Source organism: Pseudomonas arsenicoxydans (genome assembly GCF_006438915.1).
GTDB classification, from domain to species: domain Bacteria; phylum Pseudomonadota; class Gammaproteobacteria; order Pseudomonadales; family Pseudomonadaceae; genus Aquipseudomonas; species Aquipseudomonas arsenicoxydans_A.
The window spans coordinates 57672-113680 of the sequence record NZ_RCZE01000002.1 but is presented as its reverse complement, the minus strand read 5'-3'; the positions used below and the strand labels follow the sequence as shown (position 1 = coordinate 113680).

Annotated in this window: 54 protein-coding genes (2 of these 54 cut by a window edge); 32 read left to right on the top strand and 22 right to left on the bottom strand. The window is 60.1% G+C overall.

Going from position 1 to position 56009, the window contains the following annotated elements:
* From EAH78_RS03940 to EAH78_RS03920, 5 genes are all read left to right on the top strand, one after another.
* A protein-coding gene (locus tag EAH78_RS03940) for an acetate--CoA ligase family protein (protein ID WP_140665943.1) crosses the window boundary here: on the top strand, window positions 1–680 show its final stretch. Its footprint begins 1420 nt before the window's first position; only the last 680 of its 2100 coding nucleotides appear in the window; its start codon lies off the left edge, out of view; it ends in the stop codon at window positions 678–680.
* Window positions 681–690: 10 nt separating this feature from the next.
* Window positions 691–2298 carry a 5-guanidino-2-oxopentanoate decarboxylase gene (locus EAH78_RS03935; protein WP_140665940.1) on the top strand — a complete coding sequence of 536 codons (1608 nt, stop codon included), beginning with the start codon at window positions 691–693 and terminating at the stop codon, window positions 2296–2298.
* Window positions 2299–2325: 27 nt separating this feature from the next.
* On the top strand, window positions 2326–3516 hold the full coding sequence (locus EAH78_RS03930; protein WP_140665937.1) for a pyridoxal phosphate-dependent aminotransferase: 1191 nt from the start codon (window positions 2326–2328) through the stop codon (window positions 3514–3516).
* Window positions 3509–4924, top strand: coding sequence for an aldehyde dehydrogenase family protein (locus EAH78_RS03925; RefSeq protein WP_140665934.1), 1416 nt, complete (start codon window positions 3509–3511; stop codon window positions 4922–4924). Before EAH78_RS03930 ends, EAH78_RS03925 begins: the two co-directional genes overlap by 8 nt.
* 67 nt (window positions 4925–4991) lie before the next feature.
* Entirely contained in the window at window positions 4992–5696 is a 705-nt protein-coding gene (locus tag EAH78_RS03920) for an NAD(P)H-dependent oxidoreductase (protein WP_140665931.1), read from the top strand.
* Between the two features lie 169 nt (window positions 5697–5865).
* Here the strand turns inward: EAH78_RS03920 and EAH78_RS03915 are convergent, their stop codons facing one another.
* The gene (locus tag EAH78_RS03915) at window positions 5866–6057 is read right to left on the bottom strand and encodes a YegP family protein (RefSeq protein ID WP_123433895.1); all 192 of its coding nucleotides are present in this window, start codon (window positions 6055–6057) and stop codon (window positions 5866–5868) included.
* A gap of 277 nt (window positions 6058–6334) precedes the next feature.
* Here EAH78_RS03915 and EAH78_RS03910 point away from each other — a divergent pair, with 277 nt between their 5' ends.
* The 6 genes from EAH78_RS03910 to EAH78_RS03885 all read left to right on the top strand — a co-directional run bounded on the left by EAH78_RS03910 (window position 6335) and on the right by EAH78_RS03885 (window position 11931).
* On the top strand, window positions 6335–7303 hold the full coding sequence (locus EAH78_RS03910) for a glycosyltransferase family 2 protein (RefSeq protein ID WP_140665928.1): 969 nt from the start codon (window positions 6335–6337) through the stop codon (window positions 7301–7303).
* 3 nt (window positions 7304–7306) lie between these two features.
* Window positions 7307–8017: a class I SAM-dependent methyltransferase gene (locus EAH78_RS03905; protein ID WP_140665924.1), complete on the top strand. Its 711-nt coding sequence runs from the start codon at window positions 7307–7309 to the stop codon at window positions 8015–8017.
* Window positions 8014–8400, top strand: coding sequence for a GtrA family protein (locus EAH78_RS03900; protein ID WP_140665921.1), 387 nt, complete (start codon window positions 8014–8016; stop codon window positions 8398–8400). Before EAH78_RS03905 ends, EAH78_RS03900 begins: the two co-directional genes overlap by 4 nt.
* Window positions 8397–10508, top strand: coding sequence for a DUF6311 domain-containing protein (locus tag EAH78_RS03895; RefSeq protein ID WP_140665918.1), 2112 nt, complete (start codon window positions 8397–8399; stop codon window positions 10506–10508). Before EAH78_RS03900 ends, EAH78_RS03895 begins: the two co-directional genes overlap by 4 nt.
* A gap of 73 nt (window positions 10509–10581) precedes the next feature.
* Window positions 10582–11508 carry a LysR substrate-binding domain-containing protein gene (locus EAH78_RS03890; RefSeq protein WP_140665915.1) on the top strand — a complete coding sequence of 309 codons (927 nt, stop codon included), beginning with the start codon at window positions 10582–10584 and terminating at the stop codon, window positions 11506–11508.
* 57 nt (window positions 11509–11565) lie between these two features.
* On the top strand, window positions 11566–11931 hold the full coding sequence (locus EAH78_RS03885; RefSeq protein ID WP_140665912.1) for a 5-carboxymethyl-2-hydroxymuconate Delta-isomerase: 366 nt from the start codon (window positions 11566–11568) through the stop codon (window positions 11929–11931).
* A gap of 3 nt (window positions 11932–11934) precedes the next feature.
* Here EAH78_RS03885 and EAH78_RS03880 read toward each other — a convergent pair whose 3' ends face one another.
* Complete coding sequence (locus EAH78_RS03880; protein WP_140665909.1) at window positions 11935–12870, bottom strand: LysR family transcriptional regulator; 936 nt, start codon at window positions 12868–12870, stop codon at window positions 11935–11937.
* A 109-nt stretch (window positions 12871–12979) separates the two neighbouring features.
* Window positions 12980–14164 carry a cyanate transporter gene (locus EAH78_RS03875; protein ID WP_140665906.1) on the bottom strand — a complete coding sequence of 395 codons (1185 nt, stop codon included), beginning with the start codon at window positions 14162–14164 and terminating at the stop codon, window positions 12980–12982.
* Between the two features lie 513 nt (window positions 14165–14677).
* Here EAH78_RS03875 and EAH78_RS03870 point away from each other — a divergent pair.
* The 6 genes from EAH78_RS03870 (at window position 14678) to EAH78_RS03845 (ending at window position 21212) form a co-directional block, all read left to right on the top strand.
* Window positions 14678–16060 carry a glutamine synthetase family protein gene (locus EAH78_RS03870; protein WP_140665903.1) on the top strand — a complete coding sequence of 461 codons (1383 nt, stop codon included), beginning with the start codon at window positions 14678–14680 and terminating at the stop codon, window positions 16058–16060.
* A 168-nt stretch (window positions 16061–16228) separates the two neighbouring features.
* The gene (locus EAH78_RS03865; protein WP_140665900.1) at window positions 16229–17878 is read left to right on the top strand and encodes a phosphoethanolamine transferase; all 1650 of its coding nucleotides are present in this window, start codon (window positions 16229–16231) and stop codon (window positions 17876–17878) included.
* Window positions 17879–17949: 71 nt separating this feature from the next.
* On the top strand, window positions 17950–18612 hold the full coding sequence (locus EAH78_RS03860) for a class I SAM-dependent methyltransferase (RefSeq protein WP_140665897.1): 663 nt from the start codon (window positions 17950–17952) through the stop codon (window positions 18610–18612).
* 122 nt (window positions 18613–18734) lie between these two features.
* Complete coding sequence (gene rnd / locus EAH78_RS03855) at window positions 18735–19868, top strand: ribonuclease D (protein WP_140665894.1); 1134 nt, start codon at window positions 18735–18737, stop codon at window positions 19866–19868.
* On the top strand, window positions 19865–20158 hold the full coding sequence (locus EAH78_RS03850) for a YcgL domain-containing protein (protein ID WP_007898694.1): 294 nt from the start codon (window positions 19865–19867) through the stop codon (window positions 20156–20158). The genes rnd and EAH78_RS03850 overlap by 4 nt, the downstream gene beginning before the upstream one ends.
* 121 nt (window positions 20159–20279) lie before the next feature.
* Complete coding sequence (locus EAH78_RS03845) at window positions 20280–21212, top strand: D-2-hydroxyacid dehydrogenase (RefSeq protein WP_140665891.1); 933 nt, start codon at window positions 20280–20282, stop codon at window positions 21210–21212.
* Window positions 21213–21352: 140 nt separating this feature from the next.
* On the opposite strand, the gene EAH78_RS03835 is transcribed toward EAH78_RS03845, so the two are convergent.
* Window positions 21353–21946: a nitroreductase family protein gene (locus EAH78_RS03835; protein ID WP_140665885.1), complete on the bottom strand. Its 594-nt coding sequence runs from the start codon at window positions 21944–21946 to the stop codon at window positions 21353–21355.
* Between the two features lie 164 nt (window positions 21947–22110).
* On the opposite strand from EAH78_RS03835, the gene EAH78_RS03830 reads away from it, so the two are divergent.
* The gene (locus EAH78_RS03830) at window positions 22111–22560 is read left to right on the top strand and encodes a YcgN family cysteine cluster protein (protein WP_140665882.1); all 450 of its coding nucleotides are present in this window, start codon (window positions 22111–22113) and stop codon (window positions 22558–22560) included.
* A gap of 142 nt (window positions 22561–22702) precedes the next feature.
* Window positions 22703–23932, top strand: a complete 1230-nt coding sequence (locus tag EAH78_RS03825) for a hypothetical protein (RefSeq protein WP_140665879.1) — start codon at window positions 22703–22705, stop codon at window positions 23930–23932.
* Window positions 23933–24051: 119 nt separating this feature from the next.
* Here the strand turns inward: EAH78_RS03825 and EAH78_RS03820 are convergent, their stop codons facing one another.
* From EAH78_RS03820 to EAH78_RS03800, 4 genes are all read right to left on the bottom strand, one after another.
* On the bottom strand, window positions 24052–24429 hold the full coding sequence (locus tag EAH78_RS03820) for a YgaP family membrane protein (RefSeq protein ID WP_140665876.1): 378 nt from the start codon (window positions 24427–24429) through the stop codon (window positions 24052–24054).
* A gap of 91 nt (window positions 24430–24520) precedes the next feature.
* Window positions 24521–24991 (bottom strand): RNA methyltransferase, encoded by a 471-nt coding sequence (locus EAH78_RS03815; RefSeq protein ID WP_008153126.1) that lies wholly within the window; start codon window positions 24989–24991, stop codon window positions 24521–24523.
* 199 nt (window positions 24992–25190) lie between these two features.
* Entirely contained in the window at window positions 25191–25562 is a 372-nt protein-coding gene (locus EAH78_RS03805) for a YajD family HNH nuclease (RefSeq protein ID WP_028624492.1), read from the bottom strand.
* A 49-nt stretch (window positions 25563–25611) separates the two neighbouring features.
* Window positions 25612–26298 carry a spermidine synthase gene (locus EAH78_RS03800; RefSeq protein WP_140665871.1) on the bottom strand — a complete coding sequence of 229 codons (687 nt, stop codon included), beginning with the start codon at window positions 26296–26298 and terminating at the stop codon, window positions 25612–25614.
* A 95-nt stretch (window positions 26299–26393) separates the two neighbouring features.
* Here EAH78_RS03800 and EAH78_RS03795 point away from each other — a divergent pair, with 95 nt between their 5' ends.
* The gene (locus tag EAH78_RS03795; RefSeq protein ID WP_140665868.1) at window positions 26394–26684 is read left to right on the top strand and encodes a hypothetical protein; all 291 of its coding nucleotides are present in this window, start codon (window positions 26394–26396) and stop codon (window positions 26682–26684) included.
* On the opposite strand, the gene EAH78_RS03790 is transcribed toward EAH78_RS03795, so the two are convergent.
* The gene (locus EAH78_RS03790) at window positions 26681–27154 is read right to left on the bottom strand and encodes a cyclic nucleotide-binding domain-containing protein (RefSeq protein WP_140665865.1); all 474 of its coding nucleotides are present in this window, start codon (window positions 27152–27154) and stop codon (window positions 26681–26683) included. The two genes, EAH78_RS03795 and EAH78_RS03790, sit on opposite strands and share 4 nt — an antisense overlap.
* A gap of 212 nt (window positions 27155–27366) precedes the next feature.
* A complete protein-coding gene (locus EAH78_RS03785; RefSeq protein ID WP_140665862.1) occupies window positions 27367–29421 on the bottom strand; it encodes a S9 family peptidase in 2055 nt (684 codons plus the stop codon).
* A gap of 260 nt (window positions 29422–29681) precedes the next feature.
* Here EAH78_RS03785 and EAH78_RS03780 point away from each other — a divergent pair, with 260 nt between their 5' ends.
* Genes EAH78_RS03780 through EAH78_RS03770 form a run of 3 tightly spaced genes read left to right on the top strand, consistent with a single transcriptional unit; the run spans window position 29682 to window position 31544 of the window.
* Window positions 29682–30179, top strand: a complete 498-nt coding sequence (locus EAH78_RS03780) for an MFS transporter (protein WP_140665859.1) — start codon at window positions 29682–29684, stop codon at window positions 30177–30179.
* Between the two features lie 33 nt (window positions 30180–30212).
* A complete protein-coding gene (locus EAH78_RS03775) occupies window positions 30213–30989 on the top strand; it encodes a class II glutamine amidotransferase (protein WP_123433917.1) in 777 nt (258 codons plus the stop codon).
* Window positions 30990–31001: 12 nt separating this feature from the next.
* Window positions 31002–31544, top strand: a complete 543-nt coding sequence (locus EAH78_RS03770) for a DUF2937 family protein (RefSeq protein WP_123433918.1) — start codon at window positions 31002–31004, stop codon at window positions 31542–31544.
* Between the two features lie 78 nt (window positions 31545–31622).
* Here EAH78_RS03770 and EAH78_RS03765 read toward each other — a convergent pair whose 3' ends face one another.
* From EAH78_RS03765 to EAH78_RS03750, 4 genes are all read right to left on the bottom strand, one after another.
* Window positions 31623–33734 (bottom strand): TonB-dependent receptor, encoded by a 2112-nt coding sequence (locus EAH78_RS03765; protein WP_140665856.1) that lies wholly within the window; start codon window positions 33732–33734, stop codon window positions 31623–31625.
* A gap of 12 nt (window positions 33735–33746) precedes the next feature.
* On the bottom strand, window positions 33747–34958 hold the full coding sequence (locus tag EAH78_RS03760; RefSeq protein WP_140665853.1) for an MFS transporter: 1212 nt from the start codon (window positions 34956–34958) through the stop codon (window positions 33747–33749).
* Complete coding sequence (locus EAH78_RS03755) at window positions 34948–36870, bottom strand: IucA/IucC family protein (RefSeq protein WP_140665851.1); 1923 nt, start codon at window positions 36868–36870, stop codon at window positions 34948–34950. Before EAH78_RS03755 ends, EAH78_RS03760 begins: the two co-directional genes overlap by 11 nt.
* 111 nt (window positions 36871–36981) lie before the next feature.
* Complete coding sequence (locus tag EAH78_RS03750; protein ID WP_140665848.1) at window positions 36982–37911, bottom strand: LysR family transcriptional regulator; 930 nt, start codon at window positions 37909–37911, stop codon at window positions 36982–36984.
* 148 nt (window positions 37912–38059) lie between these two features.
* On the opposite strand from EAH78_RS03750, the gene EAH78_RS03745 reads away from it, so the two are divergent.
* From EAH78_RS03745 to EAH78_RS03730, 4 genes are read left to right on the top strand one after another with little or no spacing between them, the layout of a single operon-like run.
* Window positions 38060–39346 (top strand): MFS transporter, encoded by a 1287-nt coding sequence (locus EAH78_RS03745; protein WP_140665845.1) that lies wholly within the window; start codon window positions 38060–38062, stop codon window positions 39344–39346.
* Between the two features lie 44 nt (window positions 39347–39390).
* Entirely contained in the window at window positions 39391–40143 is a 753-nt protein-coding gene (locus EAH78_RS03740) for a 5-oxoprolinase subunit PxpA (protein ID WP_140665843.1), read from the top strand.
* Window positions 40140–40844 (top strand): 5-oxoprolinase subunit B family protein, encoded by a 705-nt coding sequence (locus EAH78_RS03735; RefSeq protein ID WP_140665840.1) that lies wholly within the window; start codon window positions 40140–40142, stop codon window positions 40842–40844. The genes EAH78_RS03740 and EAH78_RS03735 overlap by 4 nt, the downstream gene beginning before the upstream one ends.
* Window positions 40841–41767 (top strand): biotin-dependent carboxyltransferase family protein, encoded by a 927-nt coding sequence (locus EAH78_RS03730; RefSeq protein WP_140665835.1) that lies wholly within the window; start codon window positions 40841–40843, stop codon window positions 41765–41767. Before EAH78_RS03735 ends, EAH78_RS03730 begins: the two co-directional genes overlap by 4 nt.
* Window positions 41768–41886: 119 nt before the next feature.
* On the opposite strand, the gene EAH78_RS03725 is transcribed toward EAH78_RS03730, so the two are convergent.
* The 3 genes from EAH78_RS03725 to EAH78_RS03715 all read right to left on the bottom strand — a co-directional run bounded on the left by EAH78_RS03725 (window position 41887) and on the right by EAH78_RS03715 (window position 45165).
* The gene (locus tag EAH78_RS03725; protein WP_027925858.1) at window positions 41887–43065 is read right to left on the bottom strand and encodes a vWA domain-containing protein; all 1179 of its coding nucleotides are present in this window, start codon (window positions 43063–43065) and stop codon (window positions 41887–41889) included.
* A gap of 12 nt (window positions 43066–43077) precedes the next feature.
* Window positions 43078–43923 (bottom strand): AAA family ATPase, encoded by an 846-nt coding sequence (locus EAH78_RS03720; RefSeq protein ID WP_010462104.1) that lies wholly within the window; start codon window positions 43921–43923, stop codon window positions 43078–43080.
* A 165-nt stretch (window positions 43924–44088) separates the two neighbouring features.
* Entirely contained in the window at window positions 44089–45165 is a 1077-nt protein-coding gene (locus EAH78_RS03715) for a DUF748 domain-containing protein (RefSeq protein ID WP_140665832.1), read from the bottom strand.
* A 127-nt stretch (window positions 45166–45292) separates the two neighbouring features.
* Between EAH78_RS03715 and cysK the strand changes: the two genes are divergently transcribed.
* From cysK to EAH78_RS32105, 3 genes are all read left to right on the top strand, one after another.
* Window positions 45293–46267: a cysteine synthase A gene (cysK, locus tag EAH78_RS03710; protein WP_140665829.1), complete on the top strand. Its 975-nt coding sequence runs from the start codon at window positions 45293–45295 to the stop codon at window positions 46265–46267.
* Window positions 46268–46486: 219 nt separating this feature from the next.
* Window positions 46487–47425, top strand: coding sequence for an aspartyl/asparaginyl beta-hydroxylase domain-containing protein (locus EAH78_RS03705; protein ID WP_140665826.1), 939 nt, complete (start codon window positions 46487–46489; stop codon window positions 47423–47425).
* A 13-nt stretch (window positions 47426–47438) separates the two neighbouring features.
* Window positions 47439–47663, top strand: coding sequence for a hypothetical protein (locus EAH78_RS32105; RefSeq protein WP_161599668.1), 225 nt, complete (start codon window positions 47439–47441; stop codon window positions 47661–47663).
* Between the two features lie 11 nt (window positions 47664–47674).
* Here the strand turns inward: EAH78_RS32105 and EAH78_RS03695 are convergent, their stop codons facing one another.
* Entirely contained in the window at window positions 47675–48220 is a 546-nt protein-coding gene (locus EAH78_RS03695; protein ID WP_140665821.1) for a hypothetical protein, read from the bottom strand.
* 445 nt (window positions 48221–48665) lie between these two features.
* Between EAH78_RS03695 and EAH78_RS03690 the strand changes: the two genes are divergently transcribed.
* Window positions 48666–49529, top strand: coding sequence for a DMT family transporter (locus EAH78_RS03690; protein ID WP_140665818.1), 864 nt, complete (start codon window positions 48666–48668; stop codon window positions 49527–49529).
* Window positions 49530–50300: 771 nt separating this feature from the next.
* Here EAH78_RS03690 and EAH78_RS03685 read toward each other — a convergent pair.
* From EAH78_RS03685 to EAH78_RS03670, 4 genes are all read right to left on the bottom strand, one after another.
* Complete coding sequence (locus EAH78_RS03685) at window positions 50301–51242, bottom strand: LysR family transcriptional regulator (protein WP_140665815.1); 942 nt, start codon at window positions 51240–51242, stop codon at window positions 50301–50303.
* A gap of 70 nt (window positions 51243–51312) precedes the next feature.
* Window positions 51313–52842 (bottom strand): tripartite tricarboxylate transporter permease, encoded by a 1530-nt coding sequence (locus EAH78_RS03680; RefSeq protein WP_140665812.1) that lies wholly within the window; start codon window positions 52840–52842, stop codon window positions 51313–51315.
* Window positions 52839–53372 carry a tripartite tricarboxylate transporter TctB family protein gene (locus EAH78_RS03675; protein ID WP_140665809.1) on the bottom strand — a complete coding sequence of 178 codons (534 nt, stop codon included), beginning with the start codon at window positions 53370–53372 and terminating at the stop codon, window positions 52839–52841. The genes EAH78_RS03680 and EAH78_RS03675 overlap by 4 nt, the downstream gene beginning before the upstream one ends.
* Before the next feature lie 52 nt (window positions 53373–53424).
* The gene (locus tag EAH78_RS03670) at window positions 53425–54441 is read right to left on the bottom strand and encodes a Bug family tripartite tricarboxylate transporter substrate binding protein (RefSeq protein ID WP_140665806.1); all 1017 of its coding nucleotides are present in this window, start codon (window positions 54439–54441) and stop codon (window positions 53425–53427) included.
* Window positions 54442–54831: 390 nt separating this feature from the next.
* On the opposite strand from EAH78_RS03670, the gene EAH78_RS03665 reads away from it, so the two are divergent.
* On the top strand, window positions 54832–56009 hold the 5' portion of the coding sequence (locus tag EAH78_RS03665; protein ID WP_140665803.1) for an MFS transporter. Its footprint extends 163 nt past the window's final position; only the first 1178 of its 1341 coding nucleotides appear in the window; its start codon is at window positions 54832–54834; its stop codon lies off the right edge, out of view.

Here is a 56009-nt window from a genome sequence, read left to right as displayed (position 1 = left end):
CGCACGCTTTGGTCGGCGAAGGACGCCTGCTCAACGAGTGGGAGTCGAAAAAAGCATTGCGCGCCTTTGGCCTGCCGACGCCCAACGGCGTCTTGAGCACGCCGGACAACGCGCTGAGTAACGCCAACGTGTTGGGTTATCCGCTGGTTCTGAAGGCGGTCAGCACGCAACTTCCACACAAAACCGAAGCCGGCGCCGTGACGTTGAATATCAAGGACGCCACCGCCCTGAGCGCCGCCCTGGAAAAAATGCGCGCAAGCATTGCCGAGTACGCACCGCAGGTGCCGTTCGATCAAGTGCTGCTGGAGCCGATGGCCAAGCCGCCGCTGGCTGAATTGATCGTCGGCATCAAGCGCGAAAACGACTTTGGCCTGGCCCTGGTCATCGGCGCTGGCGGGATTCTGGTGGAGTTGCTCAAGGACAGTCGCAGCCTGCTGTTGCCGACCACCGACGGCGCCATCCGCAAGGCTGTTTTGAGCCTGCGCAGTGCCGCATTGCTGCAAGGCTTTCGCGGTCGCGAAGCGGCGGACCTGGATTCGCTGGTCGCGGCGATCCGTGCGGTGGCCGACTACGCCTGCGAGAACGCCGGGCAGTTGCTGGAACTCGATGTGAACCCATTGTTGGTCGGTGCCGCTGGCACGACTGCGGTCGATGCGTTGATTCGCCTTGGCCACGAGTGAGGATGTGAACATGCAAACCACAACATTGACCGGCGGCCAGGCCCTGGTGCGTCTGCTGGCCAACTACGGCGTCGACACCGTGTTCGGGATTCCCGGCGTGCACACGCTGGAGTTGTATCGCGGCCTGCCCGGCAGCGGCATTCGCCACGTCCTGACCCGCCACGAGCAAGGCGCCAGTTTCATGGCCGACGGCTACGCACGGGTCAGTGGCAAACCGGGCGTGTGCTTCATCATCACCGGCCCCGGCGTGACCAATGCCGCGACTGGCATCGGCCAGGCCTATGCCGACTCGATTCCGATGCTGGTGATTTCCAGCGTCAACCACACCGCCAGCCTCGGCAAGGGTTGGGGGTGCCTGCACGAAACCCAGGACCAGCGCTCGATCACCGCGCCGATCACCGCCTTCTCGGCGGTCGCGTTGAGCGCCGAAGACCTGCCCGAGTTGATCGCCCGCGCCTACGCGGTGTTCGACAGCGAGCGTCCGCGCCCGGTGCACATCTCGGTGCCGCTGGACGTGTTGTCCGCAAAAATCAGCCGCGACTGGAGCAACGACGTGGTCCGTCGCCCGGGTCGTGGCGCCGCCTCAACCACAGCGCTGGACGAGGCCGTGGCCAAGCTGCAAAACGCCAAGCGGCCGATGATCATTGCCGGTGGTGGCGCGTTGAATGCGCAGCAAGCACTGCAAGATATCAGCACCCGACTGGCCGCGCCGCTGTTCACCAGCGTCGCCGGCAAAGGTTTGTTGCCACCGGATGCACCGCTGAACGCGGGCTCGACCCTGTGCGTCGAACCTGGCTGGAACCTGATCGCCGAGGCCGACGTGGTGCTGGCGGTCGGCACCGAAATGGCCGACACCGATTTCTGGCGCGAACGTTTGCCGCTGAATGCCGAACTGCTGCGCGTGGACATCGACCCGCGCAAGTTCAACGACTTCTACCCGTGCGCGGTGGCGTTGCACGGCGATGCGCAACACACCCTCGCCGCGTTGCTGGAACGTCTGCCGTCCACCGCGCGTGATGCCAGCGCGGCGATGGCTGCCGTCGCGGCCTTGCGTGACGCCGTGACCAGCGGCCACGGCCCATTACAGTCGATCCACCAGGCAATTCTCGACCGGATCGCCGCCGAGTTGCCGACCGATGCGTTCATCAGCACCGACATGACCCAACTGGCCTACACCGGCAACTACGCCTTCAACAGTCTGGCACCGCGCAGTTGGTTGCACCCCACCGGCTACGGCACGTTGGGGTATGGCTTGCCGGCGGGCATCGGCGCCAAGTTCGGCGCGCCGCAGCGGCCGGGTCTGGTGTTGGTCGGCGACGGTGGTTTCCTCTACACCGCGCAAGAATTGGCGACCGCTGTCGAAGAGCTCGACAGCCCGCTGGTGGTGCTGTTGTGGAACAACGACGCGCTGGGGCAGATTCGCGACGACATGCTCGGGCTCGACATCGAACCGATTGGCGTACTGCCACGCAACCCGGATTTCGCTGCCCTCGGTCGTGCGTTCGGCTGCACCGTGAACCAGCCGCAAAGCCTGGCCGAGCTGCAGACCGATCTGCGCCACGGCTTCAAGCGCAACGGCGTGACACTGATCGAACTCAAGCATGCGTGCGCGCACTGATTTTCATTTTCTGGCAGAGGTATCGCCATGCGCTTTTCCGATCTGACTCAACGCATCGCCGGTGACGGCGCTGCCGCGTGGGACATTCATTACCGCGCACTCGCGCTGCAAGAGCAGGGTGAAGACATTCTGCTGCTGTCGGTCGGCGACCCGGATTTTGACACCCCGGCGCCGATCGTGCAGGCGGCCATCGACAGCCTGTTGTCCGGCAACACCCACTACGCCGACGTGCGTGGCAAACGCGCCTTGCGTGAAAGCATCGCCAGACACTACGGACGGCGCAGCGGACAACAGGTTTCGGCCGAGCAGGTCATCGTCCTGGCTGGCGCGCAATGCGCGTTGTTCAGCGTCGCCCAATGCGTGCTTAACCCCGGCGATGAAGTGATCGTCGCCGAGCCGATGTACGTGACCTATGAAGCGGTGTTCGGTGCCTGTGGCGCCGTGGTGATTCCAGTGCCCGTGCGTTCTGAAAACGGTTTCCGCGTGCTGCCCGAAGACGTCGCTGCCCGCATTACGCCGCGCACTCGGGCATTGGCGCTGAACAGTCCACACAACCCGTCGGGCGCCAGTTTGTCCCGAGCCACCTGGCAGGCGTTGGCCGACCTGTGCATCGCCCACGATCTGTGGCTGATTTCCGATGAGGTCTACAGCGAACTGTTGTTCGACGGCGAGCACGTCAGCCCGGCCAGTTTGCCGGGCATGGCCGAGCGCACCGCGACGCTCAACAGCCTGTCGAAATCCCACGCCATGACCGGCTGGCGCATCGGTTGGGCGGTGGCACCACCGGCGCTCGCGGCACACCTGGAAAACCTCGCACTGTGCATGCTCTACGGCTTGCCGGACTTCGTGCAGGACGCCGCCGTCGTCGCCCTCGAAAGCCACTTGCCCGAGCTGGAGGCGATGCGCGAAGCCTATCGCCAACGCCGTGATCTGGTCTGCGAATGCCTGGCCGATTGCCCCGGTGTGCGTGCCTTGAAACCCGATGGCGGGATGTTCGTGATGGTCGATATCCGCGGCACCGGACTCAGCGCCCAGGCGTTTGCCGACCGCTTGCTCGACCGCCACGGTGTGTCGGTGTTGGCCGGTGAAGCTTTCGGTCCGAGCGCCGCCGGGCACATTCGCCTGGGGCTGGTGTTGGGCGCGCAACCGTTGCGTGACGCCTGCCAGCGCATCACCCGTTGCGCCACTGAGTTGTTGGAGTCTCAGGTTTATGCATAACCATAAAGCGCTGTTTATCGATGGCCGCTGGCAAACCCCGTCAGGCCAGGGCATCGCCGAAGTGATCAACCCGGCTACTGAAGAAGTCGCAGGCTCGGTGCCGCTGGGCGATGAGCGCGATGTCGACAACGCGGTGGCCGCCGCACGCAAGGCGTTCAGTTCATGGTCGCGCACGCCGTCGAGTGTGCGTGCCGGTTACATCCGCGCCCTCGCCGAGCAGTTACGTGCGCGGGCTGACGAGATGGCGTCGGTCATCACCGCTGAACTGGGCATGCCGGTGCAATGGTGTCACTCCGTGCAAGTCGACGGCCCGATCACCGGACTGGAGCAGTACGTCGAATTGGCCGGCCTGATGGACGAAGTGCGTGAGGTCGGCAACTCGCTGGTGATTCGCGAAGCGGTGGGCGTGTGCGCCTTTATCAACCCGTGGAATTACCCGCTGCATCAACTGATCGGCAAGCTCGCCCCAGCGCTGGCCGCCGGTTGCACGGTGGTGGTCAAACCGAGCCAGGAAACTCCGCTGCACGCCTTTTTGCTGGCGCAGATGATTGAAGCCATCGGCTTGCCGGCCGGTGTGTTCAACCTGGTCAGCGGGCCGGGTTCCAAGGTCGGTGAAGCGCTGGCCAGGCACCCGGACGTCGACATGGTGTCGTTCACCGGCTCCACCGGCGCCGGGGTTCGCGTGGCACAAGCCGCCGCGCCGTCGGTGAAGCGCGTGTGCCTGGAACTGGGCGGCAAGTCGCCGCTGCTGATTGCCGAAGACGCCGACTTCGCCGCCGCCGTACGCTACGGCGTGCAAGACGTGATGATCAACTCCGGGCAGACCTGCACCGCGCTGACCCGCATGCTGCTGCCGGCCAATCGTTACGCCGAAGCCGTGGAACTGGCCATCGCCGAAACCCAAAGCCTGCGCATGGGCGATCCGCTGGACCCGCAAAGCTTCCTCGGGCCGATGTGTTCGGCGGCGCAACGGCGCACCGTGCGTGACTACATTCAGGTCGGCCAACAGGAGGGCGCAAGGCTGGTGTGCGGCGGCGACACGGCCGAGACCTTCGAGCGTGGTTTCTACGTCCGCCCGACGCTGTTCGCCGATGTCGATAACCGGATGCGCATCGCCCAGGAAGAAATCTTCGGCCCGGTGCTGTGCCTGATTCCCTACACCGATGAAGCGCAGGCGATTCAGCTCGCCAACGATTCGCCGTTCGGCCTGTCCAGCGGTGTCTGGGCCGGCAACGCCGAGCGCGCGTTGCATCTGGGGCGGCAATTGCGTGCCGGGCAGTGTTTCCTCAACGGCGCAGCGTTCAATTATCAGGCGCCGTTCGGCGGCTACAAACAATCGGGCAATGGCCGGGAGTGGGGAGAAGAGGGACTTAACGAGTTCGTTGAAGTGAAGGCGATTCAGGTGTGACCGTTCGTTGGATGTGCGCGCGTTACCGACTTCAAACTCAACGCTGGTCAATGTTTAAGGAATTGTCATGAAAGTACTGATCGTCCACGCTCACCCGGAGCCGAAATCCTTCACCGCTGCCCTGCGTGACCAAGCTGTCACGACACTTGAAGCCCAAGGACATGAGGTTCAGGTCAGCGACTTGTACGCGATGAACTGGAACCCGGTAGCCAGTGCGGATGACTTTTCTTCGAGAGAAAACCCGCAGTACCTGGTGTATGCGCTGGAGCAACGGCTGGGTGTGAAAAGCCAGTCGCTGGCGCCGGACATCCGGCAGGAACTCGACAAGTTGCTGTGGGCGGACCTGCTGATCCTCAATTTCCCGATTTTCTGGTTCTCGGCGCCGGCGATGCTCAAGGGCTGGATCGATCGGGTGCTGGTGTCGGGGATTTGCTACGGCGGCAAGCGCTTTTACGATCAGGGCGGCTTGAGCGGCAAGAAGGCACTGGTGACCGTCACCTTGGGCGGGCGCGAGCACATGTTCGGGGACGGCGCGATTCATGGTCCGCTGGAAGACATGCTGCGGCCGATCCTGCGCGGCACGCTGGCGTATGTCGGTTTCGACGTCCTGGAACCGTTCGTGGCCTGGCATGTGCCGTACATCAGCGACGAGGCGCGCAAGGAATTCCTGACGAGCTATCAGCAACGTCTGGAACACTTGAACGATGACCAGCCTATGCAGTTTCCGCGGTTGGCGCAGTTTGATGAGGCGTTGTATCCGTTGCCGGTCTGAGCCGGCGATGTACCTGACATTTTGATGTTGCTCTTTTGGGCCCCTTCGCGAGCAAGCCCGCTCCCACATTAAACCGAGTTCTTCCTGGAAGAATGCGATCTAATGTGGGAGCGGGCTTGCTCGCGAAGGGGCCAGTGAGTTCAACCCAAGAATCGGGTGCAGGACTGGTTTAAATCTCCTTCACCGGCGTCTCACCCTCAACCCCTTTGATCAACCCGATGGCATGCAGGCAATCGGCCTTGTTCACATACGACTCGCCACTGGCGATGGTCTCGTGATTCCCCGCCCTCAACCGCCAGCGCCATTGTCCTTTGCCGGTGCTCGGGGTGCCCCTGGATTGCCTGTAAATCTCGAAATACATACTGCTCGCTCCATGCGATGGGTTATTGCGACAACCTGTGTGACGCGTCGGGGGCAAGCCTAGCGGAGCTGGCTTTTTTGGCCACCGGGCATTTGTTTCCAGGCATTTGAAAATATTTCCGCCCACCGTATCGGGCCGGTGGAAATGGCCAAAATCCCCTCGGATTCGCCCTTGCATCACCACCCTCGGTCCTGCTTAATACGACTCGGCTCATGGCGTCGAGAAACCGGCGGCGACCCCGGATTGTAGAAAAACCACTATAAAAAAAGAGCAATCAATGACTCATCAGCACGGAACGCAACTGGCCGGGCCTCTGGCGTTATCGCTCGTCATCCCGGTGTTCAATGAAGCCGCCACCGTCGATTTGTTCCTCGCGCGGATCAATGACGTCTTTCAGGATGAGGCGCTGATCAGTCTGGAGATGGTGTTCGTCAATGACGGCAGCACCGACACGACGCTGGACCTGTTGCTGGAGCGCCAGTTGACGGACCCGCGCCTGCGTATCGTTGATCTGAGCCGTAATTTCGGCAAGGAAGCAGCGTTGACCGCGGGTTTGCAGGCCGCGACCGGCCAGGTCGTGGTGCCGATCGACGTTGATTTGCAGGACCCGCCCGAGGTCATCCTCGAGATGATTGCCCGTTGGCGTGAAGGCTTTGAAGTGGTGCTGGGCCATCGTGTGAGTCGTAAAACCGATTCCTGGGCCAAGCAGACCTCAGCCAGCTGGTTCTACCGCCTGCACAACAACATCGCCGAGCAACACCTGCCGGAGAACGTCGGTGATTTCCGCCTCATGGATCGCTGCGTAATCGATGCCTTGCAGACCCTGCCCGAGTCACGACGCTTCATGAAAGGCTTGTTCGCCTGGGTCGGGTTCCGCACCACCCACGTCGACTACGAACGCCCGGAGCGGGCCGCCGGAGCGAGCAAGTTCAATGGCTGGCGCTTGTGGAACTTCGCTTTGGAGGGCATCACCAGTTTCAGCACTGAACCGCTGCGGGTCTGGACCTACCTTGGGCTGCTCGTGTCGCTGATTTCCTTCTCGTTCGCCATCTTCATCATCGTGCGCACCTTGATTTCCGGTATCGACCTTCCGGGCTATGCCTCGCTGATGGTCGCCGTGACCTTTCTGGGTGGCCTGCAATTGATCGGTATCGGTGTGCTGGGTGAATACCTGGGCCGAACTTACATCGAATCCAAACGCCGGCCGGTGTACCTGGTGCGGCGTGTCTATGACCCCAAGGACTGAACTGTGGATCTCAAGGAAACCGACATTCTCGGTTCAAGTATCGATCAGCATTGGTATTACGCCTCCAAAGCGGCGGCGACCACGCGGTTGCTCGGCAGCACCCCGTTCAAGAAAATTCTCGATGTGGGCGCAGGCTCCGGGTTCTTTACTCACCATCTTCTGAGTCATACCTCGGCCAGCGAAGCGTGGTGTGTGGACATCAGCTACGACGCCGACACGGACGCCAGCACCGCCGGCAAACCGGTGCATTACCGTCGCGCAATCGACACGGTGGACGCCGACCTGGTGTTGCTGATGGACGTGCTGGAGCATGTCGACGATGACATCGGGTTGCTCAAGGCTTATGTCGACAAAGTCCCCTCCGGCAGCCGGTTCCTGATGACGGTGCCGGCGTTCCGGTTTCTCTGGAGCGGGCACGATGATTTTCTCGAGCACAAACGCCGCTACACCTTGGCGCAACTGGAAACCGTGGCCCGGGACGCCGGATTGACGGTGCAGCAGGGCGCCTATTATTTCGGCCTGGTGTTCCCGATTGCCGCCACGTTGCGATTGCTGCCCAAGGGCGCGCAACCTTCGCCACCGCGTTCGCAACTCAAGCAACACCACCCGTTGGTGAACACAGTGTTGAAGACCTTGTGCAGCATCGAGTTGCCGTTCATGAACGCCAATCGTCTGGCCGGGTTGACGGTGTTTGTCCTGGCGCAGAAGCCGTGACGTCAGCTGAAAAATCCGCCCTGATCAAGCGTGGCCTGCGTTTTGCGGTCACCGGGTTTTTTGTCACCGCCCTGCATGCGCTGGTGGCGGTGCTGTTCATCAACTACGTGTCGACGTTGCCGCCGCTGGCCAATGGCGTGGCGTTTGCCGTGGCGACCGTGGTGTCCTACGTGATCAATACCACCTGGAGTTTTTCCGCGCGATTGCACGGACGGACGCTGCTGCGTTTCATGACGGTGTCCGGTGCCGGTTTTCTGCTGGCGATGCTGGTGGCCTGGGCCGCGCAGATGGCCGGGCTGCATTACTTGCTGGGGATTGGCGCCGTGGCGCTGACGATTCCGGCCTTCACCTTTGTACTGCATAACTTCTGGACGTATCGATGAAGGATCTTGTCAAACGCCTGCCGCTCAACCTGTTGCCCTTGTTGATCGGTGTTGTGGCTTTTTTCATTGTGGTCGGGCCGAGGGCGCTGAATCCGCAAAACATTGCGTGGCTAGGAAACGGTGATCCGGCGACGCATTATCTGGGCTGGGCGTTTTTCCGTCAGTCGCCGTGGTCCTTTCCCGTCGGGCTGAATCCGTCCTACGGGCTGGAACTGGGCAATGGCATCATTTTCTCTGATTCCAATCCGCTGCTGGCTTTCTTGTTCAAACCGTTCGCTTCGCTGTTGCCGATGCCTTTCCAGTATTTCGGGTTGTGGTTCCTCGCCTGTTTTGTCTTACAGGCCTGGTTCGCGTGGAAACTGTTGGGGCTAGTGTCTTCCCATGTGGGTGTCCGTGCCGTGGGGACGGCGCTGTTTGTCTTCGCGCCACCGATGATCATGCGCATGCCGTTCCATCTGTCCCTCGGTGGTCATTTTTTGGTATTGGCTTCGTTGTACTTGGGGCTGCACCCCAATTTGCGCCGTCGACGACTGGCCTGGGGCGCATTGCTGGCGGCGGCCGCGTTGATCCATGCGTATTTTCTGGCAATGGTGGCCGTGATCTGGCTCGCCGATCTCACGGCCGGTTATTTCAGGAAAAAACTGACGCTGCAGTCTGCTGCCATCGAATTGATCGGGCTGTTTGCGCTGGTCAGTTTTTGCTGTTGGCAGGCGGGCTATTTTTCGGTGGGCAGTGGCGCGGTATCGGATGGTTTTGGCATGTACGCCATGAACCTGCTGTCATTGATCGATCCGGGGCAGTGGTCCTATGTATTGAAGGATTTACCCGGTGTTCAAGGGTTTGGTGACGGCGAAGGATTTGTGTTTCTCGGTCTTGGGCTGGTCACGCTTGGCATCTGTGCCGTGGTGGGCTTGCTGCAGGGGAAAACCGGTTTTCGCCAACGACTGGGGCGGCAACCGCTGCTGTTTTTGGCGCTGGCAGGGCTTACCCTGTTTTCGCTTTCAAACCATGTGGCGATGGGCTCGTTCGAATTCACCTATCCGTTGCCCCCGGCAGTGATCTCTATCGCCAATGTTTTCCGTGCATCCGGACGGATGTTCTGGCCGGTCTACTACGCGATTATCTTCACCATTCTTTTCCTGGTGATCCGGGCCAACACGCCTCGAACCGCCGTGTGCCTGATGTCGCTGGCGTTGCTGATTCAGGTTCTGGACACCCACGCGGGCTGGGAGGGGGTACGCAAGCAGTTGATGGTGGCGCCGGCCGCGAAGTGGGCCTCGCCCATGGTTGACCCATTCTGGGAAAGCGCCGCAGCCCGCTACAAGAATGTCCGCTGGATTGTTCCGCAGAACCTCTCCCCGCACTGGATGGCGGTGGCTGATTTTGCCGGCGCCCATGGCCTGGCGACGAATGCCGTTTACCTTGGGCGGATGGACACGGTCAACTGGATCAAATCCGAGCAGGAGACCGCACGTCAAATGGCGTCGGGCAAATATGACGCCGATTCGTTGTACCTGCTCGATGAGCGTGCGCTGCTCCAGGCTGTGACGAATGTTGATACCCAATCGGACCTGTTTACCCGGATTGACGGCTTTACGGTGCTGGCGCCGGGCTGGAAACGCTGCAGCACTTGCTTGCAGGCCACACCGCAAGTCAACCCGCTGGAACTGATTCCCTCCCTCGATTCCGGACAAAAAACCGTATTTGCGTATGGCAGCCAGGGGCGTGCGATGCTGGCCTGGGGCTGGTCCGATTCGGAGCTCTGGGGCACCTGGTCCGAAGGTCCCGAGGCTGTAGTTATGTTCCGGGTTCCGGCGCCTGTGCATTCCTTGCGTCTGGAGGCCACGGCGTTTCTACCACCAGGGCATGCAGGGCAAAGTATCGTCATCAGCATCAATGGCATGCCGGCGCTGAATACCCGGCTTGAGCAGGCCGATGGCAACATTATCGACGTGCCGATCACGCATGAGATGCAGCAACGGGTATCGAGTCAGGGGGTATTGAGGCTGCAATTTCAGTTTGCCGATGCCGTCACCCCTAAACAGTTCGGGATAGGGCAGGACGCACGGATACTCGCACTCGGATTGAAGTCCTTGACCGTCAATTGATGTCCGCTGGACATAGACGCCTCCCTCGGGCCTTTCTACACTGCCTCACGTGTCGGGGAACGGGGGGCAAGGAATGAATCGTAATGAACTGCGCAAGGCGGACATCAACCTGATGGTGGTGTTCGAAACGTTGATGCTCGAGCGCAACGTGACGCGGGTGGCTGAGAAGCTGTTTCTCGGCCAGCCGACCATCAGCTCGGCGCTCAACCGCTTGCGGGCGATGTTCAACGATCCGCTGTTCATCCGCGTCGGCCACCGCATGGAGCCGACGGCCCGCGCCGAGGAATTGATTCAATACCTGTCGCCGGCGCTGGATTCGTTGTCGGTGGCGTTGAGCCTGACCCACAGTTTCGACCCGGCCAGCAGCACCATGACCTTTCGCATCGGGCTGTCGGATGACGTTGAGTTCGGGCTGCTGCCACCGTTGCTGCGCGCCTTGCGCCAGGAAGCGCCGAAAGTGGTGTTCGTGGTTCAGCATGTCGATTACTGGCGCATACCGGATTTGCTGGCGTCCGGCGACATCACGGTCGGCATCAGCCAGACCCGCGGTCTGCCGGCCAACGCCAAGCGCAAATTGTTGCGGCACATTCAGCCGAGCATCCTGCGCGCCGATGCGTCCGACGCACCGCTGACGCTCGATGAATATTGCTCACGCCCTCATGTGCTGGTTTCCCACACCGCGAACGTCAGTGGTTACGCCGATGAGTGGCTGGCCGAGATTGGCCGGACACGCCAGGTGGTCCTGTCCGTGCCGCAATACAGCTCGTTACCGGCTTTGCTTGCGGGCACCGATCTGATTGCCAGCCTGCCGGATTACACGGCCGACGCCATGGCTGCCACCGGTTTGCTGTTCAAGGAGCCGTTCCCGTTCAAGACCCCGACCCTGGACCTGTCGATGGTCTGGCTCAGCCATGTCGATACCGACCCTGCCGAACGCTGGTTGCGTTCGCGCCTGGAGGTGTTCATGAGTGAACGTCCACCTTTGCCTCTGCCGGAGTGAGTCAGATAGCGCTGTGTTATACGTAGGATCTTTCTGCCCACTACCTGGAGTCGCCTCATGCCACACCTGCACATGGAATACACCGCCAACCTGCCCGGCCTGAACGCCGACGTGGCGTTGATACGGCTCAATAATGCCTTGGTGGCTTCCGGTCAGTTCGCGGCGGAATTCGACATCAAGAGCCGAGCGCTGAAAGTCGAAACCTTCAAAGTCGGCACCGCGTTGAATGAGCGGGCGTTTGTGCATGTAAAACTGGCGCTACTGAGCGGTCGCTCACCGCAGATCAAACAGCAGCTGTCGGAAAGCTTGCTGGCGGTGGTGCAGGACCTGTGTGAATGGCCAACCGGCGTCGAAGTGCAGCTGTGCGTGGAAATCCTCGATATCGATCGAGAGTCCTACACCAAGACCGCCATCAACCTCTGAATCTCAGGCCGGTGCCTGCTCGGCACAGACGTCGATCACCTGCTCGCGCAGCCAGGTGTTGGCGCTGTCCTGATCGGCGCTTTGACTCCACTGCATGTCCAGGGTGAAACCCGGCAGGCCGTTGGGCGCTTCGCAATGATTGAAGATGGCCTCGTTGGCCAATAATTGCTGGAGGCGGCGGGGCAAGGTCAGGATGTAGTCGGTGCCTGTGATCATCTTCAGTGCCGCGCTGTAGCTGTTGGCCCGCGCGACAATCTGTCGTTTGTGCGCCTGTTGCGCCAGCCAGCCGTCGACCATGTTGGAGCTGGACGTCCACGGGGTTGGAAACACATGCCGGCGTTGCACAAAGGCTTGCAGGCTTAAGCGCGGCTCCAGCGGCGTGGCACGCTTGTCGAACACGCAGACCAGGTCATCTTCCAGTAACAGCCGGGATTTGAAGTCAGTGTGGCTGCGATGGAAATTCGGGCCGAAACAGATCACCAGGTCGAGTCGGCCATCGCGCAGCTCGTCGACCGGAATGTCGGTTTCGAACTTGTGCATATTGACCATCACTGGCAGGTCGGCGAAATCGAAGCGCTTGAGCAGACGCGGCAGAATCAGCTGCTCGAAATACTCCGGCGCGCAGATATTGAACGTTATCGCTTGCACCTTCGGGTCGAACGCCTGGGCGCCGGCGTGGCACAGGTTGATGCTTTCGAGGATTTTCAGCACATGCGCGTACATAGTGCTGGCTTTGTAGGTGGGGCGCATGCCGGTGCGGGTATTGATGAACAACTCGTCTTCAAAACTGGTCCGCAGCTTTTTCAGGCAGTAACTCACCGTGGACTGACTGACGCAGAGCGCCTCCGACACACTGGTGACGCTGCTTTGCTCGTACACGGCGACAAACACCATGAGGTCCTGCATGTCGAGCTTTCTAAGCAAATTACTGTTCAGCATCCGTTCTGTCTCGCTGTGTTCCGTGCGCGATCAGTGCGCAAGCGTGTGCGAAAGATCCTAACGGAACGATGGTGCCAGGAGAATGCCTTGTAGGAAGTTTCTGCGCAGATCAGTCGATGTGTTGGTGGTAATGCCGCGGGTTGAAGCGCAGGACCATCAGGATCATCAACCCCACGACCCCGGTCAGCGCCCACCAGGCCCATTCGAAACTGCCCAGTTGATCGCGGATCATTCCAGCGATCAGCGGGGAGAGGCCGGCAATCAGGTAACCGATGCCTTGCACGAACGCCGTCAGTGCGCCGGCGCGCTGAGGGTCATCGAGGTGATCCAGCGACACAATCAGGCTCATCGGGAACAGCCCGCCGATACCCAGGCCCAACAGGCACGGCCAGAGCAGGCTCAGTTGTTGCGGGCAGAGAATCAGCCCGCAGAAACCGGCCATGATCAACGCCAGCAACACCACCAGCACCAAGCGTCGGTCACGGCTGCGATTGGCAATGGCAGGCGTCACCAGCCCCGACAACACTTCCATGGCCGTCAAAAAGCCCAGCAGCAACCCGGCGTTCTGTTCGCTCCAGCCCTGTTCTACGTAGTACGGCGCGAGCCACGCCAGCACACAGGTGTAGGACGCAGTGCCCAGACCGAAGAAGATGGCGAGTAACCAGGCGCGGGAATTGGCAAAGAAGCTCGGTTGGCGGGTTGATTGTGTCGGGCGTGACGTTGATCCGCTGCACTGGCCAGACCACATCAGCAAGGCCACCACGGCCAGCGCCGCCCAGATCCCCAGACCGACGCGCCAACTGCCGCTCTGATTCATGACCAGCGGCGCAAACGAGGCCGCAATCGCCGCGCCGCCCATGATCGACGTGACATAGAGCCCCATGCACAGGGCGACGTTGTCACTGAACCGGGCTTTGATCAGCGCCGGCATCAGGGCCTGGATCAGTGCTATACCGATTCCGGCCAGCACCGCACTGAGGATCAGTTCGGCGGCCGAATCGAGAAACAGCCGCGACGCAGTGGCCACGCCAATGATCAACAGCGACAGCACCACCGTACGCGGCTCGCCGAAGCGTTGGCTGACCCGCAAACCGAAGAACATCGCCAGCCCCATGGCCATGACCGGCAGCATCGTCAGCAACGAGGCCATGCTGAAACTCAACGGGATGTGCGCGCGAATCGACGACAGCAAAGGCCCGACCGCCGCCATTGACGGACGCAGGTTAAGGGCGACGAGCATGATGCTCAACATCAGCCAAAGGGCAGGGCGGGTCGTTGCGCGAATGTTTTCCATCAAACAGGCCTTCCAAAACAAGGCCCCGATTAGGCGCGCCAGGGTTGGCGGCCGCAAATCAGATAATCCGCAGCACTATTTAAAAATTAAATACCTTCGCCGCACCTCAAATCTAATGTGGGAGCGGGCTTGCTCGCGAAGGCGTCGTGTCAGTTACCTTATGTATCGACTGTCACACCGCCTTCGCGAGCAAGCCCGCTCCCACATTGGATGTAGGTTGTTTGGGGATGATTGTTTAGTCCATCCGCAACCAAGGTTCTTCAAATCCCGATTTAAAGACCTGACTGCCCGTGTGACGCTGCCACTCATCTGTCCTCTACGGTTTGACCTATGGGCGATTGTCCCGTCGCACTTCCCTCCGAGTTGGCCTTCTGGGCGCTGTGGCATTGCCGTCACGCGCGCCCACCGGATTCCTGCATTTCCCGTTGATTGTTCTGACAGGTCCCGCGCCAAGCGCTGGATCAATTTGGTGACGCCTGCGCGTTTGCCTGACGCGGAAAAAAGAGAATTCCCATGAGTTGTGCCACGACCTCGTTCGCCTCCCCGCAAGAAGCCCTGACCTTTCTCGAACAGAACCCGGACATTGAAATGTTCGAGCTGTTCATCCTCGACAACAACGGCGTGCCTCGGGGCAAGTTGCTGCATCGCGATGAACTGTTGGCGGTGTACGAAAGCGGCCGGCCGCTGCCGAGCACCATTCTGGGCCTGACCATTAATGGCGACGACGTGGAAAACTCCGGGCTGGTCTGGGACGTTGGCGACATTGACTGCCGTGCTTACCCGATCAGCGGCAGTCTGACGCGCATGCCGTGGCGGTTGATTCCGACCGCGGCGGTGCAAGTCAGCATGCACCCCAAAGAAGGCATGCCGGCGACGATCGCCGATCCCCGGCACCTGTTGGCGAAAGTGATCGAAGGCTTGCAGGCCGACGGTTATTACCCGGTGATGGCGGCGGAGCTGGAGTTTTATCTGCTGGATCAGCAGCGTGACAGCAACGGGCGGCCGCAACCGGCGCGGGATGTCGATGGCGGGCGGCCGCGCACAACGCAAGTCTATGGCTTGCGTGAACTGGAGCAGATCGAACCGTTTCTGGCCGATCTCTACAGCGCCTGCAAGCTGCAAGGCATCCCGGCACGCACGGCGATTTCCGAATATGCGCCGGGGCAAGTGGAAATTACCCTCGAGCACCGCACCGATGCCCTACAGGCGATGGACGAAGCCGTGCGTTACAAACGGCTGGTCAAGGGCGTGGCCCACAAGCACGGGATGACGGCCTGCTTCATGGCCAAACCCTTCGATGATCTGGCCGGCACCGGGATGCACATGCATGTCAGCCTGGCGGACAGAGAGGGCAGCAACCTGTTTGCCAGCGAAGCCTCGGACGGGACGCCGCTGCTCCGGCACGCGGTCGGCGGCATGCTCAGTACCTTGCTCGATTCGTTGCTGCTGTTCTGCCCGAACGCCAACTCCTACCGTCGATTCCAGACCAACAGCTACGCGCCTCTGGCGGCGACCTGGGGTGTGGACAACCGCACAGTGAGTTTGCGCGTGCCTGGCGGGCCGGCGTTTTCCCGGCATATCGAACACCGTATTTGCGGGGCTGATGCCAACCCGTACCTGGCCGCCGCGGCGATCCTGGCCGGTATTCATCGCGGTATCCGCGAACAACTCGACCCAGGTGCGCCGGTGGAGGGCAACGGTTACGCCCAGGCGACGGAGTTGTTACCGACCGATTGGCTGACCACGTTACGTGCGCTGGAAGGTTCGACCTGGGCACGTGAAGCGTTCGGGCAACCCTTCCTCGGCGTCTACCTGGCCGTGAAACGCGCCGAGTACCGACAGTTCATGGGCGAGGTTGGTGAGCAGGATTGGCGCTGGTATCTGAACCAGGCCTGAATCATTCTCAAATAATCCAAACGTTGGTCGCCGGTTTTGATAGCCAACTAATCGTTGGCTTCTTTTTCACAAAAAATTGATGGTTGGGTGCTTAACATCAGTGTTGTCACGGTCAATGAAATTTTCACATTGGCCGTAGGCACTTCTTTTCAGGAACAGCCGATCACCATGTTGAAGATTAAAGCCGTGCGCCCGGAATGGGTGACACTGATTGCCAGTGCCTTTTTGTTGACTGCGTTCAATTTTGTGCTGTGGCAGCACCTGTTTGAAATCACCGCGGCCGACGGTAAAGGCATCGTCATGCGCGCGGCCTTCGGGGCGATGATTCTGGCAGCTTTCAACATTGTGCTGACCTTGCTGGCGTTCAAGCGTGTGCTCAAGCCGGTCCTGACGCTGATCTTCATGATTAGCGCCGGGGTGGCCTACTTCATGAGCCAATACGGTGTACTGATTGACACCGGCATGTTGCGTAACTTCGCGCAAACCAATGCGACGGAAGTTCGAGACTTACTCTCGTTGAAGTTGTTGGCTTATATCTTGTTCCTGGGTGTTTTGCCGTCGTGGCTATTGTGGAAAACACCGATCAATTATCGTCGCTGGCACCATGAGTTATTAAGCAAGGTGTTGGTGAGTGTTGTGTCCGCGGCCGTCATCGGCGGCGTGGCACTGATTAACTATCAGGGCTTGTCCTCTTTGTTTCGTAATCACCATGAGTTGCGCCTGATGGTCGTGCCGAGCAACTACATCGGTGCCTCTGCTGGTTACTTGCGTGAACAGGTCGCTTCCGCCCATCAGCCTTTTGTCAAAATCGGCGAAGACGCGCAGAAGAATCCGGTATGGCAATCTCATGGCCGTAAATCACTGACGGTGTTGGTGGTCGGCGAAAGTGCCCGGGCCGAGAACTTCGGCATCCTGGGGTACGAACGCAATACCACCCCGAAACTGAGCAAAGAAGCCGGTTTGATTGCGTTCAGTGATGTGCATTCATGCGGCACGGAAACCGCCGTGTCGGTGCCGTGCATGTTCTCCAACATGGGCCGCAAGGATTACAACGCCAGCAAGGCGAAGAATGAAGAAGGCCTGCTGGACGTGCTTAAGCGGGCCGGTCTGGACGTGATCTGGCGTGACAATCAGTCGGGCTGCAAAGGCACGTGCGATCGGGTCACCCTTGATGACGTGAGCAACCTGAAAGACCCGGTGCTGTGCGCCAACAGCGAATGCCGCGATGAAATCCTGCTGCAAGGATTGCAACATTTTATCGACACGCTCGATAAAGACACTGTGCTGGTCTTGCATCAAATGGGCAGTCACGGCCCTGAATACTTCAAGCGCTACCCGAAAGAATTCGAGCATTTCACCCCGGTTTGTGAAAGTAACGCGCTGAACAATTGCAGTCGCGAAAGTATCGTTAATGGTTATGACAACACGCTGGTATACACCGACCACGTGCTCTCGACCCTGATCGATCTGTTGCGCAAGAACCAGGAAAAAGTCGACACCGCGATGCTGTACCTGTCTGACCACGGCGAATCCTTGGGCGAATACAATCTGTTCCTGCACGGCACGCCTTACATGCTGGCGCCGGAACAACAGAAGCACGTGGCCATGTTGGCGTGGTTCTCCGACAGTTATCAGAAGTCGTTCTCGGTGGACACTCACTGCCTGCAACAGACTCGTGACAAGCCATTAAGCCAGGACAACCTGTTCCATTCGATGCTGGGTCTGCTGGAAGTCAACAGCAAGGTCTACAACCAGAATCTGGATATGTTTGCCGGCTGTCGCGGTGCGGCGGTCGACGGCGTGTTGGCCAAGGATTGAACGCTTCAACTTTTTCAGGCACTGGCCGCTAACGTGCGGCCGCAAGAGTCATCACCAAGGGTCAATTGCACATGTCTGCGCAACCCACAACCGCCATCGAGCTTGAGTTCGCCCGGCGCTACGATCAGGAACACGCCCGCGTCTGCCGTCAGCCGCAACCGCGTAGCCTGATGGGGCGCCTGGCGTTCTGGCGCGAGGAAAACCTGGTGCGCAAAGCGCTCAAGGTGGCGGGCGAACCGGGGTTGATCCTTGACGTGGCGTGTGGCGCGGGGCGCTTCTGGCCGGTGCTGGCCGAGCACGCAAACCGCGTGATCCTCGCGTCTGACCCGTCCCAGGACATGCTCAATCATGCGCAGACTCACCATCCGCAGAGCCTGCTCAAGCGGATCAAGACCTTTCAGAGCTCAGCCTTTAGCCTTGGCTTGTCCGTCAACGCCGTGGACTGCATTTTTTGCATGCAGCTGTTTCAGCACATCACCTGCGCCGAACATCGTTTGGCCATGCTCCAGGAATTCCACCGGGTCAGCCGAGATACCGTGATCGTGGCGGCTCGGGTCGAAGGCTATTTCAATCTGCGCCGACCTGAGACGGAGGCCGTTCACGCCCCGCAGCCGGTCAGCAAGGCCGAGATTGAAGCGGACTTCAAGCAAGCCGGTTTCCGGGTGCTGAGCCATCAGGACGTCCTGCCGGGCTGCACGTGGATGCGGGTCTACGTACTCAGTAAGACCAGTTAGTCTCCGCTTGTCAGGCATTTCTTGCTGTCGGGCAGGTCTTTTCGCTAAAGCTCTTGTTCAGTGACGCGCGGAAATCGCCGGGGGCGATATATACTGCGCGCCATTCTTCAAGGGAGAGCCGTGTGGCCATCGATATTCACTGGATTCGCGACAACGATAGCCTCGGTCAGTTTTGCGCCGAGTGGCAGCAGCTGCCATTCGTTGCCCTCGACACCGAATTCATGCGGGTCGACACCTTTTACCCGATTGCCGGCCTGCTGCAGATCGGCGATGGCGTACGCGCTTACCTGATAGATCCGCTGACCATCGATAACTGGCAGCCCTTGGCCGCGTTGCTGGAAAACCCGGCGGTGATCAAAGTCGTCCATGCGTGCAGTGAAGACCTCGAGGTCCTGCTGCGCCTGACCGGCAGCCTGCCGGCGCCACTGTTCGACACGCAACTGGCGGCCGCCTACCTGAACCTGGGTTTCTCCATGGGTTACTCGCGATTGGTGCAAGCGGTGCTCGGCATCGACCTGCCCAAGGGCGAAACCCGTTCCGACTGGTTGCAACGTCCGCTGTCCGACACCCAAATCAGCTACGCCGCCGAAGATGCTCTGCACCTGGCGGAAGTTTTCGTACAGCTTCGTCCGCAGCTGTCTGAGGACAAATACAACTGGGTTCTGGACGACGGCGCTGAGCTGGTGGCCAATCTGCGCCGCGAGGTCGACCCGTACGAGGTTTACCGCGAGGCCAAACTGGCCTGGAAGCTGTCCCGCGCCCAACTCGCCGTGTTGCGTGAGCTTTGCGCGTGGCGTGAGCGCGAAGCCCGTGCCCGTGATCTGCCGCGCAACCGCATCGTCCGCGAACATTCGCTGTGGCCGCTGGCGCGGACTCAGCCGGACAACCTCGGCGCGCTGGCGAAAATCGAAGACATGCACCCGCGCACCGTGCGTCAGGATGGCGAGTTTCTACTGGATCTGATCAAGCGCGCCGGCAGTGTGTCGCCCGATCAATGGCCGCCCGCCGTGCCGGAGCCGCTGCCGGTGGATGCTGCCGTGCTGGTCAAACAGCTGCGCGCCATTGGCCAGGCCGAAGCCGAGCGATTGAACATCGCGCCGGAACTGATGCTGCGCAAGAAAACCCTGGAGGCCCTGCTCAAGAGCGGCTTCCCCAATGGTCCTTACCAATTGCCTGATTCGCTGCGTGGCTGGCGCCGCGAATTGATGGGCCAGGCGTTGCTCGACAGCCTGGCCACCGCCGGAGAACAGCCTTGAAACGTATTTGCTCGATCTACCGAAGCCTGAAGAAAAACGAGATGTACCTCTATGTGCTCAAAAGCGATGCACTGGAGCGCGTCCCGGAATCATTGATGGCGGCCTTCGGCAAACCGCACCACGCCTTCGACCTGGTGCTGACCCCCGAGCGCAAGCTGTCGCGCGAGGACATCACCGTGGTCCTGGAAAACCTTGAAAAGCAGGGCTACCACCTGCAGATGCCACCGGCCGAAGACGAATACATCGAACACTTGCCGGAAGAACTGCTGCGCCGCAACGACCCGATGTAAGCGCCAGACAGGCTCTGTTCAGAGTCGGTGTGAAACACTGGAATGATTTTTGGCGACGACCGCGACGAGGGAGCCATACTCGCTAGGCGGTCGTCTGCACGGTTTTTGAAAGGTTTGAGACATGCGCGTTCTGATTGCTGAACACGACCACCCGGTGTATGCACAATTGCTGCGTCAGGCGGCGCCTGAGCTGGAAGTGCTCACCAGTGGCGACTCCGCTGAACTGGCCCGTCTGGCGGCTGATTGCCCGGTCTGGCTGGGTCAACCGGATCTGCTGGCCACCCTGTTGCGTCAGGGCCATGAGCCGCAATGGCTGCAATCGACCTGGGCGGGCATCACGCCGCTGCTCGCCGAAGGTTTGCCACGTCACTATCGCCTGACCCGCGCGGTCGGCATTTTCGGTCAGGTCATGGCCGAATTCGTGCTGACCTACATGCTCGGCCACGAACGCGAAGTGCTGGCGCGGCTGGTCAGCCAGGTCGAACGCAAATGGGACAGCCGCCACGGCCAAAGCCTGGCAGGTCGCAAAGTGTTGATCGTCGGCACCGGCGACATCGGCCAGACCGTGGCGAAGTTTTTGCTGCCGTTTGGCGTCGAGTTGTACGGCGTAGCCAGCGAAGCTCGCGAGCAGGCACCGTTTGTCGAAGTCGGCGCGCTGGCGGACTTGCCGCGCCTGGTCGGCGAAGTGGATTACGTGATCAATCTGCTGCCGAACACCCCGAATACCCACGACTTGTACGACGCGGCACTGTTCAAGCAGTTCAAGCCGACCGGGTTGTTCATCAACGTCGGTCGTGGTGTGGCGGTGGTCGACGCCGACCTGGTCGAAGCCTTGAAAGAAGGGCATCTGGCGGGCGCGGTGATTGATGTCTGCCGTCAGGAGCCGCTGCCGCAACGTCATCCGTTCTGGACCGCCTGGGGCTTGCTGCTGACCGGCCACAGCTCGGCACCTACGTCGCCATCGATGATGGTGAACCTGTTTATCGAGAATCTGCGGGCGTATGAGGCGGGTGAAGCGTTGCGCGGGGAAGTGGATTTCGAGCGCGGGTACTGAGTTCACCCTCAATCAAATGTGGGAGCGGCGGTGCGACGATTCGACTTGCTCGCGAAGGCGGTATGTCAGTTGGTATAGGTGTTGACTGATACACCGCCTTCGCGAGCAAGCCCGCTCCCACATTGGTTTTGCGGTGTTGCTTAGAGGGTGAAGTCACCTTCGGCGGCCAGTTCGCTCAACGGGCGACGCGGGCTCGGTTCTTCACGCGCTTGCAGGTAATCTGCCAGCGTCGCCTTATCCCCCAGTTTGCCCACTGCCACGGCTGCATGCAGTGCATAACCTTCGGGAATGTTCAGCGCCTTGCGGGTCAGCTCCTGATCGAAACCGGCCATGCCGTGGGTGTGCCAGCCGCTGAGGCTCGCTTGCAACGCCAGGTGGCCCCACGCCGAACCGGTGTCGAAGGTGTGCCACAGCGCCGGCGTTTCTTCGGTCGCGCCCGGCGCAGTGAAGGTGGTTTTCGAGATCACGATCACCAGCGCCGAGGCGTGTTGTGCCCAGCTGCGGTTGAATTCGTTCAACAGTCCCAGGTAACGCTCCCAGTTTGGCGTGTCGCGACGCGCGTAGAGAAACCGCCAAGGCTGCGAGTTATAGGCCGACGGAGCCCAGCGCGCGGCTTCGAAGAAGCTCAACAACGTCTCTTCAGGAATCGCTTCGCCGGAGAACGCGCGGGGCGACCAGCGATCGGTAAACTGCGGGTGGATGGCATAGTCGGCAACGCGTGGATTAGCACTCATCGAGAGATCCTTGCTACGTTTTAAGTGAGGGAGCGACGCGAAACCCTACTGGGCGGCGCAAAAACTGACAAGTCCGTTCTACCGGCAGTCGCCAATGCTTGGCCCACAAGGGCCTTGGCACTAGACTGGCGGCCTTTTCACCACCTGATGTTGATGCTTGAGCCATGGCCGCCAAAGTTGAACCGTTCTGGATACGCAAAACCCTCGATCAACTGAATCAAGAGGAATGGGAGTCGCTGTGCGATGGCTGTGGCCTGTGCTGCCTGCAAAAACTCGAAGATGAAGACGACAACAGCGTCTATTACACGCGCATCGCCTGCAAACTGCTCGACCTGAAAACCTGCCAGTGCACCGATTACCCCAACCGGCGTGACTTCGTCCCGGACTGCATCCAGCTCACGCCTGGCAAGGCCGACGAGTTCAAATGGCTGCCTCCGACCTGCGGCTATCGCCTGGTCAGTGAAGGCAAGGACCTGCCGCTCTGGCACCACCTGGTGTGCGGCGACCGCGATGAGGTGCACCGCCAACGAATTTCACAATCCGGGCGCATGCTCGCCGAAGGCAGCGTGCCAGAAGATGACTGGGAAGATCACCTGATATTCCGCGCGGGTTAATTCCGGCTGATGTTTTACTCTGTGGCGAGGGAGCTTGCTCCCGCTTGAGTGCGTAGCACTCACAAAACAGGCGGTGATGACAAAAATCCAGGGCTGCCTTGCAGCCCGGCGCGAGCAAGCTCGCTCGCCACAAGGAGTGTGTATGGCTGTGGGATGGCGGCTGGCGTTGTCAGTGGGGCTACTGGCCCTGAGTTCGTCCGTGTGGGCGGCGAAGAAAGTCGATCTGGATTACCACGTGCGCCTGTTGCCGCAAAGCGATCAGGCGGAGGTGCGCTTGACGTTGGCGCAGGGCTCGGCGGTGCGCAGCCTGGATTTTGACTTGGGTGACGGCAGCCGCTACAGCGACTTCAAGGCCGACGGCCAATGGCAAATGACACCGGGCAAATCGGCGCGGGGGGTCTGGCGTCCAGCCGCCGACAAGGCCAGCCTGACCTACCGCGTGCGCATCAGCCATGAGCGCAAGAGCGGCAGTTTCGATACGCGCATGACGCCGACCTGGGCGTTGATGCGAGGTGATGATCTGGTGCCAGCCGCCAAACTCGATCAAGAGGACGGCATCGAGCTGGTGTCACGCCTTGAGTTCGAGTTGCCCAACGGCTGGAAAAGCGTCGAAACCGCCTGGCCTCGGATCGGCAAGAACAAATTCCGCATCGACAACGTGTCCCGACTGTTCGACCGGCCTACCGGCTGGATGCTCGCCGGCCACCTTGGCAGCCGTCGCACGCGGCTGGGGGAGACCGAAGTCACGGTCTCATCGCCTCAGGGCCAGGGCATGCGTCGCATGGACGTGCTGACGCTTTTGACCTTCGTCTGGCCGCAAGTGCAAGCCGTGTTTCCGCGTCATCCAGGCAAGCTGCTGATTGTCGGCGCCAACGACCCGGTGTGGCGCGGCAGCCTTGCCGCGCACGATTCGATCTACCTGAACACGCGTCTGCCTCTGGTCAGCGAAAGCGGCAGCAGTGCGCTGGTGCGTGAGTTGGCGCAGGTGTTCGCACGGATCAATGATAAACAGCGCAGCGATTGGATCACTGAAGGGTTTGCCGAGTTTTACGCCATCGAACTGGTGCGCCGTGCTGGCGGTATGAGCGATGAACGCTATGAGAGCTTGCATGGCAAGCTGGTCAAGGACAGCCAGAAGGTCACGACCTTGCGTGGTGACCAGATCAACCCTGCGCAGGTGTCGAAAGCGGTGGTGTTGTTACAGGAACTGGACCGCGAGATCCGCTTGAAGACGCGCAACAAACGTTCGCTGGATGATGTGTTGCGCGGGGCGATGCATCTGGAAAGTGTCGATACCAAGGCGTTTGTTCAACTCGCGGAAAGCGTCATTGGCGAGCCTTCCAAAGTCCTCGATACCGAGTTGCTTCAGTAACACCGCCTTCGCGAGCAAGCCCGCTCCCACATTCGACCCCATTCTCCTGAAGGAACTCGGTCGAATGTGGGAGCGGGCTTGCTCGCGAAGAGGCCCTAAGCCTCACTAAATTCTTCGGATCAAACCCCAGTCTTCGGCGACTTCAACGAATCATTCCCCGTCACCGTAGCGGTGTTGGTCGCCGCCTCGGCATTCGCCTTCAGCTTGCTCAACTCCGCCCCGGCCCGCTCAATCTTCGCCCGCACGTTATCCATGTCCTGGCGGCTCTTCTCGATCATGCTTTTGACCGAACTGTGCCCGGTAATCCCGCGGGCCAGGACCACACCGCCGATCGCCAGTTGAATCAAGCCGAAAATCCCGCCGCGACGCAGGCCCTTGCCCATCATCACCACGCCACCGGCCACGGAGCCGGCGCGCTCCCAACCGTAAACGTTGTGCTCGGTACGGGTCTGGAACGGGGTGGATTCGATGCGTTCTACGCGTTTGAGTTCGCTCATGATTTTTCTCCTGGCAGGAAAGCTGCTTCAGTCGTGGATAGTTAAGCTGACTGCCGAAGCGGGCGGCTTGTTCCATCGGATGTGCATCGAATCAGCGAAATTTCGCCCCGGAACGGGTGTTGAGCCCTTTGGACATGCGGTCGTAGAGCACAACGTTGACGGTGGCCGCCAGGTTCATGCAACCGGTGGTCGGGATATAGACTACGTCTTCGCACCAGTCGCGAATCTCTTTATCCAGCGAACCGTCTTCCGGGCCGAAGATGTAGAGCGCGCGATCCGGATGGGTGTATTCCGGCAGGGAGCGCGCGCCTTCGACCAGTTCCACGGCCACCGGCACGCAGCCCAGCGGCAGGATTTTTTTCAGGTCGTCGATGCCGATCAGCGGGATGTCGTAGTGGACACGCTTGGTGTCGGTGACGAAGTCGGCGGCGCGTTCATAACGCTTGCCGGTGTAGAACACGGACGCCACGCCATAGCAGCCGGCGGCACGCATGACCGAACCGACGTTTTCCGGTGATTTGGGGTTATACAAACCAATGCAGCTGTACCGTTTGTCTGCCACGAGCGGGGTGCCTTCGGGGAAAAAACGGCGATTATACGGGGATTGGGGGAGGGGTGTTCAGTTTGAGATTGGTGGTGTCCGGGCAATTGCCTTCGCGAGCAAGCCCGCTCCCACATTCAACCGTATACTCCTGAAGGAACTCGTTCGAATGTGGGAGCGGGCTTGCTCGCGAAGGGGCCAGCCCGGTCACTGAAGATATTCAGTCTTCTTTCTTCATCAACCCAGCCAACGCCGCAAACGGGTTATGCGTCGCCTTGGCGATTTTCGGCGTGCTCAGCGAGCCTTCGTGGAAATACTGCTGGTCGGTATACCGTGAATGTTCATTGTCGTGGCAGTACAGGCACAACAGTTCCCAGTTCGAGCCGTCTTGCGGGTTGTTGTCGTGGTTGTGGTCACGGTGGTGCACGGTGAGTTCACTCAGGCGCTTGCCGGAAAACTCACGGGCGCAGCGGCCGCACACGTGCGGGTACATCTTCAGGGCTTTGTCGCGATAGCCCATTTCCTTGTCGCGCTGGTTGTCGGCGAGAATGCGGTCCAGCTTCGAAGTATTGGTCGGGGTGGACGAACTCATGGGTTCACCTTTGTAAAAAGACTAATGACGGTTATGACGGGAGTTTAGCTCAGCCCTTGAGCTTCTCGGCAATCCAGATGGTGTGACGTGTGCCCTTGTTGCCATGGGCGAAGACCTGGACTTCCTCGGCCTTGAAACCGGCCTTCTTCAATTTTTCGGAAAACTGCTTGTCGGCGCTGGCCGACCACACCGCCAGTACGCCTTTTGGCCGCAGGGCCTTGGCGCAGGCGCTCAGGCCACCGGCGGAATAGAGCCAGCTATTGGCTCGTTGGGTCAGGCCTTCGGGGCCGTTGTCGACGTCGAGCATGATCGCGTCGAAGCCTTGGGGCTCGGCTTGCAACACTTTGGCCACGTCTTCCATGCGGATCACGGTGCGCGGGTCGAGCAACGGGTTGCCGGCTTTCTCGCCCAGCGGTCCACGGTTCCACTCCACCACGCCCGGTACCAGCTCGGCGACCACCACTTCGGCGGTCTTGCCCAAATGCTTGAGCGCCGAGGCGAGGGTAAAGCCCATGCCCAGGCCGCCGATCAGCACCCGCGAATTCGGCCGGCCGGCGACTTTGCGGCACGGAATCTCCGCCAATGCGTCCTCGGAGCCGTGCATGCGAGTGTTCATCAGTTGCCCGCCGTCGCCACCCTGGATCTTGATGACGAAATCCTCACCGTATTCGAACAGGCACAGGGCACCGCCGTTTTCAGGGATAGGGGCAGTGTCGAGCAGAACGAAACGTTTCATGGGGCTCTCTTGAGAAGGATTGGCATAAACGGTGAGGGCAAACGGACGCCGTTGGGAGTAGCCTGAAAGTGACAACAAGGCCAACGGAGCCATTGATGAAGCGCACTATTCTAACGGCCATTGCTCTGGCCGCGCTCTCGATTACTGCTGTGCAGGCGCAAATGCTGCAACCCATCCCCGTCAGCCCCGTGCCCACGTCTGGTACGCCCGGCACCGCGACACCGACGCCGTATCCGCAAATCAACGTGCGTTCCTTGCCCAAAGCCGGGCCGGGTAGCGGTGGTCCGCCATTGGTGCCGATTGAAATGCCCAGCCCGCCAACCAAGGACCAGCCCGTGCCGGGGATCGAATCCAACACCTCGAAGGCCAAGTCGCCGGGCGGTTAAACCTGCTGCGAAAGCAGTTGCCCGTCGGCCATGCGCAAGCGTTTGGAAAGGGAAACGGCAAGGGCGCGAATGATCTTGGCGGCGATTTTCGGCGCGTCGTTGATCATCTTTTCCAGCGAGTCCTTGCCCAGGTTCAGCAGCTGGCAGTTGCTCGCGGCAACGCAACTGGCCGAGCGGCGCTCTCCGTCCAGCACGGCCATCTCGCCGAACGAGCGACCGCTGCGCAACGTCGCCATGGTCACCAGTTGCCCGTCACCGTTGGTTTTTTGTACCGCCACCTGGCCGGTGTGAATGATGCACATGAAGCTGCCGGCATCACCCTCGTGGAAAATCTCCTCGCCCTGCGCCACGGTGCTGATGCTGAAATAGCCCGAGGCCGCCGCGAAGTCGGCGGGCAGCAGTTGGTCGAACAGGCCGCAGTCCATCAGCCAGTCGCGAATTTCGTTGTTCAGTAAGGTCGGTTCTGACATGTCGTCACGGTCTTTTTCTTGTGTCTGATTCAGGTTTTCGGCATGTTCCCAACCCCTTGTAGGAGCCTGGCTTGCCAGCGATTGCGGTGTCACAGTCAATGATGATGTTGAATGTGATGGCCTCATCGCTGGCAAGCCAGGCTCCTACAGGGGTTGTGTGTGCTTTTGGGCCCGGGGTCTGGTGTTAAGACCGGAACGCCGGGCCAAGTTCCTCAGGCAATCCGCAAAACCTTGAACAAAAATGCGTATTCGAGCGCTACGTCACGCAATCCCTGATATCGACCGCTCATCCCGCCATGCCCGGCACCCAGTTCGGTCTTGAGCAGTAGGATGTTGCTATCGATTTTGGTCGCGCGCAATTTCGCCACCCACTTGGCCGCTTCCCAATACTGCACACGGCTGTCGTTGTAGCCGGCGATCACCAGGGTCGCCGGATAGGCTTGCGCGGTGACGTTTTCGTACGGGGCGTAGGCCTTGATCCGATCATAAACGTCCGGCTCTTCAGGATTGCCCCATTCGTCGTATTCCGTGACGGTCAGCGGCAGGTCCGGGTCGAGCATGGTGTTGAGCACGTCGACGAACGGCACTTCGGCAATCGCCGCGCCAAACAACTCCGGCCGTTGATTGAGCACCGCGCCAATCAGCAAGCCACCGGCGCTGCCGCCGCTGATCGCCAGTTTCGGCGCGGTGGTGAAGCCGTTGGCAATCAGATGTTCGGCACAGGCAATGAAGTCACTGAAGGTGTTGTGCTTGTGTTCCTGCTTGCCGGCGCGATACCAGGCCTCGCCCAGTTCGCCGCCGCCGCGCACGTGCGCGATGGCGAAAGCCATGCCGCGGTCCAGCAAGCTCAGGCGGGCGTGGGAGAACCACGGGTCGAGGCTTTCGCCGTAAGCGCCGTAGCCGTAGAGATACAACGGCACGGGTTGGCCCAGGTGCTCGCGTTTGACCACCAGGCTGATCGGCACTTGTGTGCCGTCCGGCGCAGTCGCCCACAGGCGCTGACTGACGTAGGCATCGGCGTCGAACGGGCCGAGCACGGGGGTTTCCTTGAGCACTTTCTGCTCGCCGTTGCTCAGTTCCAGCTGGCGGATTTGCGCCGGACGGTTAAGGGCTTCGTAGCGCAGGCGGATCCTGTCGCTGACGAACTCCAGGCTGTTCTGGACGTGCAGGCTGTAGGCCGCGTCCGGCAATTGCACGCGATAAGGCGCCAGGCCTTGTGGGTGGACTTCGATAATCGGCAAGCCGCCTTCGCGCAGGCTCAGGGTCATGGCGCCGGTGTTCAGGCTCATGCCCTCGATCATCACACTGTCGCTGTGGGGGATCAGGTTCTGCCAGTCGGCTTCGGTCGGCGCCACGTCGGTATCGACGGCGCTGTACAGGGCAAAGTTGATGCCGTCGCGGTTGGTGCGAATGAACCAGGCCCATTGGCCGTCGAGGGCACCGTGATCGACGTCGTACTCATGGTCCTCGACCCGTGGCGCCAGGCAGGTGAAGGCCTGATGCGGCAGGGCTGCGTCAAGCGCCCAGACTTCGCTGGTGGTCTTGCTGCCCAGGGACAGCAGCAGTTGCAATTCGGAGCTGGAGCGGTAGCAATGCAGGAAGAAGCGTCCATCCGGTTCATGGAACACTTCTTCGGCGGCCGTGCCGTCCAGCCGATAACGGAACAGTTTGTGCGGGCGATGGGTGTCGTCAAGTTCGCCGAAAAACAGGGTCAGGCTGTCATTGGCCCAGGTCATGCTGCCGTCACAATCCTGGAACTCCAGTTCGCTGACGCGACCGTTGGACAGTTCCTTCACGAACAGCGTGTAAATCTCATCGCCCGTGGCGTCGATGCTGTACGCCAGACGCTGGTGGTCGGGGCTGATGCTGAACGCCCCCAATGAAAAGAAGCCACCGTTGGCCAGTTCATTCGGGTCCAGCAGCAGTTGTTCCTGGCTTTCGTCAAGTTGCAGGCTGTCATCGAGCGGACGCGGGCAGCGGTAGTGCCGGGCGTACTCGTCGCCGGCGGTGGTCCGCGTGTAATACAGGTACGGGCCCCAAGGGGAGGGCAGTGACAGGTCGGTTTCGAGAATCCGGCCCTTGATCTCTTCGAACAGGGTTTCGCGCAGGCCGGCCTGATCGGCGGTCAACGCCTCTTGATAGCTGTTTTCAGCCTTGAGGTAGTCGAGCACCGCGTCGGTGTCGCGCTCCTGCAGCCAGGCATACGGGTCATCGCCTTCGGCCTTGTGGGCAATCGGAGCGGCGGAAACGTTGGCGGATAAGGGCATGGATGGCTCTCGAACGTTGTACGAATTTTTGGGGGACACACCTGTGCGAGCGAGCTGTGGCGAGGGGGCTTGCCCCCGTTCGGCTGCGAAGCAGACGCAAACCAGTCACCGCGATATTGACTCAATATCGCGGTGACTGTTTTAGGATCGCTTCGCGACCCAACGGGGGCAAGCCCCCTCGCCACATAGGCTCACTGCCACAAGGGCAAGCCTGATGGGCGAAAAGTCGTTACTATAAGCGCCTCTTTGCCTGCCTTGCCATGGACACCATGACCGAGAACGACTATCTGATCGCTTGGGGCTTCTACGCCTTTGCCGCTTTTGGCTGCCTGTTGGTGTGGATGCGCTTGACCCGCTGGATGTGGCGCTGGCTGCGCGAGCCGCTGCGGCTGCTGGTGGCTGTCTTGCTATTCAGCCCGACCATCATCGATCCAGTGAAAGATAAAGTCGCGCCGGCCATCGCCATCACGGCGCTCGACCTGTTGTTCAAGGTCGGCAACAACGCCTGGCGGGCGATTTCCGACCTGCTCATGTACGGCATGATTGCCTTCGGCCTTTATCTGGTCATGGTGGCGATCCGCTTCCCCATCGAGCGTGCCTCCAACGCTCGCAAGGAACAGGCGGCTGCCGCCAAGGCTGCGGCCAAGGTCGAAGAGCCGGATGACGACCAACCCTTCGGCGGTGCCGGCGATGATCGTTACGGTCGCCCACCGGTGCCGAGTAATCCGCAGCGACTGCGGGTCGAGCCGCGTTTGTAACCTTGCCCCTGCCTTTTCATCGAGAATCCGAGCATGTGTGAGTTATTGGGCATGAGCGCCAATGTGCCGACCGATATCGTGTTCAGCTTCACCGGGCTGATGCAGCGCGGCGGCCGTACCGGTCCGCACCGTGATGGCTGGGGGATCGCGTTCTATGAAGGTCGCGGCCTGCGCCTGTTTCAGGACCCGGCCGCCAGTTGCGAGTCTGAAGTCGCGAACCTGGTGCAGCGCTATCCGATCAAAAGTGAAGTGGTGATCGGGCACATCCGCCAGGCCAATGTCGGCAAGGTCTGCCTGTCCAACACGCACCCGTTCGTGCGCGAGCTGTGGGGGCGCAACTGGTGTTTCGCCCACAACGGCCAACTCGCGGACTTTCAACCGACCGCCAGTTTCTACCGTCCCGTCGGCGATACCGACAGCGAGGCGGCGTTCTGCGATTTACTCAACCGCGTGCGCGCCGCGTTCCCGGAGCCGGTCGAAGTTGAAAAGCTGCTGCCAGACCTGGTGGCGGCCTGCGCCGAATACCGAAGCAAAGGCGTGTTCAACTGCCTGCTCAGCGACGGTGACTGGCTGTTCTGCTATTGCTCGACCAAATTGGCCCAGATCACCCGCCGAGCGCCGTTCGGCCCGGCGCGCTTGAAGGATGTCGATGTGATCGTCGACTTCCAGGCCGAAACCACGCCGAACGACGTGGTGACGGTGATTGCCACCGAACCCCTGACCGAAAACGAAACCTGGACCCGCTACGAACCGGGCCAATGGAGCCTCTGGCGACGCGGCGAATGCGTCAGCCAGGGCAAGACCGAATAAGGATCTCCCTCGATGTTGCTCAGTTATCTACGGCTGGTGTTGTTTGCGGCGGGCCTGTTGATCGGTGTCCAGGTGCCGGGTTTTATCAATGATTACGCCAAGCGGGTCGAGGCGCACCTGATTGAGGCGCAGACCGGTTTGAGCGGTTTCCAGGGGACGGCCAACGAGTTCTTCAAGGGCGACATGCAGGCGCTGGTCGCCCATTATCGGGCCAGCGAAGACCCGATCTTCCGCAGCGATGCCGACAGCCTGAGCAACTTGCTGACCCGCCAACTGGCGTTGGACAAGCAATTCCAGGCCATGCAAGGTCCGTGGTACATCCGCTTCCTGCAAGTGGTGCTGGCCGCCGACCCGGACATCCGCAAGGAAACCTGGAATGGCTACAGCTATCAAATTCTGCTGACCCCGGAAGCGATGATCTGGGGCATGAGCGGCGCCATGCTGCTGTCGTTCGGCATTGAATGCCTGTTCCGTTTGATCGACTGGGTGGTGCTGGGCGGCAAACGCCTGCGCCAGAGCCGGCCGATTGAAGACCGGGATGTGCGCGGCCTGTAACCCTGTAGCCGGTTTGCCGGCGATTGCCGCGACAGGTATGTCTGGCTGATCGCATCGCTGACAAGCCGGCTCCTGCTTTTACCAGTCGACCGAGTAGCTCATGCTCAGCGTGCGGCCTTCGGCGTTGGCGAACGGCATTCTGGCGTTGGCCTGGGTGAACAGGTTTACGTACGTGCGATTCGTCAGATTAAACACCCCGCCTTCAAGACGACCGACCGGCAGTTGCACGGAACCGAGCAGGTCCAGCAGCGTATAACCGTCGATGTCGCGTCCGTTATTGTCCTTGGCGGCGGCGTCATAGCTGGCCAAATGCATGCCTTGCAGGCGCAGGTTGTAATCGTCTTCGATATAACCGACGAACAGTGTGGTCTTGGCCGGTGAGATGCGCGTGGCCGGCAGATCGATCCATTTGCCGTTCTGCTCGGTCTCGCCTTTGGCCCAGGCGTAAGTGCCACCCACCGACCATTGATCGGTCACGCGATAGGTCAGGTTGTTTTCGATGCCGCGAACGCGCTCTTTCTGATTGATCAGACGCAATACGCGATCATTGGCATCGTAGAACTGGGTCACGTCCGAGGTGTTTTCGTACACGGTGACGTCGGCCTGCCATTGGTCCCAGTTACCGCGCCAGCCCAGCTCGTAACTGTTGACCTTGATGGCCTGGGCGTTGAGGCTCTGGATGTCAAAGGTGCTGTTGACGTCACGCATGAAGCGCTGGATATCCGGCAGCGAAAACCCCTGGCTGAAATTGGCGAATACGTCCTGACTATCACTCAGGTGATAAACCGCCCCCAGGTTGTACAGTGTGGCGTCGTATTTGAGGGTATCGCCGGGCAGCGTTGCGCGTACGCCGGTCTGGACAATCTCACCATAAGCGATGCTGTCGGAGACGTCACTTTCGATCCATTCACGGCGTACACCGCCACGCAAGGTCCAGTCATCGATGTCCCATGACATCTGCCCGAACAGCGATTTGGTGGTGGTTTCGATGTCCGGGCCCAGCTCGTAGGCGGTGCCGGTCTTGGTGTAGTTCAGACCATTGAGCGTGTATTGATCACCTCGTTGGCGGGAGCGCTCATTATCATAGTCGGTGCCCCAGACCAGGTTGCCCGTGGCACTCCCGATGGCCGGCAGCGGCGTGTCGATCGCTGCGCGCAGGCCGTAGACATCCTGCACGCTGTTGTTGTTGGAGATACCGGCCTTGCCCCGCGACAGGTCAGGGAAAAACAGTGCATCGGCGCGGCGCCAGTAACTTTCCAATTGCAGTCCTTGACCGTAGAAGTCCTGGTCGGTGTAGTTGAGGTTGACTGCCTGGTTGTGGGTATAGGGTTGCTCATCCAGTTTCAAACCCTTGACTGCCACGGCTTGCTGCAGGTTTTTCGGGTCTTTGGTGTAACCCGTGTCCTGCTGATCCTTGTAGTCCTGCAGTGACAGGCTGAGTTTTTTGTCGGCATCCAGTTCGTAACCGAAACGACCTTGCAAGTCATAGGTTTCGGTGTCCATGCTGCTGCCCTGAGAGGTGTCCTGAGGGATGCGGTTGCCGTTGCCGTCGTACATATCGTTACGCTGGATCAGGTCGGCGGAGACGTACCAGTCCAGGGCATCCTTGCGCCCGGTCGCGCTCTGAAAAGCTTCGTAGGCGAAGCCTTTGCTGTTGAGGTTGTTGCCGCTGGTCAGGCCCAGTTTGCTGCTGTAGGCAATGTCCTGACCCTGATTGCGCTTGGTGATGATATTGATGATGCCGCCTGAAGCACCGGCGCCATAGAGGCTGCTGGCGCCAGAGACTACTTCGATACGTTCGACGCTTGCCGGGGTGACGCTGTTGAGCTGGCGGAAGTTGTCTCGTGTGGCGTTCTGCGATACGCCGTCAATCAATACCAGCATGTTGCGCCCGCGCAGGGTCTGGCCGAAGTTGCTCATCCCGCCGCTGGACGGCGCAAGACCGGGGACCAATTGCCCGAGGATGTCGGAGATCCGGCGACCCGCGCCGCTTTGCTCGCGGACCTGCTGTTCATCGATCACCAGGACCGAGCCTGGAATCGAGGCAATGGTCGCTTCGCTGCGAGTAGCGGAGACGACGGTGGCTTGCATGTTCAAAGTGCCGGGCTGCTGCTCGGTATCCTCGGCCCAGGATTGGGCGCTGAAGGTCCCGAGCAACGGGATCAGCAGGGGGAGTTTGATTCGAGTCATGATAAGGACTTTTTAGTTGTGATAAGTGTGGATGGATACGTTTGAGCGGTCAGGTGTGGCGCTGAATGACCGCACACAGCGGATGCCGATGGCGGCTACGACGTAGGTCAGCGCCACCAGCCAGAAACTGTGGGCCAATCCGACCAGCCCCATGCCGACTCCGCCGAGAACGGCACCGAGCAGAGCACCAGCCTTGGCCGCGCTGTTGCCGAGGCCGAGCGCAAAGCCTTGTTGGTGGGCGGATACGCTGTTGGCGATAAGGGCATAAGCCACTGGCAGCAGGGCGCCTTGCCAGATGCCCCAGACGAGTCGACTGACGAGAAATCCCAGCCATTCGTTGGCCAATGCCGTGGCCGCCAGCGTCAGGGCACACAGCCAGGCCACGCCTTCGATGACGCGCAAGGTGTAGGCCGGCTGCCAGCGGTCGAACAGACGTCCCCATAGCGGTGCGGAAATGGCCAGGGTCGCGGCGCTCGCCGCGTAGGTGGCGCCGATCAGCCAGCCAGGAGCGTGCAGAACGTTCGCGACGTACAGCGCGTAGAACGGTTGCGGCATCATCTTCGCGGCCTGAATCAGCACGATCACGAACAGGATTCCAACGAGCCAGCCTTTGGGCAGCGCCACGGGTTCAACAGGTTTTTTATTCGAGGCTTGAGCCTTGTCGGCCGGCAGGAAAAAACTCCCAAAGGCGCACAGCAGGCAAATCGACGCCGCGCCATAACAGAGCAGCGCAAATCCCGAGACGTCCATCAGCCAGCCGCCCAGTACCGGGCCGAACAACGAGCCGACCGCGGTCGCCGATTGCAGGCGGGCCAGGGTGTGACCCCGTCTGGAACTGTCGCAGCAGGCCAAGGCATAGGCTTGCGCGGCGGCGAGAAACCCGGCCAGCGCGCCTTGCATCACGCGAATACCCACCAGCAGCCACGGGTCCAGAGTGATAGCCGCCAACCCTTGGCATAGCGCAAGTGCCAGCAACGCCCGAACAATCATCGGTTTGTGTCCGGTGCGATCACCCAACCGGCCCCACATGGGCGTCAGGAGCATGGCGGCCAGCATTGGACCGGCATACACCAACGCTGATAACAGCCCGGTGTAGCCGGCGCCCTCCGGCTCGAGCAGATGCTGGATCTGCAGCGGCCAGAACGGGCCGCTCATTTCCATCGCGCCCATGGAGACAAACTGGATAACGATCAGCAGTCGCAGGGCGCGACCGTCAGCGAGCATGGCTGATGGACCGCAGCGGGTTACTCAGGCGTCTGACGATGTCGGCATGACTGTCGAGCAGGCGCATGCGCATGAACGATTTGGCCGGCCAATCCTGTTCCAGCAACGCTTTGCGCTCACTTTCCCAACGTGCCGGTTCAACGCGCTCGCGCAAGGTCTCGAAACACCGTGCAACGTGCGCTGCCAGTCGCTCCCAAAGGATGTTTTCCGGCACATTCCAATGGCGGGCACAGAGCAACGTCAATTCGCCAAGGTGGCACATGAACGTGGTGTGCAGGAGTTTGTCGCGGACAAAACCGGCGTCGTCATACAGGGTCATTTTCGGATCGTGCAGCTCGATGTCCAGGCCCTTGGCGTGCAGGGTTTTGCGATCGATACGCACGTCGCCAAAGTCACGCAATAGCAACCGATTCAACTGCCCGTCAGCGCCCATCACCATGAAACTGTTTTGCTGGTGCGCTTCGAACGCCACGCCATACATCAGGTAGATGCCCAACAGACTCGGTACCGCAATCGACAGGTAATCATCGAAGAACGCCAGCATGGCTTCGCTGTCGTCACGACCCTGAGCCAGTCTTACCCAATCACGCAGCAATGGTTGTTCGAATTCGTTGACGGCAAACAGGCTGCCGACCGGCACCGCCAACTCGCCTTCTTGCAGCAGGGTCAGCGGGTTGTCGCGATACAGCACGGCGGCATGTCGGGAGCGTTCGTCATCGGCCGGTTGCGGCGCGTAGTGCACGCCGATGCGCTCCGGAACAATGTTCAGAAGACGCTGAATCTGCGGCTCCTGATCGAGGATCTTCAGTATCAGTTGGCTGATGCGCGGCCCCATCCGGGCCGAGCGCGGCGACACGGTGCGCTGCACACTGGTCAGGCGCAAGGCCACCGGCAGTTTGACCATCGGCGCGACGCGGCTGGCGTTCGGCAGGACCGTGCGGAAGGACATGGTCGGGTGGCCGGTAAAAGCGACGACGTTTGTGACGATCAGCAGGTTGTCGGCGATCTCGTTGGCGAACGAATCCGGCAATTCTTCATGGGCTTGCCATGGGTGCGAGGGGAGCGGGAGGTAGTCCTTTACGTCCAGGCCCAGCTGCTGCAAATGGCGCTGCAATTGTGCGGCGGCCTGCGGGAAGTGACCTTGCCACCAATCCCAGTAATCGACGGTTCCCGCCAGCGCTTCGACGTGCGCGTACTGGCGGTGCAGAGCGCACAGAACAATCGGAAAACTCGCTTCGAATTCAGGCGAGAAAGCGATGACCTGAGCGGCGCTCAAACCCAGTTTGGTCTTGTAGTTCGGATGCCACGGATGGCCAAGAGTGCCCCACTGTTCGAGCAGTGACGTAGGGTTCTGATGACTGGCGCCGGCTTTGAGCCAGGCGAGTAGGTTGTCGTCGTACCCGGTGTCGATCTGTTCTCTCAGGCGCTCGGTCCATCCATGGTGAAACGCCAGGCAAAGGGTGTCGTTGCTGAAGCTGTCATCCAGCTCCAGGGCCAGACGTTCGAGTACCTGCGGTGAGGCTGGCGGGTTGAGCCGAGTGCTGAGGTGAGCGAGCAATTCGCTGGGTAGCTGGATTTTATGGGGCAGTCTGTCGGGGGTATGCAGGACGATGCTGCCGCGCACGTCCCAGCTGTTCATTCGGGTGCCGGACAGGTGCTCGAAGCACAGCTGGGCACCCTCGCCAAGCGGCAGCCAGCAATGGCTTTCGTCGTCGTATTCGCAAGCGTCGGGGTTGATCAGACCTTCACGAAACAGCGCCTGGATCAGGCGTTGGAAGCAGCGTTGCGCGGCGGGCTCCAGCGCGTTGCTCAAATGGTCGAGGGTGATACGGTTGGCCTGAAAAGCCGGAGTGCCGAGGGCTTCGCTCCAATGAGCGAGCAATAGCTGCTGTTTTTGCGTGTAGGCGCGCATCAAGTCCGGTTCCTTGTGGACAGTTGGTTAGCTGAAAGCGCGCCGAGAATACCTTTTTGAAAAATTAATGCAAATGATAGTGGTTCATATTTAGAGTTCGGGAAATTTCCTTCAGATTCTGACTGTGGTTTTGCTCAAGACGATGTAGTGCTTGCCCACTTTCTGCGCATAGCGCTCCACGACGTGCTGACACAACGCCACAATCTCCTCGACCCACTCAACGCCTGTGCGCCACGACACCACCACCTGCAAATTCGGTGGTCGTTGCTCAATGTCCAGCAGGGTCAGTTCCCCACGCGCCAGTTCCTCGGCCACCAGCACTGGCGGCAGCGCGCTGATGCCGAAACCATCGCGCAACAAGCGGGTAATCGCCGACACAGAGTTCACGCAGTTTAGGCGAGGTGTCATCACGCCATTGGCCTGCATCAGGGCGAGCACCTCCTGATGCGGATGCGAGTTTTTCGAGTAGGTAATGATCCGCTCGCGCGCCAGATCGGCGATGCCCGAGTACTCGCGGTTGTAGAGGGAATTGCTCGCCGCGATCCAGCCCATGGGATGGCTGGCCAGTTCGAGGCTGCGCACGCTTTCCTGGCGCATCAGGTCGGTTTGCAGGATCAGATCGAGAAAGCCTTTTTGCAGCTGATCGCAGAGGTTGAGCGAGGTATCGGCCACCAGTTCGATTTCCACCAACGGGTAGAGGTCCGTCATCTGCGCCACCAACGGGCTCAACCAGGTATGGATCACCGTGTCCATGACGCCGATCCGCAACCGTCCGACCTTGCTCGAACGGGTCTCGATCGACTGTTTGAGCGCTTGCATGGTGTCCATCATCTGCTCGGCATAGTCGAGCACTTTCAAGCCTTCGGGCGTCAGGCTGACGCCGCGTGAATCGCGCAAAAACAGTTTCACCCCCAGCTCGCTTTCGAGCACGGCGATGCGGCTGGATATCGAGGCCTGGGTGGTGAAGAGCTTGTCGGCGGTCAGGCGAAAACTCTTGAGTCGGGCGACCCAGACAAAGGTCTCGAGAAACTTCAGATTCATGGGATCAACTTTTTCTTATGTCTGGAGCGGGTTTTTATTAGTTGGACGCAGCAGGGCCAGGAACCCAAAAATCGGCGCATCCGGTTCCCACGATAGGCGTCGTCGGGGCTCAGAACAATACCAATAAAAACTAGCGCGGAGATTTGCCATGAGTGCGCCCGACACGCTCGACATCCCCAAAACCACGGCTCGGCCGGGACCTTTCGACTGGTACCGCAACATCAATCAGCAGGAACGCCGCACCTTCTGGAGCTGCAAGATCGGCTATGGCTTGGACGGCATGGACACCCAGATGCTCAGCTTCGTGGTGCCGACCCTGATTGCCATGTGGGGCATCACCACCGGCGAAGCCGGGCTGATTCACACCAGCACGCTGATCGCTTCAGCCATCGGTGGTTGGGTGGCGGGGATACTTTCGGACCGAATCGGTCGCGTGCGCACCTTGCAACTGACTGTGCTGTGGTTCGCCTTCTTCACCTTCCTCTGCGGATTCGCGCAAAACTACGAGCAACTGCTGATCAGCCGCACCCTGATGGGCTTCGGTTTCGGCGGTGAATGGACCGCCGGCGCGGTGCTGATGGGCGAAGTGATTCGCGCCAAGGACCGTGGCAAAGCGGTGGGCATGGTGCAATCGGGCTGGGCGCTGGGGTGGGGGCTGACAGCGATTCTGTATGCGCTGCTGTTCTCGGTGTTGCCACCGGAAGACGCCTGGCGTGCGCTGTTCATTCTCGGCATCGTGCCGGCCATTTTTGTGATCTTCGTGCGGCGCCTGGTCAAGGACCCGGAGATCTATCGCGAGGCCAAGGCCAGGCAGGAACCGAGTAACCCGGCGAAGTTCTACGAGATTTTTGCCCCCGGCATCCTCTTCACCACCCTTCGCGCTTCGGTGCTGACCACCGGCGCACTGGGTGGCTACTACGCGATCACGTCATGGCTGCCGACGTTTCTGAAGAATGAGCGAGGCTTGAGCGTACTCGGCACGGGCGGTTATCTGGCGATGGTGATCGTCGGCTCCTACGTCGGTTACGTCATCAGCGCGTATTTGACGGACATCCTTGGTCGCAAGAGGAACTTCATTTTGTTCGCGGTCGGCTCGTTCACCATCGTGTTGCTCTACACCCAACTGCCGGTCAGCAATGGCGTGATGCTCTGGCTGGGCTTCCCGCTGGGTTTCTTCGCTTCGGGGATTTTCAGTGGCATGGGCGCGTTTTTGACCGAGCTGTTCCCAACTCGGATTCGTGGCTCGGGCCAGGGTTTTTGCTACAACATCGGCCGCGCGCTGGCGGCATTGTTTCCGCTGCTGATCGGCTTGCTCAGCCAGACGGTGCCATTGAGCGTAGGCATCGGGGCATTTGCGGCAGTGTCCTACGGCGTGGTGATCCTTGCCGCACTGAGCCTGCCAGAAACCCGTGGCAAACAACTGGATGCGCAGTAATCTGCCTACATCTGACAAGAACAATGCCTACAGGAGTGTTCACCGTGAGCCGCCTGCTATTGAACTGCGACATCGGCGAGAGTTTCGGCAACTGGACCATGGGTCTGGACGCCGAGGTCATGCCATTCATTGATTGCGCCAACATCGCCTGCGGCTTTCACGCTGGCGACCCGAGCATTATGCGCAAGACCGTCAGCCTGGCGCTGAGCAACGGCGTGCAGATCGGCGCGCACCCGGCCTATCAGGATCTGGTCGGTTTTGGCCGGCGCTCCATGGCGTACGCCGCCCAGGAACTCCAGGACATCTTGCATTACCAGATCGGCGCCCTCGACGGTGTTTGCCGGGCTCAGGGCGGGCGTGTCAGCTACGTCAAACCCCACGGCGCGATGTACAACGACATGATGGCCAACCCGGCGCAATTGCGTGCGGTGCTTCAGGCCGTGGCGGCGTACGACCGCAGCTTGCCGCTGATGTTGATGGCCACCCGTGACAACAGCGCCGCGCAGCAACTGGGCGATGAGTATGGCGTGACCTTGTGGTTCGAAGCCTTCGCCGACCGTGCCTACGACAGTGCGGGCATGTTGGTTTCGCGGCAACTGTCGGGCGCGGTGCATCATGATCCCGAGAAAATCATCGGACAGGCGCTGACCATTGCCCGTGGCGACCACCTCACCGCCAACGACGGCAGCGCGTTGTACTTGCAGGCCAACACCCTCTGCGTGCACGGCGACAACGCCAGTTCGGTCGCCGCCGTGCGACGGATTCGCGAGGCCCTTGATCAGCAGAGCGCACCATGAAACTGCGAGTGGAAGTGGTGGCGCTGGATTGCCTGATGGTGCGTCTGTTCGATGAGATCAGCGAGGCCAACATGCCGTGGATGCTGGCCGCCAGCGAAAATCTGCGGGCTACGTTTGGTGCGCATCTCATCGATCTGGTGCCGTCTTACACGACGTTGATGGTGCATTACGATTTGATCGCGCTGAACCCGGCGCAGGCTCGGGAATTGATCGCTCAGGCGTTGATTGATCTGTCGCCCAATACCCGCACCGGCGGTCAATGCCATGTGCTGCCGGTGTGGTATGACCTGAGTGTCGGCCCGGAGCTGAGCCTGTTGTCGCAGCGCAGCGGGTTGGCGGTGGAGGAGGTGATCCGTCGTCATAGCGGGCGCGAGTATCAGGTGTTTGCCTTGGGTTTTGCACCGGGTTTCGCCTTCATGGGGTTGGTCGAGGAAGTGCTCGCCGCGCCACGCCTGAACACCCCGCGAAAAAAAGTTGCGGCGGGCAGTGTCGGCATTGCCGAGCGCCAAACCGCCGCCTATCCGGTGGTGTCCCCCGGCGGCTGGAACTTGATCGGTCGTACGCCGGCCAAACTGTTCGACCGTGAACGCGACGGCTACAGCCTGATGCAACCGGGCGACACGGTGCGTTTTGAAGCGGTCAGCCATGCTGAGTTCATCCATCTGGGTGGTGACGACACACCATTGGAGGCGCAGGCATGAGCCGCTTATCAATAGAGGCAAGTACACCGCTGTGCCTGTTGCAGGACTCCGGTCGCTTTGGCGTGCGGCATCTGGGCGTGACCCAGGGGGGCGGGCTGGATTGGCGTTCAATGTCCTGGGCCAATTGGCTGTTGGGCAATGACCTGAATGCGCCGGTGATTGAAATTACCCTCGGCGGGTTCGCGGTGGTGGCCGAAGAGGATTGCGTGCTGGCGCTGGCCGGGGCGGATCTGGGGGCTCAAGTCGAAGGCGAGGCGCTCGCGCCATGGCGCAGTTTCAGGCTGCAAAAAGGGCAGCGATTGAAGTTTACGCGGCCGCTGCTTGGGGCTCGGGCCTATCTCGCAGCGCCGGGCGGGTTTGAGGCGCCAAGCGTCCTGGGCAGCCGTTCGACCGTGGTCCGTGAGGAGCTGGGCGGTCTGGATGGCCGGGGCCGGGCGTTAGCCAACGGTGCGCAGTTGAGTTATGCCGGGAGTGCGTTGCTCCTGTTGCGGGAGTTACCGGCGGAACATCGTCCGGACTTCACCGACGTTTCGCCGCTGGATCTGGTGCTGGGTGCACAGATCGGCGAGTTCAGCGGACAGAGTGCGTTCGACGCGTTCAACAGTGTGTGGACCCTCGACAGCCGCGCCGACCGGATGGGTATTCGTCTGCTGGGCACGGCGTTGCAATACCAGGGAAAACCGATGATTTCCGAAGGCATTCCACTCGGTGCGGTTCAGGTGCCGCCGGACGGGCAGCCGATTGTGTTACTCAATGATCGGCAGACCATTGGCGGCTATCCGCGACTGGGGGCGTTGACGCCATTGGCGTTAGCGCGGCTGGCACAGTGCCTGCCGGGGGCGAAGGTGCGATTGCGGCCGGTGGTGCAGGAGGTGGCGCATCGGGAGCAGGTCGAGTATCTGGGTAGGTTTTCAAATAGCTAAAAGCTTCGCGAGCAAGCCCGCTCCCACATTTGATCTCCAGTGGACACATACTTGTGTACGACAAAGATAAAGTGTGGGAGCGGGCTTGCTCGCGAAGAGGCCATCACTGGCAGCGAAAATTACTTGGAAAGAAACCGCATCCCTTCCTCCAACCCCCGAAGGGTCAGCGGATACATCTGGTCATCGATCAAGTCCCGCACAATATTGGTCGACGAGGTATAGCCCCACGTATCTTTCGGATACGGGTTAATCCAGATGAGCTTCTTGTACTTCTCCTTGAACCGCTGCATCCACACATAACCGGCTTCTTCGTTCCAGTGCTCGACACTGCCGCCCGCCTGGGTGATTTCATAAGGCGCCATGGCGGCGTCACCGATGAAGATCACTTTGTAGTCGGCGCCGTACTTGTGCAGCAAGTCCTGGGTCGATGTACGTTCAGAAGTGCGACGCATGTTGTTCTTCCACACCGATTCATAAATGAAGTTGTGGAAGTAGAAGTACTCCAGGTGCTTGAACTCGGTCTTGCAGGCCGAGAACAATTCCTCGCAAATCTTCACATGCGCGTCCATCGAGCCACCGATGTCGAACAGCAGCAACAACTTGACGGTATTGCGCCGCTCCGGCCGCATCTGGATGTTCAGCAGGCCCGCGTCTTTGGCGGTGTGGTCGATGGTGCCGTCGATGTCCAGCTCTTCGGCTGCACCCTGACGGGCAAACTTGCGCAAGCGGCGCAGGGCCACCTTGATGTTGCGCGTGCCCAGTTCCACCGAATCGTCGAGGTTCTTGTACTCGCGCTGGTCCCAGACCTTGACTGCTTTACCCTGACGTTTTCCGGCATCGCCGACCCGAATGCCCTCCGGGTTGAAGCCGCCGGAGCCGAACGGGCTGGTGCCGCCGGTGCCGATCCACTTGTTGCCACCGGCATGGCGTTCTTTCTGTTCTTCGAGGCGTTTCTTGAACTCCTCAATCAGTTTGTCCAGACCGCCAAGGGACTGGATCGCCGCGCGCTCTTCGTCAGTCAGGGACCGTTCGAACTCCTTGCGCAGCCAGTCTTCAGGAATCAGTGCCTGAAGGTGATCGTCGAGTTTTTCCAGGCCATTGAAGTAAGCCCCGAACGCCCGATCGAACTTGTCGAAATGCTTTTCGTCCTTCACCAGAATCGCTCGGGACAAATAGTAAAACTCGTCCATGTCGGCGAAGGTCACGCGTTGTTTCAGCGCGTTGATCAGGTCCAGCAGCTCGCGCACCGAGACCGGCACCTTGGCGGCGCGCATTTCATTGAACAGGTTGAGCAGCATGGCATCAGCCTCTTAGCGGGTGCCGCGACGGCTCATGAACGCCAGGCGCTCAAGCAATTGCACGTCCTGTTCGTTCTTCACCAGCGCACCGGCCAGCGGCGGAATGGCCTTGGTCGGATCGCGTTCGCGCAGTACCGCTTCGCCAATGTTGTCGGCCATCAGCAGCTTGAGCCAGTCCACCAGTTCGGAAGTCGATGGTTTTTTCTTCAGCCCCGGCACCTTGCGCACGTCGAAGAACACGTCCAGCGCTTCGCTGACCAGGTCTTTCTTGATGTTCGGGTAGTGCACGTCGACGATCTTTTGCAGCGTGACGCGGTCCGGGAAGGCGATGTAGTGGAAGAAGCAGCGACGCAGGAAGGCGTCCGGCAGCTCTTTCTCGTTGTTGGAGGTAATGATGATGATCGGGCGCTTCTTGGCCTTGATGGTCTCGTCGATCTCGTAAACGTAGAACTCCATCTTGTCGAGTTCTTGCAGCAGGTCGTTTGGGAACTCGATGTCGGCCTTGTCGATCTCGTCGATCAGCAGAATCACCCGCTCTTCGGATTCGAACGCTTCCCAGAGCTTGCCCTTTTTCAGGTAGTTGCGAACGTCGTGGACCTTTTCCGTGCCCAGTTGCGAGTCACGCAGGCGGCTGACTGCGTCGTACTCGTACAGGCCCTGATGTGCCTTGGTAGTGGACTTGATGTGCCAGGTGATCAGCTTGGCGCCGAAGGACTCGGCCAGTTGCTCGGCCAGCATGGTCTTACCCGTCCCCGGCTCGCCCTTGACCAGCAGTGGACGCTCCAGGGTAATGGCGGCGTTGACCGCCAGCTTAAGGTCATCGGTGGCGACGTAGGCCTGGGTGCCTTCGAACTTCATCTGCTAATCCTCGAACGGTGACGCCGACCTGAACGGGGCAGGGCGGGACGCAATAATGGTGATGCCCGACTATACCGCGCTGCCCGGTCGACTGTGAACGCAGACGACTTATTCAGTCTCTGAATGGAGCGTCACATCTTGACTCGGTTTCGGCTGCTTGCAGACTTAACCCGCCTCCGGCTTCGGCCGCTCATACCGAGCGTTGAACGCCTGGATGAAACCATTGCGCAAGATCTGCAAAAACGCCTGGAACGCGCTGATGTCCTGGCGATGCACGTTGCCACTCAGTTCCACTCGGGTTGCGAACTGGTTTTTGGCTTGGTTTTTCAGCACCGTCTCGGAGCCGCCGACGATGGCCTCCCAAATGGATCGGAAAATCCCCTTGTCCTTGTTTTCCACATCTTGATGCCAGTTGAACACCTCAACGTCCTTCAGCAGCGGTTTGATGTAGCCGGTCAATTGGGCTTTTTTGGCTTGCGCTTCAATGACCACGTCGCCGTGACCCGCATTGAAGTCGAATTTTCCGTACGCCGACGCGAAGTCGTTCATGCGTTTGAGTTCGATGTCTTTGGCCCGCAGGCGGAATTCAAAGTCTTCGAAGTTGCTTAAGGGGTCGAATGTTGCAGTGGTTTCCAGTGGCGCATGCCCAAGTAACAGGGCCTTGCCTTCGAAGCGAGCGTCACGCTTGCCTTGTTTGTCGACCACATTGGTCAGGTTATAAATGCTGGCATTGACCTGGGTGGCGTTCATGTTCACGGGAGGCTTGGAGTTGAAGTTGCGAAAACTGAGTTTGCCGTCGTAGATCCGCACTTCGTCCAAGGTGACGGGGGCCAACTTACCCAGTTGAGAACGCCAGTCAGTGCCCTGACCGGTTTGTGAGTTTTGCTTGTTGGCGCCGCCGTCGACGAAATTCACCTCGGGATTGAAGAATTGCATTCGGGCCACCACTGCATGGTCGTACCACAGCGAATGCCAACTGACTGAGAGATCGATCAGCGGTGCATTGACGAACGGTACCGGCACCTTGCCGTCGACCTTGACGATTTTCAGTCCGTTGATTTTGTAGGCGCCGCGCCACAGGGCCAAGTCCACATCGGTGACCTGGCCGCGATAATCACCCATGTTTGCCAGTTTGTCGTTGAGGTAGTCGCGCACCATGTAGGGCAGGGCGATGTGCAGAGCAATCAGCAGCACAACGATTCCGGCGAGGGTCCACAGGGGCCAGCTGTATCGACGCTTCATGGTGGCAATTCTCTGGCTATGTAAAGCCATTGACTGCGCCTGATTCAGGACGTTCGGTCGAACTGGACGACCACCGGCAACAGGCATACCTTTGTGGGCTTATTCAATGCTGTACAAGGACCCAGCCATGAGCCGTATTTTCGCTGACAACGCCCACTCCATCGGCAATACACCGTTGGTGCAGATCAACCGCATCGCCCCGCGCGGCGTGACCATCCTGGCCAAGATCGAAGGGCGCAACCCCGGTTATTCGGTCAAGTGCCGGATCGGCGCGAACATGATCTGGGACGCCGAAAGCACCGGCAAACTCAAGCCTGGCATGACCATTGTCGAACCGACCTCGGGCAATACCGGGATCGGCCTGGCGTTTGTCGCCGCTGCCCGTGGTTACAAGTTGATGCTGACCATGCCGGCATCCATGAGTATCGAACGCCGCAAAGTGCTCAAGGCGCTGGGCGCCGAACTGGTACTGACCGAGCCGGCCAAGGGCATGAAAGGCGCGATAGAAAAAGCCGGCGACATCGTGGCCAGCGACCCGGCCAAGTACTTCATGCCAGCGCAGTTCGACAATCCGGCCAACCCGGCCATCCACGAAAAAACCACTGGTCCGGAAATCTGGAACGATACTGATGGCGCTGTCGATGTGTTGGTGGCGGGTGTCGGAACAGGTGGAACCATCACCGGTATTTCGCGGTATATCAAGAATACACAGGGCAAACCGATTATCTCGGTGGCCGTTGAGCCTGCGGTTTCCCCAGTGATCACTCAGGCCATCGCGGGTGAAGAGATCAAACCGAGCCCGCACAAGATCCAGGGCATCGGTGCCGGTTTTGTACCGAAGAATCTGGATTTGGCGATGGTTGATCGGGTCGAACTGGTCACCGACGACGAGTCCAAGGCCATGGCCCTGCGCTTGATGCAGGAGGAAGGGATTTTGTGCGGTATTTCGTGTGGCGCTGCCATGGCCGTCGCGGTTCGCCTGGCAGAAACCCCGGAAATGCAGGGCAAGACCATTGTGGTGATCCTGCCGGACTCCGGCGAACGCTACCTGTCGAGCATGTTGTTCAGTGATCTGTTTACCGAACAGGAGAATCAGCAGTAAGCCTGACTGTGGCCACGTGTGCGTAGAGGGGTCGACGGGGCCGATTCAGGTCAGCCCCCGTTCAGGAACTTTATGTTAAGAAGTGCTTTGTTGCGCAATCCTTAATACTGAATGTTGTGTCAGGCGGGTTTTTCCCGAGGCCGGTAATGTTTATCATGGCCGACTGCCACGTCGGGTAAATGGCGTTGCGCAATGAGCCTAAATCTCAAGGAGTCGTTGATGAGCTTTTCCTTTGCCGCGAAAGCGTCGCTGTTGCTGCTGTTTCTCGGCAGCACGCTTTATGTCCATTTGCGCGGCAAGGCGCGATTGCCGGTATTGCGGCAATTCGTCAATCACTCGGCGCTGTTCGCGCCCTACAACGCCCTGATGTACCTGTTCTCCAGTGTCCCGTCCAAACCCTATCTGGACCGCAGCAAGTTTCCGGAACTGGACGTGCTCAAGGACAACTGGAAAGTTATCCGCGACGAAGCGATGCACTTGTTCGACGAGGGCTATATCCGCGCTGCCGAGAAGAACAACGACGCCGGTTTCGGTTCGTTCTTCAAGAAAGGCTGGAAGCGTTTTTACCTCAAGTGGTACGACAAGGCATTGCCCTCGGCAGAAGCCCTGTGCCCGAAGACCGTGGAACTGGTCAACAGCATTCCCAACGTAAAGGGTGCGATGTTTGCGTTACTGCCTGGTGACAGCCACCTCAATCCGCACCGTGATCCGTTTGCCGGTTCCTTGCGTTACCACTTGGGTCTGTCGACACCCAACTCCGATGATTGCCGCATCTTCGTTGACGGTCAGGTCTACGCCTGGCGCGATGGCGAAGACGTGATGTTCGATGAGACCTATGTGCATTGGGTCAAGAACGAAACCGGGACAACCCGGGTAATTCTGTTCTGCGACATTGAGCGTCCGCTGAGTAATCGCATCATGACGGGCATCAACCGCTGGATCAGCGGCTGGCTCGGTCGTGCCACGGCACCGCAAAACCTTGATGATGAGCGCGTTGGCGGGATCAATCGGGCTTATGCCTGGAGCAAGAACTCCAGCGACAAGTTCAGTGGGGTGGTTAAACAGTGGAAACGTCGTCATCCCAAGGCTTACCGCGTGCTGCGGCCGGTATTGGCGGTGTTGGTGCTGACGTTGTTGGGGTATTGGCTGTTTGGGTGAGACAAGTCTAGAAATGAAAAACCGCTCCTGGAGCGGTTTTTTTTCGCCGTTTTCAAGGGCGTCCGGCGAGCAGGCTTGGTTCGTCGGCTTCGGTGCCCGTGACAAGTATTTGCAAAAGACGCCGCTGACTGGCGGTCAGTTCTACAGCGATGGTCTTGTCTTGCGTAGTGCGCGAGCTTTTCCTCGAAGAGGATCTCTTGATTACTTTGCGCATATTCCCTCCGCTGCTGGTCACTAATTGAACAATTGTCACAATACAAGGTGCTCCAATGTTTTGACAAGCCGGCCTTTTGTATCGAAGTCAAAGCCAAGCTCTTTATAAATTGATACCGCGCCTTCCTGAGGTTCCTGAACTTCGAGGAACCGACTTCCGATGATGTGTGCGTAGTGTTCAATTGCAATCATCGCCAGCGTCGCAATACGGTTTTTCAATGGATGTGCTTCCTTTGGACGCCCCTCCAGTCGAACGATGCGGATTCGCAGCCGACTTTTGTTTGGATTCGCGAAGCACATTCCACAGAGTTCGTCGTCGAACCAGATGGCAATATCCAGAGCCAATGGCTCTCGTGCTTTCCATTCAACAACGTCGCCCCACGAAAAATGTGGATGATCCCAAAGCTCGAAAGCACTCAGTGCCTGTGAGGTGATCGCCTCGAAGCGCACCCTGGATAAATCGAGGGCGTTTGAGCCGGCTAGTTCCAGTTCGTATTGAAGTTGGGAAGTACTATCGGCAGCCAGCTTTCGAGCCCTTGATCTGTACAACTGATACCGCAGACACGTCCGTTCCCTTGGCATGTGATCTCTTGCATTCCCTGTCCTCCCAACGCGGGCGATTCCCTTTCACTCAGAGTAAGCAGCAATGCTCCGGCTGTCGTTACTGGCCCTTTGTCCAAGTCATTGCAATCCATGTCACCCGCTGGTTATAGTCGGCGCACGGTGATTTCCAACCCACCGTCCACCTCATCAAAAAAGATCAGCCCATGCCTGCATCCCACATCAACGCGGTAGTCGATTCAGCGGTCAACGCTGTCGGGGCTCCGTGCGGGATTCAGCAGCCTGCGCAGATCAGTCATTACCCTCCACCTGTCCGTAGCACGCCGGTGTACGCAGTCGTATCACCGCCGGGTGTTGGCATTTCGGGCTGATCAGCTGCTCTTTGCTGTTGCCCTTTGCCCGTCTGAAAAACTACTGAATTTCAGCTTCGGCTGAGTTGGCTTTTGCCTGACTACAGGTGGTAATCATGTTTGTCCTTTCGAAACAATCCGCGCTCGCGGCGGCGTCCACGAGCCTGTTCGTCCTGCTGTGGAGCAGTGGGGCGATCTTCTCCAAATGGGGCCTGGCGCACGCGTCGCCCTTTGCTTTTCTGCTGGTGCGCTTCGCCATCGCCTTGTGCGGTCTGGTGCTGCTGGTGCCGTTGCTCAAGCTCAAGTTGCCCAAGGGCGGCAAGCCGATGCTGTATGCGATGGCCACGGGCGTGGTGTTGCTGGGGGCTTACCAGATTTTCTATCTGCTGGCCCTGGACCTGAAAGTCACCCCGGGTGTGATGGCGACGATCATGGGCGTGCAGCCGATCCTCACCGTGGTGCTGATGGAGCGTCAGCGCTCCCTCAGCCGGATGTTCGGTCTGGCGCTGGGTCTGGCCGGATTGATCATGGTGGTATATCAGGGTATTGGCTTGGCCGGCATGTCGATGGCGGGCATGCTCTTCGGTTTGCTGGCGCTGGCGAGCATGACGTTCGGCTCGATCATGCAGAAACGCATCACCGACAATCCCCTCGGTACGCTGCCGGTGCAATACCTCGCGGGGCTGTTGCTGTGTGGGATCTTCGTGCCGTTCCAGCCATTTCATTTTGAACACAGCACCGGATTTATCGTGCCGGTGTTGTGGATGGGACTGGTGGTGTCGGTGCTGGCGACGTTGTTGCTGTACCGCTTGATCGCCCGAGGCAATTTGGTGAATGTCACCAGCCTGTTTTACCTGGTGCCGGCGGTGACGGCGGTGATGGACTATCTGATTTTCGGCAACAAGCTGGCGGCGTTGAGCTTGCTGGGGATGGTGCTGATCATCGTCGGACTGGTGTTTGTTTTCCGTAAGACAGGGTAGGAAAGGGTTGGGGGCATATCCGTTGTTTTGGTAACGGCGGCTATTGGTTCCGCCCTTACGGCGGGTTACTTGGAAGAGCGCCAAGTAACCAAGCGCCAGCGCCCCTGACGTACGGTGGCTCGCCTAGGCTCGCCATACCCTCACTCCGGTCCTGCTTCGTGGGCCCGCCGCCATCGGCCATCCATGGCCGGGGGCGGCTAACCCGGCATCCATGCCGGGTTGCCCACTGCGCAGAACCTGCGCTCGGCCTTCCGACGGGGCAGATCAAGATCAAAAGCCCAAAGCGAGGCGGCCTGATAGCCGACCTGTTGTCCGTCAAACAGTGATCACCAGTGTCATGCCCGCAAAAAAATCCCCTGTGGGCGAGCCTGCTCGCGAAAGCGGACTTACATTCATCGATAGACACACCCCCTTCGCGAGCAGGCTCGCACACAGGGAGAATGCGTACGATCAAAGAGCCAGGCCGGCCGGTAGGCCGCCTCGCGGTGCTGTGGCGGTAGACGCCCCCTCGAGAGGCCGAGTGGAGGTTCTGCGCAGTGGGCACCGCGGCAAGGATGCCGCGGTAGCCGCCCCCGGCCATGGATGGCCGATGGCGGCGTGCCCACGGAGCAGGACCGGAGCGAGGGCACCCTGAGCCTAGGCGAAGGGCCGAACGAAAGGGGCAAAAGCGCTTGGTTACTTGGCGCTTCTCCAAGTGACCCGCCGTAAGGGCGGAACCAATAGCCGCCGTTACCCAAAAAACGGATATGTACCCCAACCCAAAAAAGCATGTTATTTGTCCAGCGCATGCTCGGCCCGCACCGAATTCATGAACGCCTGCATCGCCGACGATTGAATGCGATGGCGCCGGGTGATCAGCCCATAAGGCGGCAGCCGTGCTTCGAACTTGATCGGCAAAATCGCCAGCAAATCCCGCCCCGGATAGTCTTCCACCACCGACACCGGCGTGACGCCGAGCATGTCGGTCTGCTGCACCAACGAAAGCAAGGTCATGATCGACGTGGTTTCGACAATGCTGCTGGGGATGTCGACCCGCGCGTTGTGGAACACCTGATTGATGATGGCGCGCATCGGGCTGGGATGCTGTTGCAGCACCCAGGTCATGTGCTGCAGTTCCGCCCAACTCAGCTGCTTTTCCTGCGCCAGCGGATTGTTCGCCCCGGCGATCACGCACAAGGCTTCTTCGCCGAGGCTGTCAAACAGCAACTCTTCGGCCCGCGCCCCGGCCGGAATCCGCCCCAAGACGATATCCAGTTGATCCTGCAACAGCGCCTGCACCAGCACGTCGCTGGTGTCGACCTGGATGCTCATGGACAAGCGCGGATGGCTTTGTTTCAAGGTCGCGATGGTGCGGGTCAACAGCCCCGAGGCCAGTGCCGGAATCGCACCAACCGCGACGCGACCAAGGTTGCCGGACTCCAGCGCCACCAGTTCTTCACGCATGCCGCTGAGTTCGGCGAACACCATGCGCGCGTAGTAAATGACGGTTTCACCGAACGGGGTAGAACGCATGCCTCGAGGCAGGCGTTCGAAGAGTTCGACGCCGAGCAAGTCCTCGGCTTCGTGGAGCATTTTGGTCGCGGCCGGTTGGGTCATGCCGATGTGGTCGGCAGCGCGGCGCAACGAACCGAACTCCTGCAACGCCAGCATCAGCCGCAGTTGGCGCAGGCGCAGTCGACTGTGGATCACATTGGCAGCAGGAATTCGGGTCATGGGCCGTGGCTCGCAAGGAAGTCTGCGGCAAGCCTGACAACAAATGTCAGGCGTTGCCAGCATTGCCGTGTCACAGCACCGATTTGGGTTTGGCGACGTGGGGTTTGCGCAAGCCCATCAGGCCACCCAGCGCCTTGGAAATCAGCGGCCAGAACAGCATCAGCAGCGCCGCCGTGGTCAAGCTGCCCACCAACGGGTTGGACCAGAAGATCCCTAAATGACCGTCGGAAAACAGCATCGACTGACGGAACGCATCTTCAGCCTTGTCGCCCAACACCGCCGCCAGCACCAGCGGTGCAATCGGATAACCGAGTTTCTTGAACAGATAACCCAGCGCGCCAAAGCCCAGCATCAGCACCACGTCGAAGAACGAGTTGTGCACCGAGTAGGCACCGATGGCGCAGACCATGATGATGATCGGCGCGATGATCGAAAACGGAATCCGCAGGATCGAGGCAAACAGCGGCACGGTGGCCAACACCACGATCAGGCTGACCACGTTGCCCAGGTACATGCTGGCGATCAGGCCCCAGACAAAATCATGCTGCTCGACGAACAACGTCGGGCCAGGGTGCAGGCCCCAGATCATCAGGCCGCCAAGCATCACCGCCGCCGTGGCCGAACCGGGAATGCCCAGGGTCAGCATCGGCAGCAGGGCGCTGGTGCCGGCCGCGTGGTCGGCGGTTTCCGGGGCAATCACGCCTTCGAGTTCACCTTTGCCAAAATTCTCGCGGTTCTTCGAGAATCGCCGCGCCAGGCTGTAGCTCATGAACGAGGCCGCAGTCGGCCCGCCCGGCGTGATACCCATCCAGCAACCAACCAGTGTGCTGCGCACAATCGTCCACCAGTAGCGCGGCAACTTGGCCCAGGTGCGCAGGATGATCATCGGGGTGATACGCGCATGCTCGCCGCGAAACACCAGGCCTTCCTCCACGGTGCAGAGGATTTCACCGATCCCGAACAGACCGATCACCGCCACTTCGAAACTGATGCCCGTCATCAAGGTCGGCTGGTCGAACGTCAGGCGCAGGTTGCCGGACACTGTGTCCATGCCGACCGCCGCCATGGCGAAACCAATCATCATCGCCACCACGGTTTTCAGCGGCGGGTTCTTGCTCATGCCAACGAAGGTGCAGAACGCCAACAGGTACACCGCGAAGAACTCCGGCGAACTGAATGACATGGCGAACGCGGCAATCCGGGTCGAAAGGAATGTCAGCAACAACACCCCGGCCAGTGCGCCGATCAATGCCGAACTGAACGCCGCCGTAAGGGCCTCGGCGGCGCGACCTTCGCGGGCCATCGGGTAACCGTCGAACGTCGTCGCCACCGATGAGGGCTCACCGGGGATGTTGAACAGAATCGAGGTGATCGAGCCGCCGAACAGCGCGCCCCAATACATGCACGACAGCAGAATGATCGCCGACACCGGCGACATGGTGAATGTCAGCGGCAGCAGCAACGCCACGCCGTTGGGGGCGCCGAGGCCGGGCAACACGCCGACCAGAATGCCCAGCAGCACGCCGATCACCATCAGGCCGATATGGCCCGGGGTCAGGATCAGGTTCATGCCTTGCAGCAGGGAATCGAACTCGCTCATTTGAAATGTCTCCCGGCCAGGGCAATCCAGTCGCCCATCGGGCCGGCATCCAGCGGGACCTTGAACCACAGCGCGAAAATCAGGTAGCTGGCGAGCACCGCGCCCAGCGACACCGTGCCGATCATCAACTTGCCATAGGGTTTGACACGGACCTTGTCCCGCCACATGAACCAGGCGATGAAACAGGCCGAGGCCACGTAGATGCCGGTGAACGGCATGGCGCCGACAAACAGCGCAATCGGGATGAACACCGACAGCACTTGCTTGAACGCGCTGCGGCTGACGAATGAAACGCTCAGGGCTTGCCAGCGCACCACGGTCAACACGCCATTGCCGACACTGGCGGCGCTCAACAGCAGGCCGATGTAGAAGGGGAAGTAACCCGGCTCGGGGCCGGAATCGCCCCAGCCGATACCTTGTTCGACGCTGCCGAACATCACCACCGCGCCGATCAGCGTGGTGAAGAGTGTCAGACCGAGTTCGACCCAGCGGGTGCCGACCAGCGCCGGTGAATCCGAAGATTGGGACATGAAACACCTCCAGCAGGTGACGGCCGCGCGCGGGCAAACGGCCGTTGGCGACTCAGTTTTTCAACCAGCCGGCTTCTTTGAACACCGGTGTCACACGGGCGGTGTCTTTCTCAATGTAGGCGGTCAGCGGCTCACCTTCGAGGAAGGTCGGCACCAGCGCGTTCTGTTTCACGTAAGCCTTGAACTCCGGCGTCTCGGTGACTTTGCGCATCAGCTCGACATAGAACGCCCGCTGTTCGGCAGTGACGTCGCCGGGCATGAACACGGTGCGCGGGAAGCGATACTGGTCGATACCCAGGCCTTCTTCGTGACAGGTCGGTACGTCGGCCCAGGATTTATCCCCGGCGACTTTCTCGGTGTAGTTCATGCGCTCCTTGCTGAAAACGCACAATGGCTCGACCTGATCGCCACGCCATTGGCTGATGCTTTCGCTGGGGTTGTTGACGTTGGCGGCGATGTGTTTACCGGCCAGTTGGGTCGCGGCTTCACTGCCGCTTTTGAACGGGATGTAGACGAGTTTGGCGTCGTTGGTCTGATTCAGCAGCAGGGTCAGGGTCTGGTCGACATCCTTGGACTGGCTGCCGCCCATGCGCAGGTTCGAAGGGTCAGCCTTGACCGCGGCGTAGAAGCCCTTGGCGTCCTTCCACGGCGCGTCTTTGTAGCTCCAGAGAATGAAGTCATCCTCGGCCACGGCGGCGACGGGCGTCAGCTCCTGCCATTGGTAACCAAGCTTGGACACCAGCGGCAACAGGTAGATGTTGTTGGTGCCGATCACCAGTTTTTCCGGGTCACCCTTGTTCATCTTCAGGTCGAGAAAGGCTTCGGCACCATTGCCACCGCCCTTGTTCAGGACGATGGTATTCACATCGAGAAACTTGTGGGTGGTGATGATCGACTGGATCAGGCGACCGAGCTGGTCAGTGCCGCCACCGGGACCACCGGCGACGACGATTTCGACGTTCTTGTCCGGCTGCCAGGCAGCGTGAGCGAGAGCGGGAAGGGCGCCAGCGGCGATCAGTGTGCAGCCAAGAAACAGACGGGAAGTGCGACGGACGAATGCATTTCGCATGATGGAAGAGCCTCGTTTTTGTGTTTTTTGTAATTGTTATGAGCGGCTTGTCGATGCGGTAAAGCTGCAAGCCTGGCCTGAGTGTGTGAAGCCGGCGGCTCCGCGTCTAGTCAAAACAATACATACACCGATAGCCTGGGGTTATAGGTCTGGGCAGTGAAAGTGGCAGCTGACGCGCCAAGCATTGCGCCAGAGCCGTTTTCGAGGAAAACCGAAAGGGCTGCTATCCGTTGAAAGCTGCCTGAAAGCAGGGCATGCCATAACTCGAGGCTATCGCCTGATTTCAAGTTTTGATTAGACGGTTATCACTGAGCCTTCGATAGTGCTCACCAACGCCGCCAAGCAGCGGCAATGTCGTCACCACAAGAATAATAAATCGAGGTACGCACCATGGCTCGTCCCAGTGCTTCCCTGCATCTGCCAAGCGCAGGTGTTCAATCAACGGCAGCGGCTATCCCGCTCTCCGGTGCGACCAAAGCCAGCAGCGTGCGCTGGCGGATTTTCGCGATCATCTTTGCGTTGACCATGGTCAACCTGATCGATCGCGTGTCGCTGTCGATTGCGATGCCGACCATCGCCCATGAATTCTCCCTGTCGCCGAGCCTGCAAGGGCTGATCCTCAGCAGCTTCTTCTGGGCCTATGCGCTGTTGCAGATTCCCGGCGGCTGGCTGATTGACCGTTTCGGTCCGCACCGGGTGATCAGTTGGTCCACGGGGTTGTGGGGGACTTTTCAGGTCATCGCGGCTTTTGCCACGGGCGGTGTGTCACTGCTGTTCGCCCGCGTCGCACTCGGTGCTGCCGAGGCGCCCTTGTTTCCGTCCGGCGGCAAGCTGATTTCCCTGTGGCTGGCGCCGAGCGAACGCAGTCGCGGCGCGGTGCTGATGGACAGTGGCAGCCCGTTGGGCGTGGCAGTGGGCGGGTTGATCATTGCCTACCTGATCGCTTCGCTGGATTCGTGGCGCCTGGCGTTCGTGATCGCCGGGATCGCAACGCTGGTACTGGCATGGCTGGCGCGGCGTTACCTGCGCGATGACCCGGCCACGCATCCGCAAGTGAATGCCCAGGAGCTGGAGAAGATCAACGCCGGACGCGCCACGCCGGCTGCCGAAGCCGCCCGTGCGCCGGTCAAGGGCCTGGGCATCGCGGCCCGTTCATTGACGGGTTTGCTGATCGGTCGTGCGAGTTGGGCGATGGTCTATTTCGGCTTGCTGACCTGGGGCCCGAGTTATCTGTCGCAGGCTCGCGGCTTCGACATCAAGGGCATTGGCGCGGCGACGTTCGTGATTTTCATCTGCGGTGCGCTGGGTTCGCTGACCGGTGGTTTTCTCTGCGATGGCCTGATCCGTAAAGGTGTGAGCCGCGGTGTGGCGGTCAAGAGTCTGCTGGCGTTTTCCGGTGTCGTGGCGTTGGGCGCGTTCCTGCTGCTGCCGACCCTGAGCGATCCGTTTGCGGCGGTGGCGTTGTTGGCCATGACCGCGTTTTTCCTGATGTGGGGCAGCCTCTACTGGAGCTTCCCGGCGTTGCTGGCGGCGCCGGCGCGGGTCGGTTTGATCGGCGGCGTGATGAA

Coding starts and splice junctions, on each gene's coding strand:
- EAH78_RS03780 (WP_140665859.1), top strand. CDS start 29,682: ATGGACACCATGACCGAGAACGACTATCTGATCGCTTGGGGCTTCTAC.
- EAH78_RS03835 (WP_140665885.1), bottom strand. CDS start 21,946: ATGAGTGCTAATCCACGCGTTGCCGACTATGCCATCCACCCGCAGTTT.
- EAH78_RS03825 (WP_140665879.1), top strand. CDS start 22,703: ATGGCTGTGGGATGGCGGCTGGCGTTGTCAGTGGGGCTACTGGCCCTG.
- EAH78_RS03735 (WP_140665840.1), top strand. CDS start 40,140: ATGAAACTGCGAGTGGAAGTGGTGGCGCTGGATTGCCTGATGGTGCGT.
- EAH78_RS03760 (WP_140665853.1), bottom strand. CDS start 34,958: ATGCTCGCTGACGGTCGCGCCCTGCGACTGCTGATCGTTATCCAGTTT.
- EAH78_RS03720 (WP_010462104.1), bottom strand. CDS start 43,923: ATGAAGTTCGAAGGCACCCAGGCCTACGTCGCCACCGATGACCTTAAG.
- EAH78_RS03805 (WP_028624492.1), bottom strand. CDS start 25,562: ATGAGTTCGTCCACCCCGACCAATACTTCGAAGCTGGACCGCATTCTC.
- EAH78_RS03680 (WP_140665812.1), bottom strand. CDS start 52,842: ATGAGCGAGTTCGATTCCCTGCTGCAAGGCATGAACCTGATCCTGACC.
- EAH78_RS03765 (WP_140665856.1), bottom strand. CDS start 33,734: ATGACTCGAATCAAACTCCCCCTGCTGATCCCGTTGCTCGGGACCTTC.
- EAH78_RS03910 (WP_140665928.1), top strand. CDS start 6,335: ATGACTCATCAGCACGGAACGCAACTGGCCGGGCCTCTGGCGTTATCG.
- EAH78_RS03730 (WP_140665835.1), top strand. CDS start 40,841: ATGAGCCGCTTATCAATAGAGGCAAGTACACCGCTGTGCCTGTTGCAG.
- EAH78_RS03870 (WP_140665903.1), top strand. CDS start 14,678: ATGAGTTGTGCCACGACCTCGTTCGCCTCCCCGCAAGAAGCCCTGACC.
- EAH78_RS03770 (WP_123433918.1), top strand. CDS start 31,002: ATGTTGCTCAGTTATCTACGGCTGGTGTTGTTTGCGGCGGGCCTGTTG.
- EAH78_RS03895 (WP_140665918.1), top strand. CDS start 8,397: ATGAAGGATCTTGTCAAACGCCTGCCGCTCAACCTGTTGCCCTTGTTG.
- EAH78_RS03845 (WP_140665891.1), top strand. CDS start 20,280: ATGCGCGTTCTGATTGCTGAACACGACCACCCGGTGTATGCACAATTG.
- EAH78_RS03820 (WP_140665876.1), bottom strand. CDS start 24,429: ATGAGCGAACTCAAACGCGTAGAACGCATCGAATCCACCCCGTTCCAG.
- EAH78_RS03935 (WP_140665940.1), top strand. CDS start 691: ATGCAAACCACAACATTGACCGGCGGCCAGGCCCTGGTGCGTCTGCTG.
- EAH78_RS03915 (WP_123433895.1), bottom strand. CDS start 6,057: ATGTATTTCGAGATTTACAGGCAATCCAGGGGCACCCCGAGCACCGGC.
- cysK (WP_140665829.1), top strand. CDS start 45,293: ATGAGCCGTATTTTCGCTGACAACGCCCACTCCATCGGCAATACACCG.
- EAH78_RS03880 (WP_140665909.1), bottom strand. CDS start 12,870: ATGCTGAACAGTAATTTGCTTAGAAAGCTCGACATGCAGGACCTCATG.
- EAH78_RS32105 (WP_161599668.1), top strand. CDS start 47,439: ATGAAAAACCGCTCCTGGAGCGGTTTTTTTTCGCCGTTTTCAAGGGCG.
- EAH78_RS03830 (WP_140665882.1), top strand. CDS start 22,111: ATGGCCGCCAAAGTTGAACCGTTCTGGATACGCAAAACCCTCGATCAA.
- EAH78_RS03785 (WP_140665862.1), bottom strand. CDS start 29,421: ATGCCCTTATCCGCCAACGTTTCCGCCGCTCCGATTGCCCACAAGGCC.
- EAH78_RS03685 (WP_140665815.1), bottom strand. CDS start 51,242: ATGACCCGAATTCCTGCTGCCAATGTGATCCACAGTCGACTGCGCCTG.
- EAH78_RS03675 (WP_140665809.1), bottom strand. CDS start 53,372: ATGTCCCAATCTTCGGATTCACCGGCGCTGGTCGGCACCCGCTGGGTC.
- EAH78_RS03875 (WP_140665906.1), bottom strand. CDS start 14,164: ATGGAAAACATTCGCGCAACGACCCGCCCTGCCCTTTGGCTGATGTTG.
- EAH78_RS03925 (WP_140665934.1), top strand. CDS start 3,509: ATGCATAACCATAAAGCGCTGTTTATCGATGGCCGCTGGCAAACCCCG.
- EAH78_RS03885 (WP_140665912.1), top strand. CDS start 11,566: ATGCCACACCTGCACATGGAATACACCGCCAACCTGCCCGGCCTGAAC.
- EAH78_RS03745 (WP_140665845.1), top strand. CDS start 38,060: ATGAGTGCGCCCGACACGCTCGACATCCCCAAAACCACGGCTCGGCCG.
- EAH78_RS03755 (WP_140665851.1), bottom strand. CDS start 36,870: ATGCGCGCCTACACGCAAAAACAGCAGCTATTGCTCGCTCATTGGAGC.
- EAH78_RS03705 (WP_140665826.1), top strand. CDS start 46,487: ATGAGCTTTTCCTTTGCCGCGAAAGCGTCGCTGTTGCTGCTGTTTCTC.
- EAH78_RS03890 (WP_140665915.1), top strand. CDS start 10,582: ATGAATCGTAATGAACTGCGCAAGGCGGACATCAACCTGATGGTGGTG.
- EAH78_RS03775 (WP_123433917.1), top strand. CDS start 30,213: ATGTGTGAGTTATTGGGCATGAGCGCCAATGTGCCGACCGATATCGTG.
- EAH78_RS03860 (WP_140665897.1), top strand. CDS start 17,950: ATGTCTGCGCAACCCACAACCGCCATCGAGCTTGAGTTCGCCCGGCGC.
- EAH78_RS03725 (WP_027925858.1), bottom strand. CDS start 43,065: ATGCTGCTCAACCTGTTCAATGAAATGCGCGCCGCCAAGGTGCCGGTC.
- EAH78_RS03930 (WP_140665937.1), top strand. CDS start 2,326: ATGCGCTTTTCCGATCTGACTCAACGCATCGCCGGTGACGGCGCTGCC.
- EAH78_RS03715 (WP_140665832.1), bottom strand. CDS start 45,165: ATGAAGCGTCGATACAGCTGGCCCCTGTGGACCCTCGCCGGAATCGTT.
- EAH78_RS03865 (WP_140665900.1), top strand. CDS start 16,229: ATGTTGAAGATTAAAGCCGTGCGCCCGGAATGGGTGACACTGATTGCC.
- EAH78_RS03670 (WP_140665806.1), bottom strand. CDS start 54,441: ATGCGAAATGCATTCGTCCGTCGCACTTCCCGTCTGTTTCTTGGCTGC.
- EAH78_RS03795 (WP_140665868.1), top strand. CDS start 26,394: ATGAAGCGCACTATTCTAACGGCCATTGCTCTGGCCGCGCTCTCGATT.
- EAH78_RS03800 (WP_140665871.1), bottom strand. CDS start 26,298: ATGAAACGTTTCGTTCTGCTCGACACTGCCCCTATCCCTGAAAACGGC.
- EAH78_RS03690 (WP_140665818.1), top strand. CDS start 48,666: ATGTTTGTCCTTTCGAAACAATCCGCGCTCGCGGCGGCGTCCACGAGC.
- EAH78_RS03695 (WP_140665821.1), bottom strand. CDS start 48,220: ATGCCAAGGGAACGGACGTGTCTGCGGTATCAGTTGTACAGATCAAGG.
- EAH78_RS03920 (WP_140665931.1), top strand. CDS start 4,992: ATGAAAGTACTGATCGTCCACGCTCACCCGGAGCCGAAATCCTTCACC.
- EAH78_RS03790 (WP_140665865.1), bottom strand. CDS start 27,154: ATGTCAGAACCGACCTTACTGAACAACGAAATTCGCGACTGGCTGATG.
- EAH78_RS03750 (WP_140665848.1), bottom strand. CDS start 37,911: ATGAATCTGAAGTTTCTCGAGACCTTTGTCTGGGTCGCCCGACTCAAG.